Raw genomic sequence first — 55,745 nt, forward strand, 5'->3', positions numbered from 1 at the left:
CCGAGAACAGCTGATCGAGGATCGCCTGAAGGAAGGCGCCGCCGACAGCTTCGACATCAAGGCCTCTCCGGCCGATGTCGATGCCGGCATGAGCGACTTTGCCTCCCGCGCGAACCTCGACAAGGACACCTTCGTTCAGCAGCTGGCCGGTGCGGGCGTCGCCGAACAGACCTTCCGCGATTTCGTCGCCGCCAACGTGATCTGGCGCCAGGTCGTGCGCGGCCTCTTCGCAGGCAAGGTCAACATCACCGAAGAAGAGGTTGATCGCGCCATTGCCAGCCAGGGCCAGCAGGGCGCGCTGCAGGTGCTGATTTCCGAAATCTTCATTCCGACGGCGGGCGATCCGCAGGCGGCCCTGAACCTGGCCAGCCAGCTGGCGCAGCTGACCTCCATCGACGCCTTCGCCTCTGCCGCGCGGGACTACTCCGCCGCGCCCAGCCGCGATGCCGGGGGCCGCGTGAACTGGATGAACGTCTCCAACCTGCCGCCCGCGCTGCAATCCACCATCCTCGGCCTTCAGCCCGGCCAGGTGACCCAGCCGATCGAAGTGAACGGCGCCTACGCCATCTTCCAGCTGCGCGCGGTGCGTGAAACCGGCGGCGCCCGTCAGGGCTACTCCGCCATCGACTACGCCCAGTACTTCATTCCCGGCGGCCGCTCCGCCGACGCTCTGGCAACCGCCGCCAAGATCGAAGCGGGCCTTGACCGTTGCGACGATCTTTACGCCGTGGCCAAGGGTCAGCCCGAAGAGGTTCTGCAACGCCAGTCGCAAGCGCCCTCCGAAATCCCGCAGGACATCGCCATCGAGCTGGCCAAGCTCGACGACAACGAGGTTTCGACCGCACTCACCCGCAACGATGGCCAGACGCTGATGCTGCTGATGCTCTGCGGTCGCACGCCCGCCGGTGCCCCGGACGCGGCAGAGGTGGATCGCGCCGCCGTTCTGCAGCAGCTGCAGAACCGTCGCCTCGCCTCCTACTCCGATGGCTACCTGGCCCAGCTGCGCTCCGAAGCGCGCATCGTCGAGTAAGATGGCGGCCATCGACGGGCTCCCGCCGCTTCGGGATGTCATCACGACCCATGGTCTCGCGGCCAAGAAGTCGCTGGGCCAGAACTTCCTGCTGGACCTGAACCTGACCGCCAAGATCGCCCGCCAGGCGGGCGACATGACCGGCTGCGACGTGCTGGAGGTCGGCCCCGGCCCCGGCGGCCTGACCCGTGGCCTGCTGGCCGAAGGCGCCCGCAAGGTCCTGGCGATCGAGAAGGACAGCCGCTGCCTGCCTGCCCTGGCAGAGATCGCGGCCCATTACCCCGGCCGCCTGCAGGTGATCGAGGGCGACGCGCTGGAAGTCGATCCCCTGGCGCATCTGACGCCCCCGATCCGCGTGGCGGCCAACCTGCCCTACAACGTCGGCACCGAACTCCTGGTGCGCTGGCTGACGCCGCCCGAATGGCCGCCCTTCTGGGAAAGCCTGACCCTGATGTTCCAGCGCGAGGTCGCCGAACGCATCGTGGCGCAGCCCGGGTCCAAGGCCTATGGCCGCCTGGCCCTGCTGGCCTCCTGGCGGGCAGAGGCGCGCATCGCCATCTCCCTGCCGCCCGAAGCCTTCACGCCCCCGCCCAAGGTCTCCTCGGCGGTGGTGCACCTGACGGCCCTGCCCGAACCACGCTACCCGGCCGATCCCAAGGTCCTGGAACGTGTCGTCGCCCGCGCCTTCAACCAGCGCCGCAAGATGCTGCGCGCCGCGCTGAAGGGCCTGGCGCCCGACCTCGAAGACCGGCTGCTCGCCTCCGGCATCCAGCCGACCGACCGCGCAGAGACCGTGGGCCTCGAACAGTTCTGCGCCCTGGCCCGCAACATCGTGGCCGGCTGAAGACAGCCGATCACCGAAACGACAAAGGGCGGCCCCGCGGGACCGCCCTTTTCAATTTCCAGACTGCAGCGGGATCACTCCACCGCTTCTGCCGGCCCGTCGCCCGCAGGCGCTTCGCTTGCCGCGGCCGCCTTGCTGCGGCTGGCCCGCTTGCGCGGCGCCGGCTTGTCGGCGGAATTCTCCGGCGTTTCGACCAGCATGGAGCTGTCATCGTCCGACGACATGTCGATCACATCGTCCGCATCGCTCTTGGCGGCACGCGACCTGCTGGCCTTCGGCGCCACCGTGTCATCGCCCGACGCTGCCTTCTTGGACCGCGTGCGCGTGGACTTCGGCTTCTCCGCAGGGGCGCTGCTGGCCTCTTCCGCGGCTTTCGCGGCCTTCTCGGCGGCGGCACCGGACCGGGACGACCGCGCGCGTGCGCCGGATTTGCCCTCCGATTTGCCCTCCGATTTGCCTTCGGACTTCTCGCCCTTGGCCTCCTCGGGGGCGGCCTTGGCCTCCACCTCGGTCACGGCCTCGGCAGGCTTGTCGCTCCGCGCGTTGCGGTGATCCTGCTTCGCCTCGTTGCGATCGCCGCGGTTGTCGTCACCGTTGCTCTCGCGCTCCTGGCGCTGCGCCCGCTCCCGGTCCCGTTCGGACTGGCGCTGGCGGTTTTCCTGTTCCTGCTGCTCGCGGCGCTGATCCTGCTCCTTCTGGGCTTCGCCCAGCATGCGCAGGTAATGTTCGGCGTGCTGCTGGAAGTTTTCCGTGGCCACCCGATCACCGGCCAGCTGCGCATCGCGTGCAAGCTGATTGTACTTGTCGATGATCTGCTGCGGCGTGCCCCGCACCTTTCCCTCGGGACCCGAGGAATCGAAAACGCGGTTGACGATATTGCCGACGGAACGGTTACGCGACTTGTTGCGCGAACGGGATTTCGAAGATCTCATAAGGTCAGCTGTCCAGCCTTGTTCTTTCTAAGGGACCGCTCATCTCTCGCGGCGCGTCTTGCGTCGGATCCATGCGAGCGGCTTATCTCTGGCTTGGCACCCGGGGGACGCTGTCAAACGGCGCGTCCGCAACCCGGATAGATCCGACTAACCATGTCGGACTGATTAAGACAAGGGAGAAGTGATAGTTTTACGCAGATTCTGCGATTTTACCGGGCGTAAGTGGCGCCCGGGCCTTCACGACCCTGTCCCTGCCATCAAGATCGGTCCGAATGCCGACATCTTCAAGACCCGCCTCGCGGAAAAGTGCCGCAACGGCAGATCCCTGCCGCCAGCCGATCTCCACCGCGATGCGACCGCCGGGGGTCAGATGCGCCAGCGCCCCGGCCGCGATCACCCTGTAGGCATCCAGCCCGTCGCCCCCGGGGCTCAACGCCATGCCCGGCTCCCGCAGGACCTCGGGCGAAAGCTCCGCCATCTCCGCCTCGGTGATATAGGGCGGGTTCGACACGATCAGGTCGAACCGCCCCTCGACCGCGCCGAACCAGTCGGATCGAAGCAGCCGCGCCCGGGTGGTCAGGCCCAGGGTCTCCCGGTTGGCCTCCGCCACGGCCAGGGCGGCGGCCGACAGGTCACAGCCCACGCCGGTCGCATCTGGACGCTCGGTCAGCAGGCTCAGCAGGATGCAGCCGGACCCGGTGCCAAGGTCCAGAACCCGCTCGAAAGGCACTGAGAGCCCCTCCGCCACCAGTTCCTCCGTCTCTGGCCGGGGATCCAGCACATCGGCGGTAACATGGAAATCCTGGCCCCAGAACATCCGTGTGCCGGTGATATGGCTGACAGGTTCGCGCGCGGCGCGGCGGGCGATCACCGCGGCATAGGCCCCGGCCTGGGGGCCGAGGTCCGCCGGCATGTCGATGGACAGCCGCTCCGGCGCCAGGCCCAGCACATGGGCCAGAAGGCGGCGCGCATCCCGTGCAGGGTCATCCACCCCCGCCTCCGCCAGGCGGCCCACGGCCGCGGCAAGCGCCTGGCGCGTATCGGTCAGGGTCTCATTCGGGGTCCCATTCTGGCCGCTCATGCGCCCTCCTCCGCCAGCAGCTTCGCCTGGTGATCGGCGATCAGCGCGTCGATCACCTCGTCCAGGTCGCCCTGCATCACCTGGTCCAGCTTGTAGAGCGTCAGGTTGATCCGGTGATCCGTCATGCGCCCCTGCGGAAAGTTGTAGGTCCGGATCCGCTCGCTGCGGTCGCCGCTGCCGACCTGCGCCTTGCGGTCGGCGGCGCGTTCGTCGGAGGCCCGCTGGCGTTCCAGGTCAAACAGCCGGTTGCGCAGCACCTGCATCGCGATGGCGCGGTTCTGGTGCTGCGATTTCTCGGAAGAGGTCACCACGATCCCGGTGGGCAGGTGGGTGATCCGCACCGCGCTGTCGGTGGTGTTCACGTGCTGGCCACCCGCACCGCTGGCGCGCATGGTGTCGATCCGCAGGTCGTTGGCGGAAATTTCCACGTCGACCTCCTCCGCCTCGGGCAGCACGGCCACCGTCGCGGCAGAGGTATGGATCCGCCCGCCGCTTTCCGTCGCCGGCACCCGCTGCACCCGGTGCACGCCGCTTTCGAACTTCAGCCGGGCAAAGACGCCCTCGCCCTTCACCGCGGCGGTCACTTCCTTGATCCCGCCCAGCTCGGTCTCGGCCATCTCGACCACCTCGAACTTCCAGCCGCGCGCCTCGGCATAGCGCTGGTACATCCGCAGCAGGTCGCCCGCGAAAAGCGCCGCCTCGTCGCCGCCGGTGCCCGGACGGATCTCGATCATCGCGGGGCGGGCGTCGGCGGCGTCCTTGGGCAGCAGCGCCAGCTGCAGCTCATGTTCCAGCTCCGGCAGGCGGGCTTTCAGTGCAGGCAGCTCTTCTTCGGCAAGGGCGCGCATCTCGGGATCGGCCAGCATCGCCTCGGCCTCCTCCATGTCGCGGCGCAGCGCCTCGTAGGCGCGCACCGCTTCAACCACCGGCTTCAGCTCGGCGTATTCGCGCGCCAGCGCGGCGAAGTCACCGCCGCCCTCGGCCATCCGGGCCTCGATGAATTCAAATCGCCCTGTGATGCGGGCCAGCCTGTCTTCTGAAATCATGGGGCGAAGCTGTTGCCGATCCCCGTCATCGGGTCAAGAGGCCAGAGCTTTCGCGCCCCCGAACACCGCCCCCTCAAAGCCCCACCCGGGGCCCTGATCCGGCGCCGTCCGGGGCGCTTGCGCTTGCCGCCCACAGCCCGCCCAAGCGTCGCCCGGGCCCCTTTATTTTCTGTTTCAAGTATCCGGAACGGCGTTTTCCCGGCCCACCGTACGGCGGGTTAATCCCGGCCCCTCCGGCGGTCCTGCACCGTCGCGATACCGACGTAATACCGACGTGATACCGACGTTGCATTTCGGGCCCCAAACCCTTGTTAACCCGTCAGAACCGCCCCGATTCGCCTCCGTTTCGCCGCAGTGCAGTACCGACGTTCGACACGATGCCGTAGGGCGGGGTTAACCCCGCCCTCCCGGCGCCGCTCAGCGCCGCGTCCAGCACCAGAGCGCAATGATCTCCATCGCCACATGGGCGCCGGCAATCGCCGTGGCGCCAGTGGTGTCGAAGGGCGGAGAGACCTCCACGATATCGCCACCCTGCAGGTTGACCCCGGCGATATTTCTAAGGATCGCAGCGGCTTGGCCCGAAGACAGCCCGCCCCAGACCGGCGTGCCCGTGCCCGGTGCAAAGGCCGGGTCAAGGCAGTCGATATCGAAACTCAGGTAGGCCGGGAAGTCACCCACGATCTCCTTCACCCGGGCGGCAACGGCCTTCGGCCCGATCTCATGCACCTCCGGCGCGTCGATGATGTTCATGCCGAAATCGCCATCCTCGTTGACGGTCCGGATGCCGATCTGCACCGACCGTGCCGGGTCGATCAGCCCCAACTTGATCGCCTTGTAGAACATCGTCCCATGGTCGATCCGCCCCATGTCGTCATCACGCCAGGTGTCGCTGTGCGCATCGAAATGGATCAGCGACATCGGCCCGAACTTCTCGACGTAAGCCTTTAGAATGGGGAAGGAAATGTAGTGATCCCCGCCCAGGGTCACCGACCCCGCGCCCTGGTTCAGGATGCCCCGGATATGGTTGGTCAGCGTCTCGGGAAACTCCGCCACCTTGGCATAATCGAAGGCCAGATCGCCGTAATCGGCCACGGCAAATTCGCCCAGCGGATCAAAGCCCCAGCCATAGGGCGGATCATAGGGCTGCAGGGTGGAGGCCTCCCGTATCGCCCGTGGTCCCAGCCGCGTGCCGGTCCGGTTCGTCACCGCCTGGTCAAACGGCACCCCCGTCACCGCCAGGTCGAACCCCGCCAGGTCCTTGGTATAGCGCCGCCGCAGGAAGCTGGTGGCACCGCCAAAGGCGTTCTCATAGCTCAGCCCCCGGTCGGCGGCCCGGGTAAAGGCCTGATCGACCTGCGTTTTCGCATCTTCCAGCGCCATGTCACGCCTCCTTCAGCGGCAATGCGGTTTCCGCCACCCGGGCAAAGAAGCTTGCACCGATGGGGGAAATCTCGTCGTTGAAATCAAACTTCGGATGGTGAACCGGCGCGGTGTTGCCCTGCCCCAGGAACAGGTAGGCGCCGGGCCGCTCGTTCAGCATGAAGGAGAAATCCTCGGCCCCCATCTCCTTCTGGTCATTGAAGAAAACCTTGGCCTCCCCGGCCACCTCCTTCGCCACGTCAACGGCAAAGGCGGCCTTCCCGGCATCGTTGATGGTCGCCGGATACCAGCGCTCATAAACCAGCTCCGCCTCGACCCCATAGGCCGCGGCCTGGCCTGCCACGATCTCCCTCAGGCGCTTTTCGACCATGTCCTGCACCAGGGGGTCATAGGTCCGCACCGTGCCGTTGATATAGGCCTTCTCGGGCACCACGTTCTCGGCGCTGCCGGTGTGGATCTGCGTGATCGAGACCACCAGATCGGCCAGCGGATCATGGTTGCGCGACAGGATCGTCTGGATCGCGGCATAGATTCCCACGGCGCAGGGGATCGGATCGCGGGTCATATGCGGGTTCGCGGCATGGCCGCCCACCCCGGTGATATGGATGTGGATCGTGTCCACCGCCGCCATCATGGCGCCCGGCGTGGTCTGGAAGGATCCCAGCGGCTGCCCCGGCGCATTGTGCAGGGCATAGACCTCCGAAATGTCGAAACGGTCCATGATGCCCGCTTCCACCATGCGGCCGCCGCCGCCGCCGTCCTCTTCGGCCGGCTGGAAGATCAGCGCGACGCGACCGGCGAAATTCCGTGTCTCCGCAAGGTACTTGGCCGCACCCAGCAGCATGGTCGTATGGCCGTCATGGCCGCAGGCATGCATCGCGCCGGCGCTCTTCGACGCATAGTCGAGGCCCGTCTCCTCCTGCATCGGCAGCGCATCCATGTCGGCGCGCAACCCGATCGTGGGGCCCTCTCCGCGGCCCTCGATGATGGCGACGATCCCGGTCTTGGCGATGCCCTCATGCACCGCCGTGATCCCGAATTCGCGCAGTTTTTCGGCCACGAAGGCCGCGGTTTCGAAACAGTCGAAGCCGATCTCGGGGATCTGGTGCAGGTGCTTTCGCCAGCCTTCCATTTCCTCGGCAAGGCCGGCGATGCGATTGACCACGGGCATGGTCTGGACTCCTTGGATCGCTAGGTTCAGTTTTGCAGAAAATCCCAAACGACGAGGCGCTGCAATGGCCGAAGAGAGCCGTGATCCGATCCATGACGTCGAAGCAGGCCTTCCGCGCCTGCGCCAGATCATGCGCCGCCTGCGCGATCCGCAATCCGGCTGCCCCTGGGATATCGAACAGGACTTCGGCTCAATCGCGCCTTACACGATCGAAGAGGCCTATGAAGTCTCCGACGCGATCGAGCGCGAGGCCTGGGACGAGCTGGAAGGAGAGCTGGGCGACCTGCTGCTTCAGGTGGTCTTCCACGGCCAGATGGCCGAGGAACGCGCGCTTTTCGACTTCGACAGTGTCGCCGAAACGGTGGCGCAGAAAATGATTAACCGTCATCCGCATATCTTCGGGGACGAAAGCCGCGACAAGTCCGCCGCGCAACAGACCGTCGACTGGGAAAAAATCAAGGCCGCCGAACGTGCAGCGAAATCCGAAGTCCGCGTACTGGATGGTGTCGCGCTTGGCCTTCCGGCGCTGATGCGGGCGGTGAAACTGCAAAAACGCGCGGCGCGGGTCGGCTTTGACTGGCCGGAAATCGGTCAGGTCGTCGACAAGATCGCCGAAGAGGCCGCCGAACTGGCAGAGGCGCGCGACACGCTGTCCCAGTCCGAAGTGGTCGAGGAATATGGTGATCTGCTTTTCGTCGTGGCCAATCTTGGCCGACACCTGGGCGTGGATCCCGAAGAGGCATTGCGCGGCGCGAATTCTAAATTCACACGCCGTTTCAATCACGTAGAGGACGAACTTAAGGCAAAAGGCAAGGCGCCGACCGACAGCGACCTGGCAGAGATGGACGCCCTTTGGGACGCGGCCAAGGCCATCGAGAAAGCGGCAAAGTCTTCCGCCAGTTGATCCGCCGCCCGGCCGGCATGAAAGCCCTAGCCTTTTCATCGGACATTGACCCGCAGGTCTCTTCGCCCTCATAACCTCTTCAGAGTTCTTCAGAACGTCCCGGAGGTTCCATGTACGCCCGTTCCCTGACCAGCCTTGCCGCCCTCACCGCCTTCGCGCTGCCCGCCACGGCGGAAGAGGTGAACCTCTACTCCTACCGCCAGCCGGAGCTGATCGCCCCGCTGGTGGAGGCCTTCACCGCTGAAACCGGGATCGAGGTCAACGTGGCCTACCTGGAACAGGGCATGGTCGAACGTCTGAAGGCAGAAGGCATGCGGTCGCCCGCCGATTTGGTCCTGACCGTTGATATCGCGCGTCTTTCCGCCATCGTGGACGCGGGCGTGACCCAACCGGTCAGCGATCCGGTGCTGGAGCAGGCCATCCCCGAAGGCTTCCGGGCCGCTGACGGCAGCTGGTTTGCCCTGACCACCCGCGCCCGGGTGATCTATGCCTCGAAAGAGCGTGTCGCGGATGGCGAAGTCACCACTTACGAGGACCTGGCAAATCCCAAGTGGGAAGGCCGCCTTTGCACCCGTTCCGGCCTGCATGCCTACAACGTCGCCCTGGCCTCCGCCTACCTCTACCACCACGGTGAGGAAGCGACGAAGGAATGGCTCACCGCGCTCAAGGCCAACCTTGCCCGCAAGCCCCAGGGCAACGATACCTCCCAGGTCCGGGCGATCTGGGCCGGGGAATGCGATATCGCGCTCGGCAACACCTACTACATGGGCAAGATGCTCAGCGATCCGGAACAGCGCGACTGGGCCGAAAGCGCCCGCATCGTCTTCCCCCATTTCGAAGATGGCGGGGCGCATGTGAACATCTCCGGCATCGCCATGACGAAGGCCGCGCCCAACAAGGAAAACGCGTTGAAATTCATGGAGTTCCTCGTCTCTCATGAAGCGCAGGAAATCTATGCGGAGAAGAACTTCGAATACCCGATCGTGCCCGGAACCGAACCCTCGGAACTGGTGGCGAGCTGGGGCAGCTTCACTCCGGATGACGTGTCGCTGATCGACCTGGCGCACCTGCGGCCCGAGGCGCTGAAGCTGCTGGAAGAAGTCGACTTCGACGGCTGACCCTTGGTCGGCGGTCGCGCCTCCCGCCGCCCTCCGCCGGCGTCGCAAGTGCATCTTTTCAGCCAGAAAATGGTGCAAGGCGCGCACCGCCCCGGGCAGGCGCGTGCCGAGCATGGACAATTCCCGACCATCCGGTCAGGGTCCGGCGAAAAGTTACCGGAAGGACCCCTCCATGGCGCGCAAGATCATCATCGACACAGACCCCGGGCAGGACGACGCCGTCGCCATCCTGCTGGCCCTGGCCAGCCCGGAAGAGATCGAGGTGCTGGGCATCACCGCCGTTGCCGGAAACGTGCCGCTGCCGCTCACCCAGAAAAACGCCCGCATCGTCTGCGAACTGGCCGACCGGCCGGATGTGAAGGTCTTCGCCGGTTGCGACGCACCGATGCAGCGCAAGCTGCACACGGCCGAACATGTCCACGGCCAGACCGGCCTGAACGGCCCCGTCCTGCCCGACCCCACGATGGCGCTGCAAGAACAGCACGGCGTCGACTTCATCATCGACACCCTGCGCGCCGAACCCGCCGGCAGCGTCACCCTCTGCCCCCTGGGGCCCCTGACCAATATCGCCACGGCTTTCGAAAAGGCCCCCGACATTGTCGAAAAGGTGCAGGAAATCGTCCTCATGGGTGGTGCCTACTTCGAGGTGGGCAATATCACTCCGGCGGCGGAATTCAACATCTGGGTCGATCCGGAAGCCGCTGATATCGTGTTCAAATCTGGTGTTCCCATCGTGGTCATGCCGCTGGATGTCACGCACAAGGTCCTGTGCACCCGGCCGCGGATCGAAGCTTTCCGCGCGCTCGACACCAAGGTCGGCCATGCCGTGGCCGAGATGTGCGATTTCTTCGAACGTTTCGACGTGGAGAAATACGGCTCCGATGGCGGTCCGCTGCACGATCCCTGCGTTACCGCCTACCTGATCAAGCCGGAGCTCTTCTCCGGCCGCCACATTAACGTGGAGATCGAAACGGGGTCCGAACTTACCCTGGGCATGACCGTCGCGGACTGGTGGCGGGTGACAGACCGGCCCGCCAATGCGCTCTTCATCGGGGATGCGGACGCCCAGGGCTTCTTCGACCTGTTGACGGAACGCCTGGCCCGGCTCTGACCGTCCCAGACCGAAGGCCCACCTGCCGGGGCTCTGGCAAAGCGCCCCGGCAGGCCTTACCTTTGGCCCATGACACTGCGCTTCTCCTTCGACAACAGCTTCGCCGCCCTGCCAGAGGGCTTCTTTGTCCGCCAGCAACCGCGGCCGGCCTCCGCCCCCGAATTGCTGGCCTTCAACGCCCCCCTCGCGGCAGAGCTGGGAATGCAGGGCGATCCCTCGCCCCAGGAGCTGGCGCAGGCCTTTTCCGGCAATGATCTGCCCGAAGGCGCAGCGCCACTGGCCCAGGCCTATGCAGGGCACCAGTTCGGCGGCTTCTCTCCTCAGCTGGGCGACGGTCGTGCCCTTCTGCTGGGGGAGGTGATCGACGTCCACGGGCGCCGGCGCGACATCCAGCTGAAAGGGTCCGGGCGCACGCCCTTCTCCCGTGGCGGGGACGGGCTGGCGGCAATCGGCCCCGTCCTGCGCGAATACATCCTGTCGGAGGCGATGGCCGCCCTGGGCGTCCCCACCACGCGCGCGCTGGCAGCGGTGACGACCGGGGACACGGTGATGCGCAACGCCCCCCTTCCGGGCGCGGTCCTGACGCGCGTCGCCAGCTCTCACCTGCGTGTCGGTCATTTCGAATTCTTCGCCGGACGGCGCGATGCGGCCCGAATGAAAACCCTTCTGGATCATGCCATTGCCCGGCACGATCCCCAGGCCGAAAGCCCGCTTGCCTTCCTGCGCGGCGTCATCGCGCGACAGGCGGACCTGGTCGCCCACTGGCTGTCCATCGGTTTCATCCACGGCGTGATGAACACCGACAATACCTCGATTTCCGGCGAGACGATCGACTATGGCCCCTGCGCCTTCATGGATGCCTACCATCCGCAAACCGTCTTCTCCTCCATCGACCGCCAGGGCCGTTACGCCTATGACAACCAACGGCATATCCTGCCCTGGAACATGGCGCAGCTTGCCTCGGCTCTCCTGCTGCTGGAAGAGGACGCCGAAGCAATGGTCGCCCCCTATACCGAAGCGGTTCACGCCATGCCCGGTCTGATCGACAGGGCCACGCTGCAACGCTTCGGCGCCAAGATCGGACTGGCACGCGCGACAGAGGCGGATCGTCCGCTGATCGACGGCCTGCTGACGCTGATGCAGAACGAAGGTTCCGATTTCACCAATAGCTTCAGGGCCCTGTCCGATGATCCTTCCAGAGCGGAGGCGTTCTTTACCGATCGCACAGCCTTTACCGCCTGGCGCCGGGACTGGGAAACGCGGCTGACGGGAGAAGAGGCGCCCCAGGCGCTGATGCAGGCGACAAATCCCGCCGTCATCCCCCGCAATCACCGTGTCGACCAGGCGCTGACGGCGGCGGAGGCGGGCGATCCGGGCCCCTTCCGCAAGCTGACGGAGGTTCTCGCATCTCCCTTCACCCTGGCGGAGGAGGACGCAGCCTTCGCCCGTCCCCCGGCCCCCGGCGAAGAGATCGAAACGACCTTCTGCGGCACCTGATCAGCGGTCGCTGTCGCTACCGGTCTTTTCCTGCCAGTCCTTCAGGCGCTTGAAGAACCGCGGATTGCGGCTGACGAAATCGTGGATGATCCCCGGCAGGCCGCCCTTTTCCTGCCCCTTCAGGTAGAAGAACCCGGCGGAGGCCCCAAGGATCGCCCCCAGGTGGTCAACGATGATATCCCCCATCGTGTCCATCAGGCCCGACTTCTGCATGTTGGTGCCAAAGAGCTGGTCCATGCTGAATTCGAACACCTCCCAGGTGGCGCCGATGGACACGGCAAAGCAGTAGGCGAAGAAGGCGATCGCAATCGGCGGAGCGGCGTAGCGATCCCCCTGGAACATGATGAAGACCAGGATGAAACCGATGATGCCGAAACCTACGGCGGAACCGCCGTGCATCACGACATCCCACCACCAGTACCGGTAATAAAAATCAAAGACTTCTCCCAGAAAGATCGTGCCCCAGACAAAAAGCACAACCGCCGCCATGAAGCTGGGCGGCACACGGATATGGATCCACCTGGCCACGTAGAGGGGGACGACCGACAGCCCCAGCGTGGCAAGGGAAACGAACGCCAGCGACCACCGTCCGGTCACCAGCGCCCCCGCTGCGGAAATCAGCAGGGACAGCCAGATCAGCCGCGTCACGAGTGTCTGTTCTGAAAACATGCTGGAACCCTTGCCACTGCAATGCCATTTGAACTCTATGAAGGCTTCTCCACTCCGGATCGCAACCTACAACCTCCAGAAATGTGTCGGACTGGATCTTCGACGCAACCCCCGGCGGGTCCTGGAGGTGCTGGAAGACACCGGCGCACAGGTTGCGGTGCTGCAGGAGGCAGACAAGCGGCTGCCGCCCCGCCCCGCGGCCCTGCCCCCCGACATGATCCGAGCCGAAGGCTGGGAGGTCGTGCCCTTCGGTCGCGGCGGCTCCCTTGGCTGGCACGGCAATGCGATGCTCCTCCGGCCGGGGATCGGCGTTACCCTGACGGAACGCCTGGACCTGCCGGGGATAGAGCCGCGCGGCGCCATCCTGGCAGAGCTTTCGACCCCGCTCGGCCCCCTGCGCCTGGTGGGGGCGCACCTCGGGCTCGTCGCGCGGTCCCGCCGGCAGCAATGCGCGGCCCTGCGACATGCGCTTGAAGGGCGCGCGCCCATGCCGGTTCTCCTGGCCGGGGACTTCAACGCCTGGGGGACCGGGGCCGACCTGGATGCCGAACTGGGCCCGCTGGACCTCCTGCCCTCGCCGCCCAGCTATCCTGCGCCGCGCCCCATCGGCCCGCTTGATCGCTTTGCCCTTGCCGGGGACCTGCGGGCGGGGCCCGTTCGCGTCCATCTTGATCAACCCGCGCGCATCGCCTCGGACCATTTGCCGCTGCTGGTGGATTTATGCCCCGCGGGGTAATAGCCCTTCCGGACGGGCCATGGTAACGCTGGGGAAACCTCTGATCCTCCCGGACTTTTCCAATGAACATCCTGCAAGTCGCCTCGCTGCTGATCGTCCTGGCCGCGGCCTTTGGCTCGATCAATTATTTCTTCCTCCGACTGCCGTCCTCCATCGGCATACTGCTGGTGGCATTGGTGACCTCCCTCGTGATGCTGCTGATTGACAGCCTGGTGCCTGCCTTCGCCCTGGCCGATCAGCTGAAGTCACTGGTCCTGGGCATCGATTTCTCCGACGCGTTGCTGGAAGGCATGCTGGGGCTGCTGCTCTTCGCCGGCGCCCTGCACGTGAAGGTGTCGGACCTGCGCGCGCAGTGGCCCGTGGTCCTGCTGATGGCAACTCTCGGCGTTGCGATTTCCACCGCCATCGTGGGCTTGGGCTTTTCCTGGCTGACAGGCATGCCGCTTCTGGTGGCGCTGGTCTTCGGGGCGTTGATCTCCCCCACCGATCCGGTGGCGGTGCTGGGCGTGTTGCGTGCGGCCAACCTGCGCAAGAGCCTCGAAACGGTGATCGCCGGCGAAAGCCTGTTCAATGACGGCGTGGGCTACGTCGTCTACCTGATCCTCGTGGGGCTGGCCTTCGGCGTGACGGGCGAACACGCCGCCGCGGGTGACAGCTCCGAAGCGGCCGCCGCCCTGCAGCTTTTCCTGCGCGAAGCGGTCGGTGGGGGCCTGCTCGGCCTCGTGCTGGGCTACCTGACCTTCCGCCTGATGCGCCGGATCGACGACGCCTCCCTCGAAGTCATGATCACCCTGGCCCTGGCATTCGGCGGCTACGAACTTGCCGTGATCCTCGGCGTTTCGGCACCGATCATGGCCGTCTGCGCGGGCCTGCTGATCGGCGACATCGGCGCGCGCCACGGCATGTCGGAAAAGACCCGCGAATATGTCGACACCTTCTGGCATCTCATCGACGAGATCCTGAATGCCGTGCTTTTCCTTCTCATCGGGCTGGAAGTCTTCGCCGTGACCATGGACACCAGCTTCTTCACTGCCGCGGCCCTTGCCATCGTCCTTTCGCTGCTGGCCCGTTTCGGCGCCGTGGCCATCCCGATCCTCATCCTCAAGGTCTTCCGCGACTTCGGTCCGGGGACCGTGCCGATCATGACCTGGGGTGGGCTGAAGGGAGGAATCTCGGTCGCCCTGGCACTGTCGCTGCCCGACAGCGAGTGGAAAAACATGATCCTGATGGCGACCTATTGCGTCGTGATCTTCTCGATCCTCATCCAGGGCCTGACCGTGGGCAAGCTCGCCGCCAAGGTGGGACGAGCGCCCGGCCTGATGTGATGCGCTGGCTGGTCTTCCTCCGTGCCGTGAATGTCGGCGGAACGGGCAAGCTGCCCATGGCTCCGCTGCGACAGGCGCTGGAAGATGCCGGGGCCCGGGATGTCGCCACCTATATCCAAAGCGGCAACATCGCCCTGACCATTGAACGGGAAGACCCTTTGGCGGTTGCCGCCTGGACCTCCGAAAGGATCGAAACAGCCTTCGGCTTCCGCCCGCCTGCCATTGCCCGAACTGCTGCGGACCTGCAGCAGGTGCTGCGCGAACTGCCCTACCCCGAGGCGGACCCGAAACACCTTCACGTTGCCCTCTACCATGGCACAGCGCCCGGCAACCTTCAGGCGCTGGCGCCGGTCTGCACTCAGGGGGAGGAACTGATCCAGGGCAACTCCTGTGTGTACCTGCACGCGCCCAAGGGCCTTGGCCGGTCCAGGGTGCCATCACGGCTCGAAAAGGACCTGGGCCTGCCTGTCACCCTGCGCAATCTGACCAGCCTGCGCCGCACGCTGGCACTCGCCTGAACGCCTGACGCTTCAGGCGGGCTTGCACCAGGCCCGGATCCCGGCGAAAAGGCCCCCGATCAGTCAGGCTGATCAGTGAAGGAGCCCCGGTGACCACCAGACGAGATATCCTGCGCGCCGTGATCTGGATGAGCGGCGCGGTAACGAGCTTTCTCATCATGGCTTTCGCGGGCAAGGCACTCAGCAGCAGCCTGGATACCTTCGAGATCATGACATGGCGATCCCTTACCGGCGTCGCCATCATGCTGGTCGTGATCACCGCGCGACGCAGCTGGGACCAGATCGGCACGCAACGGATGGGCCTGCACATCCTGCGCAACATCGCCCATTTCACCGGCCAGAACCTGTGGTTCTACGCCGTGGCCCTGATCCCGGTCGCCCAGGTCTTCGCACTGGAGTTCACATCGCCTCTCTGGGTCCTGGTCCTCTCCCCGCTGGTCCTGGGAGAACGGCTGACACGGATGCGCGTCCTGGCGGCCCTGCTCGGCTTCGTCGGCATCCTGCTCGTCACCCGCCCCGGAACCCAGAGCCTGAGCCCCGGCGTGATCGCTGCCGCAATCGCCGCCATCGCCTTTGCCATCACCCTCGTCAGCACCAAGCGGCTGACCCGCGACGTGCCCACGCTGTCCATCATCTTCTGGATGACGGTGACGCAGTCGATCTTCGGATTGATCTGCGCCGGCTACGACCTCGACTTCGCCCTGCCCACCTGGCAGACACTGCCGCTTCTGGTCCTGGTCGGCTGCTGTGGGCTTCTGGCACATTTCTGCGTCACCACCGCGCTCAGCTTCGCACCGGCGACCGTGGTGGTCCCGATCGACTTCACCCGCCTTCCCCTCGCGGTCCTCATCGGAACGCTCTTCGCAGGCGAAGCTTTCGACCCCTGGGTTCTCGCGGGCGCCGTCGTGATCTTCGCAGGCAATTTCCTCAACATCAGGGGCGAAACCCGCCCCGCCGTTGCCAGGACACCCGCGGCGCACTGAACGGACGCTCCCCTGCGGGGTTGTTAATCATTGCGGGCCAAATTTGCATTGTCCGAAGCGCGGCGCGGATGTCCCGAATTGTGAAAGCAATCGCAAAATGCGCTGCCGTTGCAATTCACGCGCGTGTCAGGTTTCGCAACCGTTCCCATACGAATGCACATTTCTTTGCGTTCAAATGATCCCGGGTTGGAAGCGAGAACGCTCTCCTACCCACGACGCAACGTCACGAAGCGCTCTTTCAGGCCGGAATGACGCAACCCCGCGTTGCACAGATATTCTGCAATGCAGCAATATTTACAGTGCAAATGCAGTATATTCGCGGATCTTCGCGGCACTGCAGCGAAGGCTATTGCATGCTGGCCACAACCCCTCCCCAAAAGCCTGCCTTTACGCAGGCTTCCCCCAACGTCAACTTGCCAGACACGTTGATCGACGTTGGAATTGGCTGGTAGATTTGCGTTTGTCAGGCCCCGCGCCTGCATTCGGGAGGAGTTAAAATGAAATTACAGGCAGGCGCCATTCTGGCGCTTCTCGGTGCGTCGGCGGCTCATGCCGGCGGGATCGAACGTACGACCCAATCCGCGATGATCCTCTATGCCGAGGGCAACCGGGTGGAGCTGAGCTATGGCTCCGTCTCCCCGTCCCTGTCCGGCACGGATGTCGCGACCTATGATATCGATGACGTCGGCAACGACTTTGCCCTGCCCAGCTTCGCGGTGAAGGCAGACGTGAACGACAAGGTCGCGATCGCGCTGATCTACGACAAGCCCTTCGGAGCGGACATCGAATACGGGCCGGAAAGCCCGGTGCTCGGCGGGACGAAGGCGCAGGCGGACGTGACCGCGCTGACCCTGCTGGCAAAGTACCAGTTCACCGAACGCTTCAGCGCCTTCGGCGGGGTCCGCTTCCAGCAGGCAGACGGCGAAATCACCCTTTCGGGCGCCGCCTATTCCACGCTGAGCGGCTACAACGTGGAGCTCAACGACGGGTCCGGCACCGGCTATGTCCTCGGGGCTGCCTATGAAATCCCCGACATCGCCCTGCGGGTCGCCCTGACCTACAACTCCGCCATCTCGCATGAATTCGACACGGTGGAAGACAACCCGATGATCGCCTCCGGGCTTACAAGCACGCTGACCTCGAAGACCCCCGAAAGCTGGAACCTCGAATTCCAGACCGGGGTCGCTGCGGACACGCTGCTCTTCGGGTCGGTGCGCTACGCACGCCACTCCCAGTTCAAGGTGGACCCGACCTATGGGCCGGACCTGGTGGATCTCGATGACACCACCACCTACCGCCTGGGCATCGGGCGCCGCTTCAATGACAAGCTCTCCGGCTCCATCTCCGTCGCCTACGAGGCCTCCGGCGACAAGCTCGTGTCGCCTCTTGCCCCCTCGACCGGCTCCACCGCACTCGCGCTCGGCCTGGCCTACAAGGTGACCGAACAGCTCGAAATTTCCGGCGGGGTCAGCAAGATCTGGGTCGGCGATGCCGATCCGGAAACCGGCACCCCGGATACGGCGCGGGCCTATTTCACCGACAACGACGCTGTCGCGTTCGGCCTGAAGATCGCCTACACCTTCTGATCCGACAGCGACAAGACACCCCCCGGCCCGAAAGGACCGGGGGTTTCTCATTTAGGTCACACCCTGCGCGATCGCGACGCGCCCGGGCCCAGGGGGCCACGACAGGGCCATTCCGGTTTGACCCGCGCCCCGCTCTCGCCTAACCGTCAGGCAACCGCCCGGCAGACAGGGCAGCGGCAGACAGCAAGGGGTCACAATGCTTTACGGATCGGCGCAGGACTGGCGCGAGGCGGCGCAGAAGCGCGTTCTTCTCTTCGGCATGTCGGGGCTGGGCAAGACCCATGTCTCCAACCTGCTCCGCGACGCCGGGACCTGGTTCCACTACTCGATCGACTACCGCATCGGCACCGGCTACATGGGCGAACACATCGCCGACAATGCCAAGCGGCACGCGATGCAGGTGCCCTTCCTGCGGGACCTGCTGATGACGGATTCGATCTACATCGGCTCCAACATCACCTTCAACAACCTCGCCCCCCTGTCCACCTACCTGGGCAAGCCGGGTGATCCCGCCCGCGGCGGCCTCGCCTTCGAGGAATACATGGTCCGCCAGGATCAGCACCGCGTGGCAGAGATCGCGGCATTGTCGGACACCCCGCGGTTCGCGCGCCGCGCGGTCGATCTTTATGGTTATCCGCATTTCGTCTGCGACAGCGGCGGCTCCATCTGTGAAGTGGTCGATCCCTGGGACCCCGAGGATCCGCTTCTCACTCTGCTGGAAGACACCGCGCTGCTGGTCTGGATCAAGGGCGACGATGCCCATACCGAAGAACTGGTGCGCCGCTTTGACCGGGCCCCCAAGCCCATGTATTACGAACCCGCGTTTCTGCGTGCCGCCTGGGAGAGTTACCAGATGGAGACCGGTCAGGCACCGGAGGAAGTCGACCCCGACGCCTTCGTGCGCTGGACCTACGCCAGGGCGCTCGCCCATCGGCAGCCGCGCTACGCGGCCATGGCGAAACGTGGCGTCACCGTTCTCGCAGATGAGGTGGCTGCCGTGAAATCCGCTGCTGATTTTGAAAAACTGATCGAAAAGGCGCTTGCGCGCCGCGAAGAAGAGACTAGCTAAGCGATCCCTAGCCATCGGACCTGACACATGCCCATCAAGATTCCTTCCGACCTGCCTGCCTATGATGTCCTCACCCACGAAGGCGTCATGGTCATGTCGGAGGATCAGGCGGCGCGTCAGGACATCCGTCCCCTGCGCATCGGGCTGCTGAACCTGATGCCGAAGAAGATCCAGACCGAGAATCAATTCGCCCGGCTGATCGGTGCCACGCCCCTGCAGATCGAGCTTTCGCTGATCCGCATGACCGAGCACCAGACCCGCAACACGGCAGCCGAGCACATGGAGAGCTTCTACCGTCCCTTCGCCGAAGTGGCCGAGAGCGGAGAGAAGTTCGACGGGCTGATCATCACCGGCGCGCCCATCGAACACCTCCCCTTCGAAGAGGTGACCTACTGGGACGAGCTGACCCGCGTCTTCGACTGGACCCAGAGCAACGTTCATTCCACCTTCGGCGTCTGCTGGGGTGGAATGGCGATGATCAACTATTTCCACGGCGTGCCCAAGCACATGCTGCCCGCCAAGAGCTTCGGCCTCTACCCTCAGGAAAACCTTGATCCCGCCTCGCCCTTCCTGCGCGGGTTCTCCGACATCTGCACCGTGCCCGTCAGCCGCTGGACCGAGATGCGCCAGAACGACATCGACGCGGCGGGCGACGGGCTGCGCACGCTTCTGGGCAATGCCGACACCGGCCCCTGCCTGGTCGAGGATCCGACGCATAGCGCGCTCTACGTCTTCAACCATTTCGAATACGACAGTGACACGCTGAAGCAGGAATATGACCGCGACGTCGAATCCGGGTCCGATATCACCTTGCCGGTCAACTACTTCCCCGGCGATGATCCCGCAGGGCGCCCGCTGAACCGCTGGCGCAGCCATGCCCACCTGCTTTACGGCAACTGGATCAATCACATCTACCAGACCACGCCCTACGACCTGGCAAAGATCGGCAGCCAGTCGCGCCTGCCCTGACGGGCAGCTCCCACGGCCTTTCCGGCGCGTCGCCGAACCGCTCCGCCGCAACGGACGCATTGCGCCAGGGCGGAGCGGTCGCCATATAGGTCAAAAAGGAAATCGCCGATGAACCTTCCCTTCAACGGGGCCATCAGTGCCTATTACAAGCACGACGCCCCCAATGCCCTGCGCAATGCCATTCGCCGCGCCGATGGCAATGACATCATCGACGGCTCCTACCCCTACAGCGAACGCAAGCCCCGCAAGGCCTACGAGAAGGAGCTGGAGGCACTGCAGGTCGAACTGGTGAAGATGCAGGTCTGGGCGAAGGAAAGCGGCGCGCGGATCCTGTGCATCTTCGAAGGTCGGGATGCGGCGGGAAAAGGCGGCACGATCAAGCGCTTCCGCGAATACCTGAATCCGCGCGGCGCACGTGTCGTGGCGCTGCCCAAACCCTCTGACGCCGAACGCGGCCAGTGGTACTTCCAGCGCTACATCTCCCACCTGCCCGGTGCCGGTGAAATCGCCTTCTTCGACAGGTCCTGGTACAACCGCGCCGTGGTCGAACATGTCTTCGGATTCTGCACGCCCGCGCAGCGGGATCACTTCTTCGCCCAGGTGCCCCAGTTCGAGGCGATGCTGGTCGAAGAGGGCATCTACGTCTTTAAGTTCTGGCTCAACGTCGGACGCGCGGAACAGCTGCGCCGCTTCCTGGATCGGGAGAAGGATCCGCTGAAACAGTGGAAGCTCAGCTCGATCGACGTTGACGGGCTGGCCCGCTGGGATGCCTACACGGCCGCTATCGCCGAAACGCTCAGCCGCACCCACACGCCGACGGCCCCTTGGACTGTCGTGCGGTCCGACGACAAGCGGCGTGCAAGGCTGGAAGCGATCCGTCAGGTCCTCCATGCGCTGCCCTATGACCGCAAGGACCAGAAGGCCCTTGGCGCGCTCGACCCCAAGATCGGAGGCGGACCGGAGATCTGGGATGTCTAAGAAACGCGGCTATCACCACGGCAACCTCCGCCAGGCGCTTGTCGAGGCCGCGCTGTCGCTGATCGAGGCAAAGGGTCCGACCGGTTTCACCCTCTCCGAGGCGGCCAAGACGGCCGGCGTCACCCCCGCCGCCGTCTACCGCCACTTTGAAGGGCGCGAGGATCTGATCGCCGAAGCGGCCCGCCAAGGTTACGAGATCTTCGCCGACGTCATCGCCTTCGCCTACGAAAAGGGCCAGCCTTCGGCCCTTGCCGCCTTCGAGGCGACGGGCCGCGCCTACCTGGCCTTTGCCCGCAAGTACCCGGGCCACTACATCGCAATGTTCGAAAGCGGCATCTCGGTCAATCGCACGCCGGAGCTGGCCGCAGTGGCCCGCCGGGCCTGGGACGTGATGGAGAAGGCCGCCGACGACCTGTCACGCCACATCCCCCCGGAAAAGCGGCCGCCGGCGTCGATGTTCACCGCCCATATCTGGGCGATGAGCCACGGCGTGGTGGAGCTTTTCGCGCGGAATTCCCCTGGTCGCCAAAGCCCCTTCCCACCCGAGGACCTGCTGGAAAGCGGCATCGGTGTCTACCTGCGCGGGCTGGGGCTGATCGACGCCGACAAATGACCCGTTAAGTCCCGGGAAAGACGAATCTGTCACCTCTGCCCCGATGTTGTTCGGGCTCCGGCCCGAGGTCTATCGGGGTTTGTTTCGTGACGCTCAGCTCCCTTTTCCGGGATACCCCGGCCATCAATCCCGCGGCGCTCGGCGCCAGGTTCGAGAAATACCGCGCCTTTGCGCAGTGGCTCATCGCCTGGGTCTGCCTCGTCTCCGTCCTGGCGATTGGCGGTGCGGCCCTCCTGGCTGCCAATGGCACGTTCTGGATTGTCACCCCGGCCTCCGCCCTGCTGGCAGGTCTCGCCTTCCTGACCCTGCGCAACCCCGGCAAGGAAGGCCGGATCCTGATCTCGCTGCTGCTCGTCGGGCAATGTATCCTCTTCAACGCCGCGATCGCGCGGCATGTGATGCAGCCCGACAGCCACATGCTCTACTTCACCGCGCTCACGGCGATTGCCACGCTCAGCTCCCGCCCCGCGCTGATCTACGCCACCCTGCTGATCGTCCTGCACCACCTTCTGGCGGTCCTGTTGATGCCCTCGGTTTCCTTCCTCACCGACAGCCTTGGCTTCAACCTGATGCGCATCGCCTTTCATGCCACCGCCGTGCTGCTGGCCGTCGCCAACCTGATGCTGATCGTCCACTTCCGGCTTGTGCAGACCGTGTATTCCGAGCGCCGCGCGGCCAAGCTTGAAGAGACGATGGCGGAGGTGCAGCAAGCATTGGAAGAGGCCGAACGACGCAAGGCCGACGCGGAGGAGGCAACCCGACTGGCACGGGAAGCCACGGCCGATGCGACCGCGGCCCGCACCCGCGCCGAAGAGGCGCTGCGCGACGCCCATGACAACGCCGAAGCCGCCCGACATGCCGAGGCGGAGACACTGGCAACCCAGGACCGCCATGCCCGAGAGATCGAGGAAGTCATTGCCCACCTTCAGGAAAAGCTGGCCTGTCTTGCGCGCGGCGACCTGACGACGCGCATCGACCGCCCGCTGCCTCCCGCCTTTGCCGACCTGTCCCAGAGCTTCAACGTCGGGGTCGCCCGCCTGGAAGAAGCGATGGCCGGCGTGACAAAGGAAGTGGATTCGATCCGGATCCAGTCACGGGAAATCAACGACGCCGCCGAGGATCTGGGCCGTCGCACCGAAAAGCAGGTCACAACCCTGTCCGAAGCGGCCGGAACGCTGCAGCAGCTCACGTCGCTGATCCGGGACATCGCAACCGACACCGGGGCCGCCCGCACGGCAACTGAGGAAACGAAGGGGGAGGCCACGTCGGGGACTGCCGTGATGGAACGCACCGTCACGGCCATGGATCAGATCGAAGGTTCCTCCGCCGAGATCCGGAAGATCATCACCGTCATCGATGACATAGCGTTTCAGACCAATCTCCTCGCCCTCAATGCCGGGGTGGAAGCGGCTCGGGCCGGAGAGGCGGGGCGCGGTTTCGCCGTCGTTGCAAACGAAGTTCGCGCCCTGGCGCAGCGCAGTTCCGAAGCGGCAAAGGAAATCGACACGCTGATCAACAGTTCTGCCAGTCATGTCGGGCGGGGCGTGGACCTGGTCAAGAACACAGGGGCCGCGCTCGGCTCGATCCGCAACGCGGTGGAACGTACGGCAGAGCGCATGCAGGCCGTCGCCGACGCCACGGCGGACCAGTCCCGCGGCCTGACCGAAGTCAACGCGGCGATCACCGAACTCGAAGCCTTCACCCAGAGAAACGCGACGATCTTTCAGGAAACCATCACCGCCAATGCCGTTCTCTCGGAAACGGCAGAGGCATTGGCAAACCGGGTCGGGCAGTTCTCCATCGGCGCAGCAGCGAACCAGATTGGCGACAGCAGCTGGCAGATCCGCCCCAGTGGTGATCGTCGACGGGCCTGAGGTCCATTCGTTCCGCCCTTGTCTCGGAGGCTCTTGCGCCGTTTGGCGCAGGCTCTACCCTGCCCTCGTTGATGATGGGGGCTTTCATGCTTACGATTTGGGGGCGCAGGACCTCTTCCAACGTGCAGGCGGTCATGTGGTGTGTGGGTGAGTTGGGCCTGCCCTATCACCGCCATGACGTCGGCCATCGCCATGGCGGCACGGACACGCCTGGCTTCATCGCGATGAACCCGAACCGGACCGTTCCAGTGCTGCAGGATGCCGACAATCCGCCCCTGTGGGAGAGCGGGTGCATTCTGCGTTATCTCGCCGGCCGATACGGTCGTGGGCCCTTCTGGCCGGATGATATCGTCGCCTGTGCAGAGATCGACCGTTGGGCGGAATGGGCCAAGATCAACATTGCGATGGCATTCACCGGCCCGGTGTTCTGGCGTGTCGTCCGAACCCAAGCGGAAGAGCGTGATCCGCAAGCGATCGCGGGGGCCGTCAGCGCGCTGGAGCAGAAACTCCAGATCGCCGAGGCCCAGCTGGCCCGACATGACTGGATTGCCGGGCCGGAGTTTTCCCTTGCCGACATCCAGTTCGGCCATGTTCTTTATCGCTATTTCGATATCGAGATCGAGCGCGCCGCGCTTCCACGGCTGGCAGCCTATTACGAACGCCTTGCAGCCCGTCCAAGCTACCGGGACCATGTGATGGTCCCCTATGACGAGCTTCGCCCCTGATCCGCGATGCCTTTTCCGGACAAAAGAAAAGGCCGCCCAAAGGCGGCCTTTCCCAAAACAGTGCCTGCAAGCGGATCAACGCTTGGAGAACTGGAAGCTCCGGCGCGCCTTGCGCTTACCGTATTTCTTCCGTTCGACGACGCGGCTGTCGCGGGTCAGGAAGCCAGCGGCCTTCAGGGCGCCACGCAGGGACGGATCGTACAGCTGCAGGGCCTTGGAGATACCGTGCTTCACGGCACCGGCCTGACCGGTCAGACCACCGCCCTTGACGGTTGCCATGACGTCGAACTCGCCTTCCACACCAGCAACCTGGAAGGGCTGGTTGAGGATCAGCTGCAGAACGGGACGAGCGAAGTAGACCTTCATCTCCTTGCCGTTCACGACGACCTTGCCGGAACCGGGCTTGATCCAGACGCGTGCGACGGCGTCCTTCCGCTTGCCGGTGGCGTAGGAGCGGCCCAGTTCGTCACGAACGGGCTCACGGGGAGCGTCGACCTCGATGGACACGGCCTCGGCGGAGACGGCGTCTTTCAGGTCTTCCAGGGAATTCACTTGATCAGCCATCTATCAGCTCCGGGTGTTCTTGGAGTTCATGGACTTGACGTCCAGCACTTCCGGCGCCTGCGCTTCGTGCGGGTGCTCGGAGCCGGCATAGACGCGGAGGTTGGTCATCTGCTGGCGGGACAGGCGGTTACCCGGCAGCATGCGCTTGACCGCCAAGGTCACGACGCGCTCGGGGTACTTGCCCTCGAGGATCTGGCCATAGGTACGGTCCTTGATGCCGCCCGGGAAGCCGGTGTGCCAGTAGTAGCGCTTGTCGGCGCGCTTCTTACCGGTCAGCTGGACCTTGTCAGCGTTGATCACGATGACATTGTCGCCCATGTCCATGTGGGGGGTGAAGGACGGCTTGTGCTTGCCACGCAGGCGCATGGCGACGATCGAGGCGAGACGGCCCAGCACGACGCCTTCCGCGTCGATGATGATCCACTTCTTCTCGATGTCTGCGGGAGTCGCAGAGAAGGTTTTCATGTCGGGTGCCCTTTGGAAATTGGCAGCCCGCAAGGTCGGAAGACCCGCGGGCGAAGTGATGGGCGGGTTATACAGCCGCCCGCGTGCCAGTCAAGCGACACATATTCGATTTTCTCCTTTAAAAACAAAACGGTAAAATTTAGGTATCAAAATACCCCACAAATTTCAGCGTTCAGGCGGGATCGAGTAGGTCAGGGTGGCCCGGGCGACGGGTTTTTCGTTCCCCTCCGAGTGAATCAACACGTCACCAACCGCAAGCCCCCGTCCGAGCTTGAGCAGACGGGTCTCTGCGATCAGATCGCGGCCTGCCGCAGGCTTGCGCATGAAGTCGATGGAACAGTTGGTCGTGACGGCCAGTGCCTTTGGGCCGATGCGCGACAGCACAGCGAGATAGACGGCAACATCGGCCAAGGCGAACATCGCCGGGCCGGACACGGTCCCCCCCGGACGCAAATGCCGATCCTCGACCACAAGTCGCATCCGGATCCCCTCCTCCGTCAGCTGCTCTACCCTGTAGTCCGCAGAAACCTGCGGAAATGCAGCCTCCAGAAATCCTTCCAGTGCCGCGACATCCATCACCTGGACCATGCTTTCCTCCCTCTCCAATCCCTCCTAGAGTTCCCTCAGGAGAGGGAGGAAACAAGATGGCAATTCTTGAAAGAGAGGATCGCGACGGGATCGTTCAACTCACCATGAATGCACCCGAGCGGCTGAATGCCCTGAGTGACGCAATGCTGGCAGCCCTGACCACCGAGATTGCAACCCTCGCGCAGGACCGCAGTGCAAGGGTTGTTCTTCTGTCCGGTGCTGGTCGCGCATTCTGTGCCGGGCATGACCTGAAGGAGATGCAGGCGGGAAGACAGGCGGAGGACGGGGGCGCCGCCTATTTCGCCGATCTGTTTGCCCGTTGCGCCGCCGTCATGACGGGCCTTCGCGACCTGCCGCAGCCGGTGATCGCCCTGCCCCACGGCATTGCCACCGCCGCGGGCTGCCAGCTCGTCGCCTCCTGCGATCTGGCCATCGCGGCCGAGGGTACGAGGTTTGGCGTCAACGGGGTGAACATCGGATTGTTCTGCTCCACGCCCATGGTTGCTCTCAGCCGCAACATCCCGCGGAAAATGGCCTTCGAAATGCTGACCACCGGCGACATGATCGGAACTGAACGTGCAGCGCAGCTGGGACTGATCAATCGCGCGGTGCCGGCGGAGGCGCTTGAGGCCGAGGGAATGGCCCTGGCGCGCAAGCTTTCGACAAAGCTCAACACCGCACTTCGGATCGGCAAGCCGGCCTTCTACAATCAGATCGAGATGGATCTGGACAGCGCCTATGCCTTTACCGCCGCAGCCATGGTTGAGAACATGCTGGACGGAGACACCGACGAAGGCATTCAGGCCTTTCTGGAAAAGCGCTCCCCGACCTGGCATCGCGACTGAAGGGAGCCCCCGCGCGTGTCAAAATTGCGGCCCAGGCCGCGCCATCCGCACTGGTTCCCACTCGGAGACAACCAAGTTTCGGCGAAAACGTCTCGAAGTCTGCAATACAAACTTCGTTGGGAATGAATTGTTTCCCGATCAGATCCAGTGTGGTTCGGAACTCGCCACTTTTCCGCCCCATTTCTTTCAGCTACCTAGGGGAAGCTCGAGGCGCATGGGGATGCGCCTTTCTCAGCGAAGTTCGGGTCACCGGCGGCACCCCCTCCTAGCCAAGCTCTCTCTGGCGCCGCAGCAAGCAACGGTGACCCACTCCGCACCTCCTGACATACGCAACCATAGTACGTCGATCACGACCGGTTCCGATGCATGGTTGCTGCTTCAGAAGAGCGAAGGGGCTAGCAAAGCCAGCCTCTTTCCCCTAGATCGCGCGCATGACAGAGACACTCCATATCATCGGAGGCGGCATGGCCGGCTCCGAAGCTGCCTGGCAGGCGGCGCAGGCGGGCATTCCCGTGGTCATCCACGAAATGCGTCCCCAGGTCGAAACCTTCGCGCATCGCACCGGCAACCTGGCGGAGATGGTCTGTTCCAACTCCTTCCGTTCCGACGATGACGAGCAGAATGCCGTGGGTCTGCTGCATTGGGAAATGCGACAGGCCGGCGGGCTGATCATGGAGATGGCCGACCGTCACCGGCTGCCGGCAGGCGGCGCCCTGGCCGTTGACCGGGATCCCTTCTCCGAGGCGGTGACAGCCGCACTTCAGGCCCACCCCTTGATTACCATCGAGGCGGGTGAGATCTCCGAACTTCCTAGCGAGGGGCGCTGGATCATCGCCACCGGGCCGCTGACCTCGGGCAAGCTGGCGGAGGCCATCCGGGCCGAAACCGGCGCCGAGAGCCTCGCCTTCTTCGACGCCATCGCCCCCATCGTCTACGCCGAGAGCATCGACATGGACGTGGCCTGGATGCAGTCGCGTTATGACAAGGGCGAAACCGAGGAGGAGCAGAAGGCCTACCTCAACTGCCCGATGACGAAGGAGCAGTACGAGGCTTTCATCGACGCCCTGCTGGCCGCCGACAAGACCGAGTTCCACGAGGGCGAGACGGCGGGCTACTTCGACGGCTGCCTGCCGATCGAGGTCATGGCCGAACGCGGTCGCGAGACCCTGCGCCACGGGCCGATGAAGCCCGTCGGCCTGACCAATGCCCACAAGCCCGATGAAAAGGCCTGGGCCGTTGTGCAGCTGCGGCGGGACAACAAGCTGGGCACGCTCTACAACATCGTCGGTTTCCAGACGAAGATGAAATACGGCGCGCAGACCGAGGTCTTCAAGATGATCCCGGGACTGGAGAACGCCAGCTTCGCGCGGCTTGGCGGGATCCACCGCAATACCTTCATCAACTCGCCCCTTCTGCTGGATGAGCAGATGCGCCTGAGAAGCCGACCGAACATCCGTTTCGCGGGCCAGATCAGCGGCGTTGAAGGCTACGTCGAAAGTGCCGCCATGGGCCTGCTGGCCGGGCGTCTGGCCGTCGCGGAAATCCTGGGAGCCGAGCTGCCGCCGGTTCCGTCGGAAACCGCCATGGGCGCGCTGGTGACCCACATCACCGGCGGTGCCGAGGCGAAGACCTTCCAGCCGATGAACGTGAATTTCGGGCTCTTCCCGCCCGTCACCGGCCTGAAGGGCGGACGGCGTGGCAGAAAAGATCGCTACAAGGCCTACACGGACCGAGCGAAGGCCCTATGGTCTGACTGGCTGGCCGCATCGCCCGCCCCGGCGGAGTAAGCGGCACAACCCGATCCGAGGTTATGCCCATGAACTACGTCCTGGCCCTGTTCCTGCCGCCCCTGTCGATCCTCTTCGCGGGGCGGCCGATCCTTTCCATCGTGGTCTTCCTGATCTGGGTGCCCGCGATCATCTTCTCCGGCGGGCTGACACACCCGATGTTCATCATCCTGGCATGGATCCTGATCTACCAGGGCCACGCGGACCGCCGCTTTCGGACCGGCCCCGGCAGGGACTGACCGGCAAAGCGCTGTGCGCCTCCGCACCCAAGCCCCATACCATTGGGCTCGCCTGCGCTTTTATCTTGGGTGTGAGGGGTATATATGGGCCCCATGTCTGAAAATTATCTGGAAAAAATCTACGGCGTCTCCGACGCCGAAGCGCAACGTGACGTATACGATCAGTGGGCCACAAGCTACGACAAGGAGCTTGAGAAGGCCGAATACCAGACCCCCGGTCGTGTCGCCGCAGCCCTGAAATCCTGCATCAAGGACGCCGAGCTGGGACAGCCCGTGCTCGACTTCGGATGCGGCACCGGACTATCCGGCGAAGCCCTGGCAGATGCGGGCTTCACCCGCCTGCATGGCGCGGATGTCTCCGAAGGCATGCTGCGGGAAGCAGAGTCCAAGAACCTCTACGAGAAATTGGTGCCCCTGCCGACCGGTCACAACCCTGATCCCGGGCTGCTGTCGCGGTATCGCCTTGTGGCCGCAAGCGGTTCGATTTCGCCGGGTGCCGCACCCGCGTCCTGCGTGCCCGCGATCTTCATGGCGCTGCCCTCCGGCGGGCGCCTGGCTCTCAGCTACAATTCCCGTGCCCTCGAGGACGAAGAATACATGCGCATGCTGGACCGGACGATCAACAGCGCGGAAGCCGTGCTGGACTTCTCCGAAGTCGGGCCGCATATCCGCAGTGACGGCAGCACCTCCCGCGTGATGGTGATCCGCCGCCGCTGAACCGGAGACCCGACGCGAGAGCCCATGAGCTACGTAACCCGTTTCGCCCCCTCACCCACCGGGCCGCTGCACCTTGGCCATGCCTTTTCGGCGCTGACTGCAGCACGGCGGGCCGAGGCGGCGGGCGGGACGTTTCTGCTCCGCATCGAGGATATCGACCAGAGCCGCAGCCGCCCCGAATGGGAAGCGCTGCTGATAGAAGACCTTCACTGGCTCGGGCTGTCATGGCCCGAGCCTGTTCTGCGTCAAAGCGAACGCTTGCCGGCCTATCGCGCCGCGCTGGAAACGCTGTGGCAAGGTGGCCTGCTCTATCCCTGCACCTGCACCCGACGTGACATTGCTGCGGCCGCCTCCGCCCCGCAGGAGGGCGCGGAACCTGCAATCGGCCCCGACGGGATCGTCTATCCCGGGACCTGCCGTCCGTCCGTGCCCCCCAAGGGCCCCCTCCCCGATGCCGTTCTGAGGCTGGACATGGCCCGCGCTCTGGAGCGGGTCAGTCGCCATGCCCCCCTGAGCTTCACCGAGACCGGCAAGGGGCCGAACGGCGAAACCGGCGAAAGGCCGATTGCCTGGCGCCGGATGCTGGACCGGGTAGGCGATGTCGTGCTGGCCCGGCAGGGCATGGGCACCTCCTACCACCTTTCCGTTGTCGTGGATGACGCGGCGCAGGGAGTGACGGAGGTTGTCCGGGGACAGGACCTCTTCGAGGCGACCCCGATCCACGTTGTCCTGCAAAGGCTGCTTGGCCTGCCCACGCCAAGCTACCATCACCACCGGCTCATACGGGATGGCGCGGGCAAGCGTCTCGCGAAGCGAGACGACGCCCGGGCACTGCGCCTTTATCGCGAAGAAGGCAAGAGCGCCCGAGAAGTCATGAAGATGGTCGGGCTGACGCCCTGATCATTCCATCGGATCGAGGAAGACCACCTCTTCACCGTCGCGCACGGCGGTGTAGAAGCAGTTGCGCCGGTTGGTGTGACAGGCAGGCCCTTTCTGATCGACCATGATCAGAAGGCAATCCCGATCGCAGTCGATGCGAAGCTCGATCAGCTTCTGCATGTGGCCGGAGCTCTCCCCCTTGGCCCAGAACGCCTGACGCGAACGGGACCAATAGGTGACATGACCGGTTTCCAGCGTCTTCTCGATCGAGGCGGCATTCATCCAGGCCATCATCAGGACTTCGCCTGTGTCATGCTGCTGGGCGATTGCCGGGATCAGGCCATTTGCATCGAATTTCAAATTGCTCGGGTCGAAACGCATCGGTACTCCTTCGGCCCCTTTCCTGCGGGACCATTGCGGCCTATCTAGGGGAGAAGCGCCGAAAGGACCAGCCATGAGCGAGACCGACCTGATCAAACTCTACTCCGCGCGTATCCTCGCCCTGGCGGCAGAGATCCCGCAGCAGGATCGCCTGGAGGCCCCGGATGCGACTGTCCGAAAGCGTGCGCCCCTCTGTGGTTCGACCATAACCGTGGATGTGCGCGTTGAAGACGGGAAAATCGTTGAATACGGGCAGGATGTGCGCGCCTGCGCCCTGGGTCAGGCGGCGGCAAGCGTCGTCGGCGGTGCCGTTCTGGGGCGGAGCAAGACAGAAGTCCTGAAGGCTCGGGATCAGCTGCGCTCCATGTTGAAGGAAAATGGCCCGGTTCCGGATGCGCCCTTCGATGGGCTTGCCGTGCTTGAACCCGCCCGGGACTACAAGAACCGCCACGCCTCCATTCTCCTGTCTCTGGAAGCCCTCTCCGAGGCGCTTGAACAGGCCGCGCAGACCGACTGCGCTTAACCCCTTCGCAGGGTTTCCTGCCTATGGCTGGGACGGCGCAACAGGACCGGCCCGCCATGCAACAGGATCATGATTTTCAGGACGCAGAACCGGCGGGCGTATCGCTCGATCGGCTGGCCCGGAACGCTTCGGCCCTCGGGCAGGAAATCGTCGATGTGGACGGCTTTCTCGAAGACCTCACCTCACGCACCGAAAATCTATTGGCTCAGCTGAAGTCGGTCCGCCGCGGAACCGGTGCCGTTCTGCAGATGAACGCCAGCGTCATGACCACGATCCAGGATGCCTATGCGCAGCTGGAAGACACTCAGACCAGCTTCGAAGATGCCATTAGAACGGCGGAAATCGCCGGCAGGCACGCGCGCAGCGTCCTGACCTGGGTGCTGACCCTGAACACCAGGACGCAGGACGTCGAAACCGTGCTGGAAGACGTCCAGAGCAGCAACGACCAGATCGCGGCCATTGCGGCCCAGGTCAACATGCTGGCCATCAACGCCAAGATCGAAGCGGCACGTGCCGGCGAGTCCGGCAGGGGGTTCTCGGTCGTGGCCGATGCGATCAACACCCTCTCCCAGCAGACCGGCACCGCAGCCGAAACGATAGGAGACAACATCCAGCGCCTGGTTGACTGGATCACCCAATTGCAAACGGAAACCTCGACCGTATCCGAAACGTCCCGGGACCTCGCGCGCGCGGGGGATGAGGTTACGACCAAGAACGGTGAGGTGAAGGATGCGATGGATCGCTCCGTCGCCCGAATGAAGCTGGTCCGGGATGACGCGGTGGAGGCAGACCGCGCCCTGCGCGATTACACGCCGCAGATCGAAAGCACTTTCATGATCATCCGCGAAAGTGTGGGCGCGGTGGACGATGTGCACGAACGCTTGCAGACCCTGCGGGACCTGTCGGAGGCGATGGTACAGGATTCTGTCATCGCTGGCGGTGATTCCGACGATGGCGCCTTCATTCGTGATGTGCAGGAACGGGCCAAGCTGATCTCTCAGAGGTTCGAAGAAGCCGTCGGCGACGGCCGGATCTCCTTCGAAGATCTGTTCGACACCAACTATCGCCCTGTCCCGCGCAGCGACCCCGAACAGGTGACAACCCGCTTTGCCGGCCTGACCGACAAGATCCTCCCCGATCTTCTCGAAGAAGCGCTTGCGCTCGATCCACGCGTGACCTTCTGCGCCGCAGTAGATCGCAATGGCTACCTTCCGACGCACAACGAAAAATTCTCTCACCCGCAAAGCGACGATCCGGTCTGGAACATGGCCCACTGCCGTAACCGGCGCATCTTCGACGACCGTGTTGGGCTGAAAGCCGGGCGAAGCACCGATCCCTTCCTGCTGCAGGTCTATAGACGAGACATGGGCGGCGGCGAATTCAGGCTGATGAAGGATCTTTCCGCCCCCATCTTCGTCAAGAACCGGCATTGGGGCGGGCTGCGCCTGGCCTACGCGTTCTGACACCGCCTACGATTTTTGGCTGTTCGCGCGCCGTCGGCTCGACAAGAAAAAACCGCCGCGCTCCTGGCAGGGAGGCGGCGGCAAAGTATGCAGTGTCGCTTGGGACAGAGGGCGCGTTCCGGGCGATGAGGCGATCCCGGCTGGCTGGACAGGCTATCCAACCGACATCTCGGGGGAAATGACGCGCCCTGCTACGACATGCAGGCAGAAACGAGGGTCAACCAAGGGCCGGCAGGTAAAGAGAACCGAGCAGAAGCACGCCAAGGGCAACAGCCCCGCAAATGTCCTGCAGCAAAGCCGAGGGAGAAGTGCGGGCAACGCGGAGCAGTTCGTTCAGCATGTGTCGGATCCTTACCTGTTGGTGTTGATTTTACTTCGTTGCCCTTTTGTTCTCACATCCATCGCCGTCCGTAAAGAACTTTTTAAGAACTTTTGCGAACAAAATGGGATACCCACAGGATTCCAGCGACTTAGCCGACGTTGATCAGACGGATCGCCTCATCCTGTCCCATCAGCCAGAGCAGAACGCGCGCTGCGCGGCCGCGCTCCGACTCCAGGCTCGGGTCCTGGGCCAGAAGTGTGCGAGCATCGCTTTGCGCGATAGCCATCAGCGCCGTCTGTCGTTCCAGATCAGCGATCCGGAACCGGGGCACCCCGCTCTGGGCTGTCCCGATCAGATCACCTGCCCCCCGCATTTCCAGATCCGCCTCTGCAATGCGGAACCCATCCTCGGTTTCCCGCAACAGGGTCAGGCGTCGCATTCCCGCCTCTGACAGCGGCGCCTGGTAGAGCAGCAGGCAGGTCGAGTCCTGATCACCTCGTCCCACGCGTCCACGCAGCTGGTGCAGCTGAGCGAGGCCGAAGATTTCGGCGCGTTCGATCACCATGATGGTCGCATTGGGCACGTTGACGCCAACCTCGATCACGGTTGTGGCCACAAGGACGTCTGTCTCACCACGTTGAAACGCGGCCATCGCCGCATCCTTCTGTTCCGGCGGCATCTGACCATGCACCAGTCCGACGCGCCCCTCTCCCAGCTGGGCACGAAGCAGACGAAACCGTTCCTCCGCTGCAGTGAGGTCGCTCTTCTCGCTTTCCTCGACCAGGGGACAGACCCAGTAGGCCTGTCGCCCCTGCCCCGTGGCACGATCCAGGTGGTTCACGATTTCCTGCAGTCGCTCGGTGGAACTGAGCGTGGTGCGGATCGGCTTCCGGCCTGGCGGTTTCTCGTCCAGGATGGAAACATCCATGTCGCCGTATTGCGCGAGGCTCAGCGACCGCGGAATGGGCGTGGCCGTCATCACGAGGATATCAGCCCGCTTCCCCTTTCGGCCCAGTTCCAACCGCTGGCGCACGCCAAACCTGTGCTGTTCGTCGACGATGGCGAGTCGCAGATCCGCGAAATTCACGTCAGCCTGAAACACCGCGTGGGTGCCCACAAGGATGTCGATCCGCCCCTGAGCGAGGTCTTCCAGCTTCGCCGCGCGGTCCGCACCCTTGTCTCGACCGGTAAGGATCTCCAGCCGGACCCCTGCAGCCGCGGCGAGCGAGCCCAACCCCTCCATGTGCTGACGCGCCAATATCTCGGTCGGGGCCATCATGACGCCCTGCCCGCCGGCCTCCACCGCGATCAACAGCGCAAGGAATGCGACGAGCGTCTTGCCTGCCCCCACGTCCCCCTGCAGCAGACGGGACATGCGATCCTCCCGGCCCATGTCCGCCGCGATCTCTTCCACCGCACGACGTTGCGCGCTAGTGGGGTCATAGGGCAAGGACTTCAGAACCTTCGCCCGAAGATGGCCATCCCCCTGCGTGGAACGCCCCGCGCGCTTGCGTTCGACCATGCGCGCCAATGCAAGGGTCAGCTGATGCGCAAGAAGCTCATCGTAGGCCAGGCGTTCTCTTGCTGGCGCCTCCGGGCTGGTCGCATCCACCCCGTCCGGCCGATGCGCCTGCTCCAGCGCCGCGCGCCAATCCGGCCAGAGCTTTGATGCGCGCTGCCCCGGATCGATCCACTCCGGAAGCAGCGGGGCACGCGACAGCGCCGATTGCACGGCCCGCGCCATCAATCGCTGCGTGACCCCTGCGGTCAGAGGATAGACCGGCTCGAACTCAGGGATCTCGTCAGCATCGTCCAGCGGCAGGACGTGATCGGGATGCGGCATGTTCGCGAAGCCATCGTAAAGCTCCAGCTTGCCAGAAACGACCCGCCTCGCCCCCTCCGGAAGGATCTGCTGCAGGTAGGTGCCACGCGCGTGAAAGAAGACCAGGTCGAATTCCGTCTCTGCATCTTCCACCCGAATGCGATAGGCGCCTCCACGGCTGCGGGAGGGATGGTGCCGCAGGACGGTGACCTCCACCGTTGCCATCGCGGGAAGCTGAAGACCCAGGATCGTCGCGCGACGACGCCTGTCCACCACACCATGGGGAAGCATGAAGAGCATGTCGCGCGGCACTTCGACAGCAAGCTGACCAAGGTGCTTTGCCGTTTTCGGCCCCACCCCTTCCAGGGATTCCAGTGCCGCGAATAGCGGAAAAAGGACCTCCGGCCGGCCGCTCATGCGTCGCCGATCATCTGTAGCCAGTCGTCTTCATCTATGATCCGCACGCCCAGGCCCTCTGCCTTCGTTGCCTTCGATCCGGCACCCGGCCCGGCGATCAGGATGTCCGTCTTGGCAGAGACCGAGCCGGAAACCTTGGCCCCTAGCGCCTCTGCCCGCGCCTTGGCTTCGCTGCGCGTCATTTTTACAAGCGTCCCGGTGAAGACCAGGGTCATCCCGGCAACCGGGCTATCGCTCGCCTGAGGGGCTTCGACTTCCTGGATATCCAGCTCCGCCACGAGCCTGTCGATCGAGGCGCGCTCTGCGCCCTGGGCGAAACTTGCAACAAGGGCAGCGGCAACCTTCGTCCCGATCCCATCGATACCCGTGATTTCATCCCAGGCCGCGCGCTCTTCTGGTGCAATGGCAGGATCCTGGGCCCAAACCGCTTCGCGGGCGGCCTTGAGGTTCGCGCGACGCCCCTCATCACTGGCCCGGGCACGCTCTTCCGCCTCGGCCGCCTCTGCCAGCAGGTGACGTTCCTGTGCCGGGCGCGAAAGGTCGATGACCTCTGCAAGGCGTTCCCAGGATCCGAAATGCCGCGCAAGATCCTGGGCGACCACTTCCCCCACATGCCGAATTCCAAGCGCAAAGAGCGCTCGGTTGAGCTCGATCTTTCTCCGCGTTTCGATTGCGGCGAACAGGTTTTCGGCAGACTTCTCCCCCCAACCCTTGATCTGCGCCAAAGGCTTATCCGCCAGGTGACGGATCGCGCTGGACACATGGCCCGCGTCCGCTTCATCTGCCGGAACACCCGCGGTCCGCAACATCTCTGCAAGCTCGGACAGCAATTCCAGCCGCCGATCCGGATCGTGGTCGCTGCGTGCGACAACATCCGCCGGATCCCGGACCAGTCGTTCGCCCGCAAGGTCACGCCGCTGGAGGGTGAAGATATCCGCCGGTTCTGCGATCCAGCACATCGCGTAAAGGAATTCGACCTGCTTGGCTCCGAGCCCTTCGATATCGAAGGCAGATCGGGACACGAAATGCCGCAATTTTTCAACAGCCTGTGCCGGGCAGATCAGTCCGCCAGTACAACGCCGGACGCTATCACCCTCCTCGCGGATCGCCTGGGAGCCGCATTCCGGACAAAGCTCGGGGAAATGAAAGGGTTCGGTGCCCTCGGGGCGCTTGGACAGATCGACATCGGCGATCTTCGGGATCACGTCTCCGGCACGGTAGACCTGCACCCAATCGCCAACGCGGATATCCTTGCCCTCGCGGATCTCCTCCCCCCGGTTGTCCCGACCGGCAATGTAATCCTCATTGTGCAGCGTCGCATTCGACACGACCACGCCGCCAACGGTGACCGGATGCAGACGGGCAACCGGGCTCAGGGCGCCTGTTCGGCCAACCTGAATGTCGATTGCCTCCAACCGGGTCCAGGCCAGCTCTGCCGGGAACTTGTGCGCGATGGCCCACCTGGGCGTGGTGGAACGGAATCCGAGGCGCGCCTGGAGATCAAGATCGTTAACCTTGTAGACCACCCCGTCGATATCGTACCCGAGTGTCGCCCGCTGTTCCTCGATCCTGCGGTAGTGCGAGAGCATCTCTTCGGGACCGTTGCACAGCTGCGTGAGGGGATTGGTCTGGAACCCGAGGGCATCGAGGCGCTCGATGGAGCCCATCTGCGTGTCCGCGAGGGGGGCGGACAACACGCCCCAGGCATAGGCGAAGAACTTCAACGGACGGCTGCGAGTGATTTCCGCGTCCAGCTGGCGCAGTGAACCCGCAGCGGCATTTCGGGGGTTGGCGAAAGTCTTCGCCCCCTGTTCTTCCTGTCGCTGGTTCAAAGCCTGGAAGTCCTCATGGGACATGTAGACTTCTCCGCGAACCTCCAGCCTTTCGGGGGCGCCGTTCAACCGGGTCGGGATATCTGAGATCGTACGTGCGTTGGCGGTTACGTTCTCTCCGACCTCCCCGTCGCCCCGGGTCGCGGCGCGCACCAACTCTCCATTTTCATAGAGCAGCGAAAGGCTGAGCCCGTCGATCTTCGGCTCCGCCGTATAGGGCAGTGCAGCTTCGGCTGACAGCCCCAGGTAGCGCCGGATACGGGCATCGAACTCCTGCACATCTTCATCGGCGAAGGCATTGCCGAGCGAAAGCATCCGAACGTCGTGACGGACCTTTCCGAACCCTTCCGCCGGCGCAGCACCGACCTGTTCGGACGGGCTGTCTTCGCGCTTGAGCTCTGGGAACCGTGCTTCGATCGCTGCGTTCCGTTGCTTCAGCGCATCATATTCCGCGTCGGAAATGTCCGGAGTGTCTTCCTGATGGTAGGCGAGATTCGCAGAAGACAGAAGGTCCGCGAGCCGGGCAAGCTCCCTTCTGGCTTCGGATTTCGTCAATACTTCAACGGAGATTTCCTGAAGTTCACCCGACATTCACGGCGCCCCTTATCACTGTTCCATACCGGGTGAACCGGTGGGGAAAGAGATAGGGGGCGCGCGGGACAAGGTCCAGTCGGTCTTCGCCGTGAGTGGTGGCCGCCCGGAATTCGGCTGATCGGCGCTGTCAGCCCGCGCCGAGGGCCATCTTCTTTTCGTCCATGTGCTCCGGCTCGGGGTCACGCAGGACATAGCCACGCCCCCAGACCGTTTCGATGTAGTTGTTGCCTTCCGTCGCCGTCGAGAGCTTCTTGCGGAGCTTGCAGATGAAGACATCGATAATCTTCAGTTCCGGCTCGTCCATGCCGCCGTAGAGATGGTTGAGGAACATTTCCTTCGTGAGGGTCGTGCCCTTGCGCAGCGAAAGCAGCTCCAGCATCTGGTATTCCTTGCCGGTCAGGTGAACCGGCTTGCTGTCGACCTCCACCGTCTTAGCATCGAGATTGACCTCGATACGGCCAGTGCGAATGACGGACTGGGAGTGGCCCTTGGAACGCCGGATGATGGCATGGATCCGCGCAACCAGTTCTTCGCGGTGGAAAGGCTTCGTCAGGTAATCGTCCGCCCCGAAACCGAACCCTTTCAGCTTGCTTTCGGTATCATCCGCGCCAGAGAGGATCAGGATCGGCGTTTCGATCCGTGCCAGACGCAATTGCCGCAGCACCTCATGCCCGTTCATGTCCGGCAGCCCCAGATCCAGCAGGATCAGGTCGTAGTCGTACAGCTTGGCAAGATCGATCCCTTCCTCGCCCAGATCCGTCGTGTAGACGTTCAGATTGGCATGAGTCAGCATCAATTCGATGCTTTTCGAAGTCGTCGGGTCATCTTCTACCAAAAGCACGCGCATGCCGAGTTCTCTCCGTTAATCCCCTGGATGTGATTAATCGTGACGCCAATTGGTTAACCTAAAGTTATCGGCTAACAACAACCGCACCAACAACTTAAGGTTGTCGATATTTCTGCAACGCGGTCGCCTTCAGGGCCTCTTCGCCATGGTTCGCAACCGCGCTCACCCACTCCAGGAACTCCTCACTCGACAACGAGTATCGCTCCAAAGCCTCATCCTGGGAAATGAGACCATGGACTACCCCCCGCACGACCGCAGCCTTGCGCGATGCCACCCACCTGCGGGTCTCCGCAGGCGGCAAATCTGCCCTCGTCATCACGCTTCCATCCGGAAGCGTAACGGCCCTTGGGCCCTGGACCTTCTTCAAGTACATCGCTCCGACCCTCGATAGATCGAAACCATCCTTGACGCAGGGGTTTAACGCCGGATGAAACGGCGGGTTGAGAGTGTCTCGCATTTTCCTATATTCTCTTGGTCTTATTCACGCCGGGCCGACGAGTCGTCCCAGTCCCGGCAGATCAGGAGCACCCATGGCACTCGACAAGGCACCAGAGCTGAACTCTCTCGGCTTCGCGAAGCCGCCGTCGGAAACCCGCGTGGTCGTTGCAATGTCCGGCGGGGTCGACAGCTCCGTCGTGGCCGCCAAACTGGCCGAGGAAGGCTACGACGTCGTGGGCGTGACCCTGCAGCTTTACGACCATGGCGCCGCCCTGGCCAAGAAGGGTGCCTGCTGCGCCGGGATCGATATCCACGACGCCCGTCGCGTGGCCGAGGAAATGGGGTTCCCCCACTATGTTCTTGATTATGAGAACATCTTCCAGGACGCGGTGATCGACGAATTCGCCGACAGCTACCTGGCTGGCGCCACCCCTGTGCCCTGCATCCGCTGCAACGAGCGGGTGAAGTTCAAGGACCTGCTGGAAACGGCAAAGGACCTCGACGCGGATTGCATGGCCACCGGCCACTACATCCAGCGCATGGTCGGAGACAACGGGCCGGAGCTGCACTGCGCCGCAGACGCCAACCGCGATCAGAGCTATTTCCTGTTCTCTACCACGCCCGAACAGCTGTCATTCCTGCGCTTCCCGCTGGGCCATCTGCCCTCCAAGGAAGCCACAAGGGAGCTGGCCGCCCAATACGGTCTGGCAGTGGCTGACAAGCCGGACAGCCAGGATATCTGCTTCGTGCCGAACGGCAATTATGCCTCGGTCATCGAAAAGCTGCGCCCGGGTGCCGCCGAGCCGGGTGAGATCGTTCACGCCGACGGCCGCGTCCTGGGCTCCCACGAAGGGGTGATTCACTACACCATCGGTCAACGTCGCGGCCTCGGGATCGGCGGGCTGAGCGAACCCCTTTACGTGGTGAAGTTGGACGTCGACAAGAAGCAGGTCATCGTTGGCCCCAAGGAGTTGCTGGCAACGCGGACGGTCCCGGTGCGGGAAATCAACTGGATCGGCGAAGGCAAGATGACCGACAAGGCGGAGCACCATATCTCCGTCAAGGTCCGGTCGACCCGTCCGCCGCGCGAAGCGATCCTGCGACCGATTTCGGAGACGGAGGCAGAGGTTGAACTTCTGACGGCGGAGGAAGGGATCTCCCCCGGGCAGGCCTGCGTCTTCTATGAAACCGGTGGCAGCCGGATCCTAGGTGGTGGCTGGATCTGGCGCGGCTACTGACGCCCGCGCCTGCCCGAAACGATTGACGCGCACCCCAAGGCGCGCGTTTGCGTTTCAGGGCAGCCGCTCCAGAATTGCCCGGGCGGCGCGAAGGCCAGGGTCTTCGCCACCCTGCCCCAACCTGGCCATCGTCGCTTCAAGCGCATCGAACTGGTCGGAAGGATCTTCCAACACCTGGGCGAGGGCCGGGGCAATCTTGTCAGGATGGCAATCCGCGCCGATGAACTCCGGAATGACACGACTGTCAGAGACAAGGTTCACCAGGGTCACGGTATCGGTGATCAGCATCCGGCTCATGATGAACTGTGTCAAAGGGGACATGCGATACGCAATCACCATCGGTGTATCTGCTGCGGCCAGTTCAAGCGACACCGTGCCGGACGCAGCCAATGCCACGTCCGCGGCATGAAAGGCAGCACGTTTCGCCCTGGCGAAGGCCTCTCCGTCCGTGTCCCGCGGGTCAAGCACGACCACGCCGGACGGCCAGTCGCGTACCATCGCTTCGACTTCGTTTGCCACGTTTGCCGCGGCCGGCAGGACAAAGCGCAGTTCGGGATGCCGGTTCCGCATCTGCTCGACGACCTGCCCGAAGATCGGCCCAAGACGCGCCACCTCTCCCTTGCGGGAGCCCGGTAGGACCAGCATCAAAGGGTCATCGCCAATTTCCGTCTCGTCGCGGAAGGCGCGCACTTCCTCCGGGCTGGCTTGCGGTGACGTCGCGATCGGGTGACCGACGAAATCGCAATCCATGCCAGCGGCTTGCATGAAGGGCGGTTCGAACGGAAACAGCGCGAGCACCTGGTCGATCACCTTCGCCATCTTGTCCGCGCGCTTGGGGCGCCAGGCCCAGACGGTGGGCGCCACATAGTGCACGGTCCGAATGTCGGAGCTTTCCTTGACCAGGGCCGCAACCCGCAGGCAGAAATCCGGGCTGTCGATGGTCAGAAGAAGATCCGGCGGATCTGCAAGGACCGCATCCGCGCATTCCCTGATCCGACGCTTCAGATGAAAATACTTCGGCAGGATCTCCGCCAGCCCCATGACCGACAGCTCTTCCATCGGAAAGCGGGAACGCAGGCCCTGCGCCTCCATCCCGGGGCCGCCGACGCCGTCGAAGGTCACAGCGCCACCCGTCAGGTCCTTCAGGCCCGCCATCACTGCCGCCCCAAGGTTGTCCCCCGAAGGTTCGCCCGCAATCACGAAGACACGCATCAGATTTCCTCCGCGAGGATTGAAACGCCCAGTTCCCGGGCGAGGTCCGGCAGGGTCTCTGCCTCGACCAGTAGTACCTTGCCTGCAGCGATGACGATCGCACCGATACCCGCTGCGGCGGCCCCTCTCACGGTGTCGGGGCCGATGGTCGGCATGTCGACCCTCAGATCCTGCCCCGCCTTGGGCAGCTTGCAAAAGACACCCGGCGCCTTGCGCAGCCGCTCGGGCGTCTCGGCCACGAAGCGCAGAAGGGCATCTGTCCCCTGTACCGTTTCGATGCCCAGGCAAAGGCCGCCCGCCACCACGCAGCCCTGACCGATATCGAGCGGGGCAAGACCGCCAAGGATGTCCTTCGCCCGCGCCTTGTCCGCCAGGGCCTGCCCTCTCAGAGGCTCCCCCGCGAGCAGCCCTGGCCGGGCCGTGATCTCCGGCAGCACCTCGTGCGCGCCGATGACCCTGAACCCCTGCTCCTCGACGATGGAGATCACCAGACGCAGCAGGCCATCGTCACCGGCCCCGGTCAGGGCCTTCATGATGCGGGGCGCCAGACGAAGCATCGTCAGGTCCAGCTGCTTGGGGTCGATCTGTGGGCGTGACAGGGCACCGGCCATGACGACCCGGGTGACCCCCTCAGCCTTCATCGCGGCAAACAGGCTTCCGAGCTTTTCATAGCGGAACCGGGTCAGCCGCTCTTCCGGCAACAAGCAGTCAACACCTTCGAAGGAGGCAACGTAGCAGTCTGGTTCAGCCGCCACGAGCTTCAGCGGCAAGCCGCCGTTTCCGGCAATCACGCCCAGACGGCCGCCACCACCAGCCCCGTTCGAGGCCGGATCAGCGTCCTTGCGACGCCCGCTCCACCAGCCCATCGGTCAGGCTCCCGGGGTCAGGAAGGATCGATCGGTCTGTCCGGTGATGAAATCGACGATCTCGCGCACGTAGTCGCTTTCGGTCTCTTCCCCAAGGCGTCGCGCACGGTCCTGGAAGGCCCCTTCGCCCTGCGCAAGCATCTGGAAGGCGGCCCTCAGCGCGGTGATGTCGGCACGTGCCACGCCACGCCGCTTAAGACCGACCAGGTTCAGCCCCTCCAGGCGGCCACGATCCGCATGGACCAGGCCGTGCGGGATCACGTCGGCGGTTACCATGGTCACCGCGCCGATGATTGCCCCGCGGCCGATCCGGACCCACTGGTGCACCCCGGACAGGCCACCGATGATCACCTCATCCTCGATGACGCAATGCCCGGCAAGAGCCGCGTTGTTCACCACGATGACATTGCTGCCAACCTGGCAGTCGTGCGCGACATGGCAGCCCGCCATGAACAAGCCGTCGTCCCCCACCCGGGTGACGCCACCGCCGCCCGCGGTACCGGCGTTCATCGTCACGGTTTCCCGGATCCGATTCCGCTTGCCGATGATGAGACGGGTTTCCTCGCCCTTGAACTTCAGATCCTGCGGGATCCCGCCAAGCACGGTGAAGGGATGGACCAGGGTATCGTCCCCGATCTCGGTCATGCCCTGAACGACCACGTGGCTCATCAGTTCCACGCCCGCGCCCAGCACGGCCTTGGGGCCGACGTGACAGAAGGGGCCGACCTTGGCACCGGGGCCGATCTCGGCTCCGTCCTCGATCAGGGCCGACGGATGGATGATGGCTTCGTGGCTGATCGCCATGGGTCAGGCCTCCGTGGCAGGCAGGTCGAGCATGGCCATGAACTCGGCCTCGCAGGCCAGTTCGCCATCGACGGTTGCGGCACCGGCAAATTTCCACATTTTGCCGCCGGGCTTGCCACGCAGGGTTTCGACCTTCATTTCAAGGACGTCGCCAGGCACGACCATGCGCCGGAACTTGGCCTTTTCGATCGACATGAAGTAGATCAGGGCGTTCTTGTCTTCCAGACCCAGAGCAGCCCCCACGATCACGCCAGCGGTCTGCGCCATCGCCTCGATGATGGTCACACCAGGCATGATCGGCTTGCCGGGAAAATGCCCCTGAAAGTGGGGTTCGTTCATCGTGACATTCTTGATGCCCTTGCCCGAGGTATAGCCATCGATCTCCACCACCTTGTCGACCAGAAGGAAGGGGTAGCGGTGGGGAATGATGCGCTGAATACGTGCAATATCCGCGCTCTGAAGCGTCTCGGTCATGGGTTCTTTCCTCGTGGAGCCATGAGCGCTAGGCGCCCCCGGCAAGGCTCTTGTCATGCTTGTCCCTAGCAAGTCGCCTGCGTGGCGGCAAGCAGGCGAAAGGTCGTTCGGATAGCGGAATGGCCCCGCCCCGGTCAGTCCCCGTCGGCGGCGCCTTCCACGCTGCCACCGGAAGAAGGAACATCCGCGCCGGCATTGTCCTGCACCGGGCTTTCATCCGTGTCGCCTGTTTCCGTCGAGGGATCCAGCTGTTCCGCGTCCCCCTCCTTCGGCATCAGCGTCTGGTCGATCCTCTGTACCGCCTCATCGGTAATGTCAATCACCCCGCGCGTCACGAAGACCGTCCTGCGTTCAAGGATCACGGCGCTGCCCGCCTCCTGCATGATCTGGTTTAGAACAGGCTCCACCGCCTTGAGGAATTCCCGGCGGATCTGGTCGTTGTCCTCCCCCAGACCCGCGGCTTCCTGCTCCCGCTCGCGACGGATGCGGGTCACCTTTTCGTCGAAGGCATCAGCCAGAACGCGGAAGTCTTCGGGCGACATGCTCGCCCGCTTCTCGGTCAGATCCTGTTCCTCCTGGCCCAGGTCGGCTTCCAGCTTCCGGTTCTCGGCCGCGATTTCCGCCGCCTTCGCCTCCAGCTCCTCGCTCAGCTTGGCACCATAGCGACTGTCGGAAAACAACCTTTCGCTGTCGACCACCAGAACGGGAGAGCGCGGGACGATAAGCTCCGGCGCGGCGGACTGATCAGGCGCGTCAGGCGTCACCTGCTGTGCCCCGACGGGACCAGCAATCCAGAACGCGGAAATCCCGGCCAGCAAAAGCCGGACCGGGATTGCACAAAGGGGTCTCAGATGCGCCAAGGTGGCCTCAGAAGTCGGTCCGGATCGACAGATCGAAGGTTTGTTCCTTGTCGTACTCTTCCTTCTGAAGCGCCTTGGACCAGTTGAACCGAAGGGGCCCGATCGGCGTATTCCAGAAGAGCGACACACCAATGACCTGACGCAGGGAGAAGTCTTCGTAGATCACATCCGACGCGGACTCATCCAGCCCCCAGGTGGAGCCGATATCGTAGAAGACACCACCGGTGATCCCCAGTTCCTCGGGCAGGCCAAGGGGGAATTCCGCGTCGAACTGTGCGACCGCGTAGTTCACGCCACCCAAGGCATCATCATAATTGCCGTCGCTGTACTGCCGCGGGCCGATACCATCCGGCGTGAAGCCCCGCATGATGGACGACCCAATCCGATAACGATCGGTCGCCAGCGACGTGTTGTCGCCCAGCATGGCAATGGAGCCCGCCTTGAAGGTCGCCCGCAGGGTCACTTCCTCGTTCAGCACCTTGGTCTGCGCGATGGCGCGGGCGGTCGAGCGGACAAACTCCACATCGCCACCGACCCCGCCGAAGTCCTGAGCGAATTCCAGCAGGTAACCCGCATTGGGGTTCAGACCGGTCAGGCGGCTGTCGAAGGTGTACTTGTAGCCAAGCGACGAGGAATACCGCAGATCCTCATCCGCTTCCGCCTCCAGCAGCGAACCGACCTCGGCATCGTCGGACAGATTGATGTCCGCGCCGTTGAGCTTGTAGTTCACATTCAGCGTCGACTTTTCGCTGACCGGGAAGGTCAGGCCGGTCACGAAGGTCCCGGACAGGGTATCGTAGTCGGAGTAGTCGGATTCCGTCTCGGCGTAGTTCAGCCCGAAGTTCAGCGCCACATCACGCCCCAGCAGATGGGGTTCAACGAAGTTCAGGCCATACTCGGTGTCGGAGCTCGCGCCGGAAACAGTCACACCAAGGGTCTGACCGCGACCGAGGAAGTTGTTCTCGCGGAACGAGATCGCAAGGCCGAAACCATCGGTCGTCGAATAAGTGCCCCCGAAGGACAGCGACCCGGTGGGCGCCTCTTCGACCTGGACGTCGACGATCACCTGGTCCGGACGGGTCCCTTCCCGCGCATTCACGTCCGCGTTCGAGAAGTAGCCGAGCGCACGGATGCGTTCCGCGCTCTCGCGGATCTCGCGCGGATTGAAGGGATCGCCCTCGGCAACCTTGAACTGCTGGCGGATCACCCGGTCCAGCGTGGTCGTGTTGCCTTCGATCTCGATCCGTTCCACGAAGACGCGCGGCCCCCGGGACAGGACGAAATCCACATCCAGCGACAGGTCACGATCATTGCGGGTGATGCGCGGTTCGATCCGCAGGAAGTCCCGACCCTGCTTGTTGGCCAGGCGTTCCATGCGCGCGATGGAATTCTCGACCTGGGTGGGCGAATAGACCATGCCCGGCTTCACCTTCAGCGCCGCCTGGAACTCGGCCGCATCCGCGCCCTCATATTCGCTCGTCGTCGTGATGTTGCCGAATTTGAACTGCTGACCCTCTTCGATATTGAAGGTCACGGTGTAACCGTTTCGTTCCGGCGAAAGCTCCGCGTTCACGCCGGTGATACGGAAATCGACGTAGCCACGAGACTGGTAGAAGTCCTTCAACACCTGCTTGTCGAACTCGATCCGGTCCGCGACGAAGGTGTCGGAGCGGAAGAAGGCCCGCAGCAGGCCCGCCTGCTTGGACTCCAGCACCTGACGAAGGCGACGATCGGAGAATTCGGTATTGCCGACAAAGGAGATCCGCTCGACCTCGGTGTTCTTGCCCTCGAAGATCTCGAAGACAAGGTCGACGCGGTTGTCAGACCGACGGATGATCCGCGGGGTCACCTTTGCCGCCAACCGGCCCTGCTGAGTGTAAGCCTCTGAAATCAGGGCTGCATCTGCTTCGGCCTGTGTCGGCGAGAAGACCTGCCGGGAAGTGGATTTGACGATCTCGGACAGCGCATCGTCCTTGATGCGGCGGTTCCCCTCAAAGGAAATGCGGTTGATTGTCGGATACTCCGACACGTTGATCACCAGCGTTCCGCCCTGCGGGGTCAGCTCGACCGTTTCGAACAGGCCGGAGTTCACGATATTCTGGTAGGCTTCGTTCAGATCGGCGGCAGAGACGCTCTGACCGCGGGCGATTCCCGCGTAGGACAGGATCGTGCCGGTCGGGATACGTTCGTTCCCCTCGATGCTGACAGTGTTGAAAACGTAGCTCTGAGCGAGCAGCACCTGCGGTGCAGTGACAGAAACACCTGTCACAACGGCGAAAATGGCGGCCGCCAGCGGCATGGACATTTTGGTACGGCGCAGCGAGGTGGCAGCCCCGGCCAGTTCGGCGTTCGTCATCGTTAAGACCCACTCAGACATCCCAGTTGAGATGTGAGTATCGGAGTAATAACCACTTGTCAAAACTGCAAAACGCGCGGCCGGATCAGACACGCGCGTTCAGGAAAAAATCGGCCAGTCTGCGTTCACGCCATCCAGGGGAAGCCCTGGAAAGGGCGATCAGAGCAGCGCATCACCCAGGTAGGCAGCGCTGGCGAGGGCAAGCATGATCGCCCCGACGTAAAGCAGCAGGTCGGCGTTCAGATCGAACAGCACGGCAAGCCCGCGATAGCCTTTTCGAAGAAGAGACATCTCTCCACCCTTTCGTCTTTTGGCGAAGTTACCGGCTTCGCACTTGCGCGCACATTCGCGTCAGAATGAGGCGCAAATCGGGCAGCGATTGCGGCAACATCTGGGCAGCAAACCAGCCCCGAAAACCATCCTCATGTCGGGTGATCAGGGGCAGAATACATCGTTGGTCAGGGCAAAGACCATGACCGACAGCACGATTGTCAGCCCCGCTGCCATCAGGACCCGCAACGCCCGATCCGAGGGCGGACGCCCACGCACGGCCTCGTAGGCATGGAAGACAAGATGGCCGCCGTCAAGCACCGGCACCGGGAAGAGGTTCAGCAGGCCCACGCCGGTCGAAAGCGCGGCAACGAACCACACGAAGCTTGTCACGCCCTGGCTTGCCATCGCCCCCGATGTCTTGGCGATACCGATGGGTCCCGTCATGTTGCACGAAGAAATCGCACCGGTGATCATGTGGTAAAGACCAGAGAGCGAGCTGACGATGACACCCCAGGTCTGCTGGATTCCGCCAAGGAAGGATGCGACGATGCCTGCCCTTTGCGTGGCAAGATCGAAAGCCATCCCGCCCGCGATCCCGATCCGCCATTCGGTCCGGAACCCACCTTCGGGATCCGGCTCGTCAACGCGCCGGGGGGTCAGGGCAAATTCGAGCGTATCGTTCAGCGAAGGGCGCCAGACCGTCAGCAACAGAGCGGCGCCGTCAGATCCCTCGACCCGTTCCTTCAGCTGATCGAAGGCAAAGATGGGGGTTCCATCGACCGAAGTGATGACGTCCCCGTTCTTCAGGCCGATATCATAGGCCGCCGAATTGGGGGCAAGCTGCAGGATGATCGGGGGATAGGGATAGGGGCCGGTCACCGTCATCTCCTGACCATCCCGACGCACGCCGTAGTCCAGCTCCGGCGCCAGGGGCAGCTTCTCGGTGAAACCTTCCATGCCTTCCGCATCGTCGAGCGCCGGCAAGGTCACGCCACCGATGGAGACGATCTCATCCCCCTCTTCCAGGGTCTCCCCCTCTGCAAGCATCGCCGGCAGCGGGCGCAGCTGGCCAACGGCAAGCGGCTCCGCCACATCGCCGCGCGCGAAAAGCAGGATCGCGAAAAGGAGGATCGACAGGATGAAGTTGAAGACAGGGCCTGCGGCAACGGTCGCCGCACGCGCCCAGAGAGGCGCGCCAAGCATCGTGTGACGGCGTTCCTCCTCGCTGAGGCGCATCACCACCTCTTCGTCCGCTCCGGCAGATGCGGCGTCGCCATCCCCGAGGAATTTCACGTAGCCGCCGAAGGGCAGCGCCGCCAGTTGCCAGCGGGTGCCGTGCTTGTCGACGCGGCTCAACAGGACCGGCCCGAACCCCAGAGAGAAAACCTCGGCCTTGATGCCGGACAGGCGGCCGATGATGTAGTGCCCGTATTCATGGATCGCGACGATGATGGAAAGCGCAACGATGAATGCGATGACGACGTAAAGCAGGTTCCCGAACTCGGGCAGAAAACTCATCATGGGGCTCTAAAAACTTCCTGTCTTTGTCATCCGCACGCGCATTCTTGCGCATAGCTACGGGCGATCTGGTCCATGGCAAGGATGTTATCAAGATCGAAGGCGGCATCAATGAGACCGGAATCGGACTCTATCCGGTCAAGAACGCGTGTAACGACGTCCGCCATCTGCATGAAACCGATCTTGCGGGCCAGGAAGGCGTCCAGCGCCACTTCCTTTGCCGCGTTCATCGCGGCCCCCGACAGTCCCCCACGCTGCATCACCCGCCGGGCGATGGCGAGCGCCGGGAAGCGGGCCGGATCCGGGGCCTCGAAGCTCAGCCGGCCGATCTTCGCAAGATCGAGCCTGTCGACCGGCAGCGGTGCGCGGGCAGGCCAGTTGAGCGCATAGCCGATCGCGTGGCGCATGTCGGCCGGCCCCAGGTGCGCCATGATCCCACCGTCCACATGCCCGATCAGCGCGTGGACAAGGCTTTCACGATGAATCAGCACTTCCAGTTGTTCGGGCGCGAAGCCGAAGAATTCCTTCGCCTCGATCAGTTCCAGCGCCTTGTTGAACATCGACGCGGAATCCACCGTGATCCGCAGCCCCATGTCCCAGTTGGGATGCGTTGCCGCCTGCTCCGGCGTCGCCTTCGCCATATCCTCGAGCGTCCAGTCGCGGAACGCCCCGCCGGATGCGGTGATGATGACCCGCTCGACCGAAGCCGGATCATCCCCCAGAAGCGCCTGGTAGATCGCGGAATGCTCGCTGTCGACGGGCAAGAGATCCGCGCCGGAACGCTGCGCAGTTTCAAGTACCAACGGCCCTGCGCAGACCAGTGTTTCCTTGTTGGCCAGGGCCAGGGCCGCGCCGCGCTTCAGCGCGGCCAGACCCGGCGCCAGACCGGCGGCGCCCACGATTGCCGACATGACCCAGTCGGCAGGGCGATCGGCCGCGTCCATCAGCGCTCCCTGCCCTGCAGCGACCTCCACCCCCGACCCGGCCAGAGCCGCCTTCAGATCACCGTAGCGCTCTTCATGTGCGGTCACCGCCAGCTTGGCCCCCAGACGTCGGGCATCCGCGGCAAGCTGGTCGATATTATGGCCCCCGGTCAGGGCCTCTACCGCAAAGTCGTCCGGCCGCCGGGCGATCAGGTCAACGGTACTCTGACCGATGGAGCCGGTGGCCCCGAAAATCGTGATCCGGCGCATATTACCCCGCGATGAAGAACAGGCCCGTCCAGGGCCCTGTCAGAAGCAGCATGAGAGAGGCGCCCAGCATGCCGTCGAAACGGTCCATCAGGCCGCCGTGGCCCGGGATCAGGTTCGAGCTGTCCTTGATCCCGACTCGCCGCTTCCCTGCGCTCTCGGCCATATCGCCCATCTGCGAAGCCATGGACAATGCGACCGATACGCCCGCCAGGTGCACGCCTTCCCCGGTCCAGAGCCCGAAGGCCAGCCCGAGGACCCCCCCCGCGATCCACCCGGCAACCGTACCGGACCAGGTCTTCTTCGGGCTGACCCGGGGCCAGAACTTCGGCCCCCCGATGATCCGCCCGGCAAAGTAGCCCGCAATGTCCGTAACGACGACGACACCAACCAGCCAGCCAAGCCAAAGCGCGCCCTGGTCGTCACGCAGACGGACCATGCCGTATCCCGCGATCAGGATCATGGCGCAGAAGGTCAGGAACATGACACGCCGCTGCGGCAGCAGCGACAGCCCCACCATTGACGGCGCCAGCAGGAAGGGAAGCGCATAGCCCCCCGGCAGGTACACCGCCAGTGCAGCGCAGAGCGCCGCGATGCCGCCCATCTGGATGGCGACCGTGGGCTTCAACGGCGCGCACATACGCCCCAGTTCCCAGATCATGCCCCCGCAAACCAGGGCGATGAACACCCGGAACCAATGCCCGCCGGCCCATATGACCAGCAGTGCAACGAAAACCATGACAACGCCCGAAACCACCCGGGGTGCCAGGTCGGACCATTTCCGATCAGCCATGAGCCTAGCCTTTCGCCCCGCCGAAACGTCGGTCGCGGCTGCCGAAATTCTCCAGCACGCCGGCGAAGACATCCTTGGTGAAGTCCGGCCAGAGCGTGTCGATGAACTCGTATTCCGCATAGGCCGACTGCCAGAGCAGGAAGTTGGAAATCCGCGCCTCGCCGCTGGTCCGGATCACCAGATCCGGATCGGGCAGAACGCAGGTATCGAGGTATTTCGGCAGGGTTTCCTCGTCGATCGCCTCGGGCAGCAGACGCCCTGCAGCGACATCTTCGGCAAGGCGCTTGGTTGCGCGAGCCACTTCGTCCCGGCCGCCATAGTTCAGCGCGATGGTCAGGTTGGTCCCCGTGCAGCCGGAAGTCATCTCCTCCAGCTCGTCCATCAGGGCCTGAAGCTTCTCATCCAGCCCGGGACGGTCACCGATAAAGCGAACGCGCACGTTCTTGTCGCGCAGCGCACGCGCTTCCTTGCGGATGTAGGACCGGAACAGGGACATGAGCCCAGCAACCTCGATCTGCGTCCGCTTCCAGTTCTCGGTCGAGAACCCGAAGATCGTCAGGTACTTCACCCCCAGATCGGGACAGGCCTCCACGATCTCGCGCACCCGCCGCGCGCCGGCGTGGTGGCCGAACAGGCGCGGGCGTCCGCGCATTGTCGCCCACCGGCCATTCCCGTCCATGATGATCGCAACGTGGCACGGACGAGCCTCCGCCGCCGCGATGTCGCCCGTTCCGAGAGCTTCCACCTCTTCCGACATGTACCCCTCCCGTCACCGGCAGCGGGTCTGTACGCAGCCGGGCGGCACACGCCCGGCAGTGCGCTCAGACCTGCATGATTTCCTGCTGTTTCGTCTCCAGCGCCTGGTCGACCTTCTTGATGTAGGTGTCGGTCAGATCCTGCACCTCGGCTTCCCAGAACTTCTGGTCGTCCTCTGCCATGCCATCCTTGGCCTTCTTGATCTGGTCCATGCCGTCGCGACGCAGGTTGCGGATGGCAACGCGGGCGTGTTCGGCATATTGGCCCGCGACCTTGGTCAGCTCGCGGCGACGTTCCTCGTTCAGCTCGGGAATCGGCAGCATGATGATCGTGCCGTTCATCTGGGGGTTGATGCCCAGGCCGGATTCACGGATCGCCTTTTCCACCTTGTTGACCATCGACTTGTCCCAGACGTTGATCGTCACCATCCGGGGCTCGGGCACGTTCACGGTGCCTACCTGGTTGATCGGGGTCGGCTGCCCATAAGCGTCGACCATCACGGGTTCCAGCATGGAACCAGAGGCACGGCCAGTCCGCAGAGAGGCGAATTCCGTCTTCAGGTTCGACATCGCGCCATCCATGCGGCGCTTGAGGTCGTCGGTATCGAGTTCGAAATCTTCAGACATGATGTTCTGGCCCGCTTAAGTGTCATACTTTCCGAGGCCTTCTAAGTCTTCGGCTCGGGGATGTATAGTAATTTGCAGTAGGATCTGCCTGCGCCATGGGGGCCAGCCCCTGGGGCGAACGGACGAGACCCCGGGCGCCGCAATCGCGGGCAGCTGCCGCACCGCACCGGCTTGACACTCCTCCCGCGACAGGCCAACGCTGCCCCGCACGAGGAACGGTCCGAAGGAGACCTTCGTGCGAGAGAACCAGAATTTCGCTGTCATCGGCCTGGGCGCCTTCGGCTCCACCATCGCGTTGGAACTGGCCCGTTTCGGCAACCAGGTCATCGGCATCGACCGCAACGAGCAGTCGGTTTCGCGCATGGCCGAACAGCTGCCCGCCACCGCCATCCTGGACACCACGGACGAAGTCGCGCTACGCGAAGCGGGGCTCGACCGCTATCAATGTGCCGTGGTGGCGATCGGTGACGATCTCCAGTCCAGCATCCTGACCACCATGAACCTGAAGCTCTTGGGGATCGGCAAGATCTGGGTCAAGGCGTCCAACAAGACCCACCACCGGATCCTGTCGAAGCTCGGCGCTGACAGGGTGATCCTGCCGGAACAGGAAATGGGCCGTCACATCGCCCAGATGCTGAACACGCCGATGGTGCAGAACTACATGAGTCTCGGCAACGGTCACTCGGTCGTTCACATGGCGGTCTCCGACAGCCTCGAAGGCAGCCAGATCGCCGATCTGAACCTCGGCAACTGGCCCAGCCTGCGGCTTCTGGGCCTGATGCGCGGGACCGAGTTCCGGGAGTGCACCCCCGGCACCGTCCTGACGCTCCAGAAAGACGACCGCCTGATCATGCTGGGCAAACGGGCGGATCTGCGCGCCTTTGGCGATGCGGTCTGACAAGGTCGGCCCCGTCCTGCTGCGCGGACGCCTGCGGGCCTTCATGCGACGTTTGCGCAAGGCCCCGCCGCCCCTCATGCTGGCGCTGCTCTACGCGGTCCTGATCTGCCTTGGCGCGCTCGCGTTCAAGCTGCCCTGGTCCGTCCGCGCCCCGCTGAGCTGGTCCGAATCCTTCTTCACCGCCGCCTCGTCCGTCACCGTGACCGGGCTGGCGGTGGTGGATACAGGAACGGAATTCACGGTCTTCGGACAGGCCGTGATGATGGTGCTGATCCAGATGGGGGGACTTGGCCTGATGACCTTTGCGGTCATGGTGCTGGCCCTTCTGCGGATGCCGCTGGGGCTGACCGGTCACCTCTGGCTGAGGGATGACCTCAACCAGGATTCCCTTCACCGTATCACCCGGCTGGTGAAACAGATCTTTCGCGTGACCCTGATCTGCGAAGCGATAGGGGCACTTGTCCTGTCGGTCAGCTTCGTGCCTGTCCTGGGGTTTCCCCGGGGCCTCTGGGCGGCGGCGTTCCACTCCGTCTCCGCCTTCAATAACGCGGGCTTCTCGACCTTTCCGGACGGGCTGGTCGGATTCGCGACCGACCCCCTCGTCAATCTCGCGATTCCCGCACTCTTCATGATCGGCGGCATCGGCTATGTCGTGCTCGATGATGTCGCGCGCAAGAAAAGCTGGGCCACCTACTCCCTTCACAGCAAGATCATGTTGCTGGGTACGCTCGGCCTGACCATCTGGGGCATGGGCGTCTTCGCGATCCTCGAATGGCACAACCCAAGAACCCTAGGACAATACGACAGCGTCGCGGCGCGGTTGCTGATCAGCTGGTTCCAGGGCGTCACTCCCCGTACCGCAGGCTTCAACACCACCGACATCGCGGGCATGCACGACAGCACCTCGCTGATGATGATCGCGCTCATGCTGATCGGGGGCGGGCCGACCTCCACCGCGGGTGGGATCAAGGTGACGACCTTCGTGGTCATGTGCCTTGCGACCGTGGCGTTTTTCCGCAGGCGGACGCAGCTCAACGCCTTCGGCAGGTCCATTTCCCTCGAAGAGGTCCTGAAGGTGATGGCCCTCACCGCGATCAGCACGGTGCTCGTCTTCCTCGGCGTATTCCTTCTGGCGTCTACCCATGACGGGCATTTCCTGGATGTCAGCTTCGAGGTGGTCTCGGCCTTCGGCACCGTCGGCCTTTCGCGTGGCTTCACCGGGGAACTCTCGGGCTTCGGACGCACCGTGATCATCGCGATCATGTTCCTTGGCCGCGTCGGCCCGCTCACACTGGGCTATTTCCTAGCGACCCGGACGGTACCGCGCGTGAAATACCCCGAGGGCCGGATCCACCTGGGCTGAAGACCAGCAGATCAGGCCCGGATCACGCGGACGTCCTGCGTGAGCAAAGTCGCGGGCACCTGGGATTCCATGAAGGCGATGTCGTAGGCATCCCGCCCGACGGCGATCACCGCAAGCTCATCAGGCGCGCACATGCCCGTCGGATCGACGGGATGCCATGCGCCGTCCAGCCAGACCTCGGCGATCGCGTGAAAGTCCTGCGGGGTCACATCCGGGCCGTAGGCCGCCGCGGCGCGCGCGGGAATCTGCGCGGCGCGGACCATGGTGCAGAACAGGTGGGCGTAGTCCCGGCAGACGCCCTGCCGACTCGCGAAAGTCTCCAGCACATTGGTATCCGCGTCGGAACTGCCCGGAACGTAGGAGAGTTCCGCCGTGATCCAGTCGCGGATCGCGGCAACCTTCGCCCCACCGGACAGGTGCCCGAAATGCTTGCCGACATAGGCGACGAACTTGTCCGACTGGCAATAGCGTGACGGACGGATGTAGGGCGCCGCTTCCGTCGGCAGGCCGTGCAACGGCGCCGCCCCCATGGTCTCCAGCGGCGGGGTCTGCCGCGTGATCTCGACCTCGGCCGTATAGTGCAACTGCATCTCCGGCTGGGTCAGCACCGCCCAGATGCGTTCACCGATCCCGCAGTCCCCCTGGATCCGGTAGACCTGTGCACTGCCAAGGTCCATCCAGGCGTTGTGCAGAATCTGCCCCGGCAATGGCGCCGCTTCCAGAACCAGGTTCACCGTGTTTGCCTGCGGGAAACTGTAGTGCATCCGGACGTCGATCGACATGCGCATGGAGGCCTCCTCGGGAGAGCTAAATGACCTTCCCCGGATCCTAGACCGATGGCCCGCGCGGGCAAGCCCGGCTTCGGGAAAAGCAAAGGGCCGCCCTTTCGGACGGCCCCCGCAAAAGCAGACGTCGCAAAACCGGACATCTCAAAACCACACGTCGCCAGGTATCAGTCGCGCACGATGGTATAGGTCCCCTTGCCTTCCAGAATGCCCTTGAAGCCATTGGGCTCATCCAGCGGGAAGACGATGATGGGCTTGTGGTTGTCCCGCGCCAGGGCAATGGCGGAGGCGTCCATGACCTTCAGGTTCTTCTGAAGCACTTCGTCATAGGTCACCTTGTCGTAGCGCTTGGCATCCGGGTTGGTCTTCGGATCCTTGTCATAGATCCCGTCGACGCCGTTCTTGCCCATGAAGATCGCTTCGCAGGCCATTTCGTTCGCGCGCAGGGTCGCTGCGGTGTCTGTGGTGAAATACGGGTTCCCCGTGCCGGCGGCAAAGATGCAGACCCGCCCCTTTTCAAGGTGTCGCACGGCGCGGCGACGGATGTAGGGCTCCGCCACCTCGTTCATGGTGATCGCGGAAATCACCCGGGTGTAGACACCCAGCCCTTCCAGGGCGGACTGCATCGCCAGTGCATTCATGACGGTCGCCAGCATACCCATGTAGTCGGCCGTGGTCCGCTCCATCCCCTGTGCCGAGCCGGCGAGCCCGCGGAAGATGTTGCCGCCGCCGATGACCATGCAGATTTCGACACCCAGGTCATGGACGGATTTGATCTCCTGTGCGATCCGCTCCACGGTGGGCGGATGCAACCCGAAGCCCTGGTTGCCCATCAGGGCCTCTCCGGAAAT

56 protein-coding genes (2 of these 56 running past the window's edge) are annotated in these 55,745 nt (G+C 63.8%); 27 read left to right on the top strand and 29 right to left on the bottom strand.

Annotated elements, in window-relative coordinates:
• Both AC2IR1_RS13575 and rsmA read left to right on the top strand, forming a co-directional pair.
• A protein-coding gene (locus tag AC2IR1_RS13575) for a peptidylprolyl isomerase (RefSeq protein ID WP_486472501.1) crosses the window boundary here: on the top strand, positions 1 to 1,030 show its 3' portion. It extends 239 nt beyond the left edge of the window; 1,030 of the gene's 1,269 nt are visible here — the last part of the coding sequence; its start codon lies off the left edge, out of view; the stop codon is at positions 1,028 to 1,030.
• 1 nt (position 1,031) lies between these two features.
• Entirely contained in the window at positions 1,032 to 1,874 is an 843-nt protein-coding gene (gene rsmA / locus AC2IR1_RS13580; RefSeq protein ID WP_486472502.1) for a 16S rRNA (adenine(1518)-N(6)/adenine(1519)-N(6))-dimethyltransferase RsmA, read from the top strand.
• Positions 1,875 to 1,948: 74 nt separating this feature from the next.
• Here the strand turns inward: rsmA and AC2IR1_RS13585 are convergent, their stop codons facing one another.
• The 5 genes from AC2IR1_RS13585 to AC2IR1_RS13605 all read right to left on the bottom strand — a co-directional run bounded on the left by AC2IR1_RS13585 (position 1,949) and on the right by AC2IR1_RS13605 (position 7,484).
• On the bottom strand, positions 1,949 to 2,806 hold the full coding sequence (locus tag AC2IR1_RS13585; protein WP_486472503.1) for a DUF4167 domain-containing protein: 858 nt from the start codon (positions 2,804 to 2,806) through the stop codon (positions 1,949 to 1,951).
• Between the two features lie 190 nt (positions 2,807 to 2,996).
• The gene (gene prmC / locus AC2IR1_RS13590) at positions 2,997 to 3,887 is read right to left on the bottom strand and encodes a peptide chain release factor N(5)-glutamine methyltransferase (RefSeq protein WP_486472504.1); all 891 of its coding nucleotides are present in this window, start codon (positions 3,885 to 3,887) and stop codon (positions 2,997 to 2,999) included.
• Positions 3,884 to 4,933, bottom strand: a complete 1,050-nt coding sequence (gene prfA / locus AC2IR1_RS13595; protein ID WP_486472505.1) for a peptide chain release factor 1 — start codon at positions 4,931 to 4,933, stop codon at positions 3,884 to 3,886. The genes prmC and prfA overlap by 4 nt, the downstream gene beginning before the upstream one ends.
• A gap of 417 nt (positions 4,934 to 5,350) precedes the next feature.
• On the bottom strand, positions 5,351 to 6,313 hold the full coding sequence (gene speB / locus AC2IR1_RS13600) for an agmatinase (RefSeq protein WP_486472506.1): 963 nt from the start codon (positions 6,311 to 6,313) through the stop codon (positions 5,351 to 5,353).
• 1 nt (position 6,314) lies between these two features.
• Positions 6,315 to 7,484 (bottom strand): M20 aminoacylase family protein, encoded by a 1,170-nt coding sequence (locus tag AC2IR1_RS13605; protein WP_486472507.1) that lies wholly within the window; start codon positions 7,482 to 7,484, stop codon positions 6,315 to 6,317.
• A gap of 64 nt (positions 7,485 to 7,548) precedes the next feature.
• Here AC2IR1_RS13605 and mazG point away from each other — a divergent pair, with 64 nt between their 5' ends.
• From mazG to AC2IR1_RS13625, 4 genes are all read left to right on the top strand, one after another.
• Positions 7,549 to 8,388, top strand: coding sequence for a nucleoside triphosphate pyrophosphohydrolase (gene mazG, locus AC2IR1_RS13610; RefSeq protein ID WP_486472508.1), 840 nt, complete (start codon positions 7,549 to 7,551; stop codon positions 8,386 to 8,388).
• Between the two features lie 110 nt (positions 8,389 to 8,498).
• A complete protein-coding gene (locus AC2IR1_RS13615; RefSeq protein ID WP_486472509.1) occupies positions 8,499 to 9,506 on the top strand; it encodes a Fe(3+) ABC transporter substrate-binding protein in 1,008 nt (335 codons plus the stop codon).
• A gap of 172 nt (positions 9,507 to 9,678) precedes the next feature.
• The gene (locus AC2IR1_RS13620) at positions 9,679 to 10,617 is read left to right on the top strand and encodes a nucleoside hydrolase (RefSeq protein WP_486472510.1); all 939 of its coding nucleotides are present in this window, start codon (positions 9,679 to 9,681) and stop codon (positions 10,615 to 10,617) included.
• A 69-nt stretch (positions 10,618 to 10,686) separates the two neighbouring features.
• The gene (locus AC2IR1_RS13625) at positions 10,687 to 12,114 is read left to right on the top strand and encodes a protein adenylyltransferase SelO (RefSeq protein WP_486472511.1); all 1,428 of its coding nucleotides are present in this window, start codon (positions 10,687 to 10,689) and stop codon (positions 12,112 to 12,114) included.
• Here the strand turns inward: AC2IR1_RS13625 and AC2IR1_RS13630 are convergent, their stop codons facing one another.
• The gene (locus AC2IR1_RS13630) at positions 12,115 to 12,783 is read right to left on the bottom strand and encodes a DUF2238 domain-containing protein (protein WP_486472512.1); all 669 of its coding nucleotides are present in this window, start codon (positions 12,781 to 12,783) and stop codon (positions 12,115 to 12,117) included.
• Between the two features lie 37 nt (positions 12,784 to 12,820).
• Between AC2IR1_RS13630 and AC2IR1_RS13635 the strand changes: the two genes are divergently transcribed.
• The 11 genes from AC2IR1_RS13635 (at position 12,821) to AC2IR1_RS13685 (ending at position 24,159) form a co-directional block, all read left to right on the top strand.
• Entirely contained in the window at positions 12,821 to 13,519 is a 699-nt protein-coding gene (locus AC2IR1_RS13635) for an endonuclease/exonuclease/phosphatase family protein (RefSeq protein ID WP_486472513.1), read from the top strand.
• Positions 13,520 to 13,581: 62 nt separating this feature from the next.
• A complete protein-coding gene (locus AC2IR1_RS13640) occupies positions 13,582 to 14,844 on the top strand; it encodes a cation:proton antiporter (RefSeq protein ID WP_486472514.1) in 1,263 nt (420 codons plus the stop codon).
• On the top strand, positions 14,844 to 15,362 hold the full coding sequence (locus AC2IR1_RS13645; RefSeq protein WP_486472515.1) for a DUF1697 domain-containing protein: 519 nt from the start codon (positions 14,844 to 14,846) through the stop codon (positions 15,360 to 15,362). The genes AC2IR1_RS13640 and AC2IR1_RS13645 overlap by 1 nt, the downstream gene beginning before the upstream one ends.
• Positions 15,363 to 15,451: 89 nt before the next feature.
• Complete coding sequence (locus tag AC2IR1_RS13650; RefSeq protein WP_486472516.1) at positions 15,452 to 16,345, top strand: DMT family transporter; 894 nt, start codon at positions 15,452 to 15,454, stop codon at positions 16,343 to 16,345.
• 497 nt (positions 16,346 to 16,842) lie between these two features.
• Positions 16,843 to 17,931 carry an OmpP1/FadL family transporter gene (locus tag AC2IR1_RS13655; RefSeq protein ID WP_486472517.1) on the top strand — a complete coding sequence of 363 codons (1,089 nt, stop codon included), beginning with the start codon at positions 16,843 to 16,845 and terminating at the stop codon, positions 17,929 to 17,931.
• Between the two features lie 196 nt (positions 17,932 to 18,127).
• On the top strand, positions 18,128 to 19,000 hold the full coding sequence (locus AC2IR1_RS13660; RefSeq protein ID WP_486472518.1) for an ATPase: 873 nt from the start codon (positions 18,128 to 18,130) through the stop codon (positions 18,998 to 19,000).
• A 27-nt stretch (positions 19,001 to 19,027) separates the two neighbouring features.
• On the top strand, positions 19,028 to 19,969 hold the full coding sequence (locus AC2IR1_RS13665) for a homoserine O-succinyltransferase (RefSeq protein ID WP_486472519.1): 942 nt from the start codon (positions 19,028 to 19,030) through the stop codon (positions 19,967 to 19,969).
• Positions 19,970 to 20,077: 108 nt separating this feature from the next.
• Positions 20,078 to 20,947 (top strand): polyphosphate kinase 2, encoded by an 870-nt coding sequence (gene ppk2 / locus AC2IR1_RS13670; RefSeq protein ID WP_486472520.1) that lies wholly within the window; start codon positions 20,078 to 20,080, stop codon positions 20,945 to 20,947.
• The gene (locus tag AC2IR1_RS13675; RefSeq protein WP_486472521.1) at positions 20,940 to 21,560 is read left to right on the top strand and encodes a TetR/AcrR family transcriptional regulator; all 621 of its coding nucleotides are present in this window, start codon (positions 20,940 to 20,942) and stop codon (positions 21,558 to 21,560) included. Before ppk2 ends, AC2IR1_RS13675 begins: the two co-directional genes overlap by 8 nt.
• Positions 21,561 to 21,646: 86 nt before the next feature.
• The gene (locus tag AC2IR1_RS13680) at positions 21,647 to 23,434 is read left to right on the top strand and encodes a methyl-accepting chemotaxis protein (protein WP_486472522.1); all 1,788 of its coding nucleotides are present in this window, start codon (positions 21,647 to 21,649) and stop codon (positions 23,432 to 23,434) included.
• Between the two features lie 86 nt (positions 23,435 to 23,520).
• Complete coding sequence (locus AC2IR1_RS13685) at positions 23,521 to 24,159, top strand: glutathione S-transferase family protein (RefSeq protein WP_486472523.1); 639 nt, start codon at positions 23,521 to 23,523, stop codon at positions 24,157 to 24,159.
• A gap of 75 nt (positions 24,160 to 24,234) precedes the next feature.
• On the opposite strand, the gene rpsI is transcribed toward AC2IR1_RS13685, so the two are convergent.
• From rpsI to AC2IR1_RS13700, 3 genes are all read right to left on the bottom strand, one after another.
• On the bottom strand, positions 24,235 to 24,723 hold the full coding sequence (gene rpsI, locus AC2IR1_RS13690) for a 30S ribosomal protein S9 (RefSeq protein WP_486472524.1): 489 nt from the start codon (positions 24,721 to 24,723) through the stop codon (positions 24,235 to 24,237).
• 3 nt (positions 24,724 to 24,726) lie between these two features.
• Positions 24,727 to 25,188 (bottom strand): 50S ribosomal protein L13, encoded by a 462-nt coding sequence (rplM, locus tag AC2IR1_RS13695; protein ID WP_486472525.1) that lies wholly within the window; start codon positions 25,186 to 25,188, stop codon positions 24,727 to 24,729.
• 165 nt (positions 25,189 to 25,353) lie between these two features.
• Positions 25,354 to 25,776, bottom strand: coding sequence for a PaaI family thioesterase (locus tag AC2IR1_RS13700; RefSeq protein ID WP_486472526.1), 423 nt, complete (start codon positions 25,774 to 25,776; stop codon positions 25,354 to 25,356).
• Positions 25,777 to 25,832: 56 nt separating this feature from the next.
• Between AC2IR1_RS13700 and AC2IR1_RS13705 the strand changes: the two genes are divergently transcribed.
• The 5 genes from AC2IR1_RS13705 to gluQRS all read left to right on the top strand — a co-directional run bounded on the left by AC2IR1_RS13705 (position 25,833) and on the right by gluQRS (position 30,264).
• Positions 25,833 to 26,621 carry an enoyl-CoA hydratase gene (locus AC2IR1_RS13705; protein WP_486472527.1) on the top strand — a complete coding sequence of 263 codons (789 nt, stop codon included), beginning with the start codon at positions 25,833 to 25,835 and terminating at the stop codon, positions 26,619 to 26,621.
• 431 nt (positions 26,622 to 27,052) lie between these two features.
• Positions 27,053 to 28,408: a methylenetetrahydrofolate--tRNA-(uracil(54)-C(5))-methyltransferase (FADH(2)-oxidizing) TrmFO gene (gene trmFO / locus AC2IR1_RS13710; RefSeq protein ID WP_486472528.1), complete on the top strand. Its 1,356-nt coding sequence runs from the start codon at positions 27,053 to 27,055 to the stop codon at positions 28,406 to 28,408.
• Between the two features lie 29 nt (positions 28,409 to 28,437).
• Positions 28,438 to 28,647, top strand: a complete 210-nt coding sequence (locus tag AC2IR1_RS13715; protein WP_486472529.1) for a hypothetical protein — start codon at positions 28,438 to 28,440, stop codon at positions 28,645 to 28,647.
• Positions 28,648 to 28,740: 93 nt separating this feature from the next.
• Positions 28,741 to 29,364, top strand: coding sequence for a class I SAM-dependent DNA methyltransferase (locus AC2IR1_RS13720; protein ID WP_486472530.1), 624 nt, complete (start codon positions 28,741 to 28,743; stop codon positions 29,362 to 29,364).
• A 24-nt stretch (positions 29,365 to 29,388) separates the two neighbouring features.
• Positions 29,389 to 30,264 (top strand): tRNA glutamyl-Q(34) synthetase GluQRS, encoded by an 876-nt coding sequence (gene gluQRS / locus AC2IR1_RS13725; RefSeq protein WP_486472531.1) that lies wholly within the window; start codon positions 29,389 to 29,391, stop codon positions 30,262 to 30,264.
• Here gluQRS and hisI read toward each other — a convergent pair whose 3' ends face one another.
• Complete coding sequence (gene hisI / locus AC2IR1_RS13730) at positions 30,265 to 30,624, bottom strand: phosphoribosyl-AMP cyclohydrolase (RefSeq protein ID WP_486472532.1); 360 nt, start codon at positions 30,622 to 30,624, stop codon at positions 30,265 to 30,267. It abuts the gene before it with no gap.
• Positions 30,625 to 30,697: 73 nt separating this feature from the next.
• Between hisI and AC2IR1_RS13735 the strand changes: the two genes are divergently transcribed.
• Together AC2IR1_RS13735 and AC2IR1_RS13740 are read left to right on the top strand one after the other, a co-directional pair.
• The gene (locus AC2IR1_RS13735) at positions 30,698 to 31,147 is read left to right on the top strand and encodes an iron-sulfur cluster assembly scaffold protein (protein WP_486472533.1); all 450 of its coding nucleotides are present in this window, start codon (positions 30,698 to 30,700) and stop codon (positions 31,145 to 31,147) included.
• Between the two features lie 56 nt (positions 31,148 to 31,203).
• The gene (locus AC2IR1_RS13740; protein WP_486472534.1) at positions 31,204 to 32,610 is read left to right on the top strand and encodes a methyl-accepting chemotaxis protein; all 1,407 of its coding nucleotides are present in this window, start codon (positions 31,204 to 31,206) and stop codon (positions 32,608 to 32,610) included.
• A gap of 217 nt (positions 32,611 to 32,827) precedes the next feature.
• Here the strand turns inward: AC2IR1_RS13740 and AC2IR1_RS13745 are convergent, their stop codons facing one another.
• From AC2IR1_RS13745 to sciP, 5 genes are all read right to left on the bottom strand, one after another.
• Positions 32,828 to 32,950, bottom strand: a complete 123-nt coding sequence (locus tag AC2IR1_RS13745; protein ID WP_486472535.1) for a hypothetical protein — start codon at positions 32,948 to 32,950, stop codon at positions 32,828 to 32,830.
• A gap of 130 nt (positions 32,951 to 33,080) precedes the next feature.
• Complete coding sequence (gene recG, locus AC2IR1_RS13750; protein ID WP_486472536.1) at positions 33,081 to 35,171, bottom strand: ATP-dependent DNA helicase RecG; 2,091 nt, start codon at positions 35,169 to 35,171, stop codon at positions 33,081 to 33,083.
• Entirely contained in the window at positions 35,168 to 37,594 is a 2,427-nt protein-coding gene (gene ligA, locus AC2IR1_RS13755; RefSeq protein WP_486472537.1) for an NAD-dependent DNA ligase LigA, read from the bottom strand. Before ligA ends, recG begins: the two co-directional genes overlap by 4 nt.
• Positions 37,595 to 37,724: 130 nt before the next feature.
• Positions 37,725 to 38,444 (bottom strand): response regulator transcription factor CtrA, encoded by a 720-nt coding sequence (gene ctrA / locus AC2IR1_RS13760; protein WP_486472538.1) that lies wholly within the window; start codon positions 38,442 to 38,444, stop codon positions 37,725 to 37,727.
• A gap of 94 nt (positions 38,445 to 38,538) precedes the next feature.
• Complete coding sequence (gene sciP / locus AC2IR1_RS13765) at positions 38,539 to 38,817, bottom strand: CtrA inhibitor SciP (RefSeq protein ID WP_486476417.1); 279 nt, start codon at positions 38,815 to 38,817, stop codon at positions 38,539 to 38,541.
• A 157-nt stretch (positions 38,818 to 38,974) separates the two neighbouring features.
• On the opposite strand from sciP, the gene mnmA reads away from it, so the two are divergent.
• Positions 38,975 to 40,120: a tRNA 2-thiouridine(34) synthase MnmA gene (mnmA, locus tag AC2IR1_RS13770; RefSeq protein ID WP_486472539.1), complete on the top strand. Its 1,146-nt coding sequence runs from the start codon at positions 38,975 to 38,977 to the stop codon at positions 40,118 to 40,120.
• Between the two features lie 54 nt (positions 40,121 to 40,174).
• Here the strand turns inward: mnmA and lpxB are convergent, their stop codons facing one another.
• The 12 genes from lpxB to frr form a co-directional block, all read right to left on the bottom strand.
• On the bottom strand, positions 40,175 to 41,332 hold the full coding sequence (gene lpxB / locus AC2IR1_RS13775; protein ID WP_486472540.1) for a lipid-A-disaccharide synthase: 1,158 nt from the start codon (positions 41,330 to 41,332) through the stop codon (positions 40,175 to 40,177).
• The gene (locus AC2IR1_RS13780; RefSeq protein WP_486472541.1) at positions 41,332 to 42,198 is read right to left on the bottom strand and encodes an LpxI family protein; all 867 of its coding nucleotides are present in this window, start codon (positions 42,196 to 42,198) and stop codon (positions 41,332 to 41,334) included. The genes lpxB and AC2IR1_RS13780 overlap by 1 nt, the downstream gene beginning before the upstream one ends.
• 3 nt (positions 42,199 to 42,201) lie before the next feature.
• Entirely contained in the window at positions 42,202 to 43,002 is an 801-nt protein-coding gene (lpxA, locus tag AC2IR1_RS13785) for an acyl-ACP--UDP-N-acetylglucosamine O-acyltransferase (RefSeq protein WP_486472542.1), read from the bottom strand.
• Between the two features lie 3 nt (positions 43,003 to 43,005).
• Entirely contained in the window at positions 43,006 to 43,476 is a 471-nt protein-coding gene (fabZ, locus tag AC2IR1_RS13790) for a 3-hydroxyacyl-ACP dehydratase FabZ (protein ID WP_486472543.1), read from the bottom strand.
• A 134-nt stretch (positions 43,477 to 43,610) separates the two neighbouring features.
• Positions 43,611 to 44,240 carry an OmpH/Skp family outer membrane protein gene (locus AC2IR1_RS13795; protein ID WP_486472544.1) on the bottom strand — a complete coding sequence of 210 codons (630 nt, stop codon included), beginning with the start codon at positions 44,238 to 44,240 and terminating at the stop codon, positions 43,611 to 43,613.
• Positions 44,241 to 44,343: 103 nt separating this feature from the next.
• Positions 44,344 to 46,692, bottom strand: coding sequence for an outer membrane protein assembly factor BamA (gene bamA / locus AC2IR1_RS13800; protein ID WP_486472545.1), 2,349 nt, complete (start codon positions 46,690 to 46,692; stop codon positions 44,344 to 44,346).
• A 159-nt stretch (positions 46,693 to 46,851) separates the two neighbouring features.
• A complete protein-coding gene (locus AC2IR1_RS13805; RefSeq protein WP_486472546.1) occupies positions 46,852 to 46,983 on the bottom strand; it encodes a hypothetical protein in 132 nt (43 codons plus the stop codon).
• A gap of 144 nt (positions 46,984 to 47,127) precedes the next feature.
• A complete protein-coding gene (gene rseP, locus AC2IR1_RS13810; RefSeq protein WP_486472547.1) occupies positions 47,128 to 48,486 on the bottom strand; it encodes an RIP metalloprotease RseP in 1,359 nt (452 codons plus the stop codon).
• 26 nt (positions 48,487 to 48,512) lie between these two features.
• Positions 48,513 to 49,676, bottom strand: a complete 1,164-nt coding sequence (gene dxr / locus AC2IR1_RS13815) for a 1-deoxy-D-xylulose-5-phosphate reductoisomerase (RefSeq protein ID WP_486472548.1) — start codon at positions 49,674 to 49,676, stop codon at positions 48,513 to 48,515.
• A gap of 1 nt (position 49,677) precedes the next feature.
• The gene (locus AC2IR1_RS13820) at positions 49,678 to 50,466 is read right to left on the bottom strand and encodes a phosphatidate cytidylyltransferase (protein ID WP_486472549.1); all 789 of its coding nucleotides are present in this window, start codon (positions 50,464 to 50,466) and stop codon (positions 49,678 to 49,680) included.
• Between the two features lie 4 nt (positions 50,467 to 50,470).
• Positions 50,471 to 51,223 carry a polyprenyl diphosphate synthase gene (gene uppS, locus AC2IR1_RS13825; RefSeq protein WP_486472550.1) on the bottom strand — a complete coding sequence of 251 codons (753 nt, stop codon included), beginning with the start codon at positions 51,221 to 51,223 and terminating at the stop codon, positions 50,471 to 50,473.
• Between the two features lie 64 nt (positions 51,224 to 51,287).
• Entirely contained in the window at positions 51,288 to 51,848 is a 561-nt protein-coding gene (gene frr / locus AC2IR1_RS13830) for a ribosome recycling factor (protein WP_486472551.1), read from the bottom strand.
• A 235-nt stretch (positions 51,849 to 52,083) separates the two neighbouring features.
• On the opposite strand from frr, the gene AC2IR1_RS13835 reads away from it, so the two are divergent.
• Together AC2IR1_RS13835 and AC2IR1_RS13840 are read left to right on the top strand one after the other, a co-directional pair.
• Positions 52,084 to 52,746: a potassium channel family protein gene (locus AC2IR1_RS13835; RefSeq protein ID WP_486472552.1), complete on the top strand. Its 663-nt coding sequence runs from the start codon at positions 52,084 to 52,086 to the stop codon at positions 52,744 to 52,746.
• 43 nt (positions 52,747 to 52,789) lie between these two features.
• On the top strand, positions 52,790 to 54,109 hold the full coding sequence (locus AC2IR1_RS13840; RefSeq protein WP_486476418.1) for a TrkH family potassium uptake protein: 1,320 nt from the start codon (positions 52,790 to 52,792) through the stop codon (positions 54,107 to 54,109).
• Between the two features lie 11 nt (positions 54,110 to 54,120).
• Here AC2IR1_RS13840 and AC2IR1_RS13845 read toward each other — a convergent pair whose 3' ends face one another.
• Complete coding sequence (locus AC2IR1_RS13845; protein ID WP_486472553.1) at positions 54,121 to 54,897, bottom strand: transglutaminase-like domain-containing protein; 777 nt, start codon at positions 54,895 to 54,897, stop codon at positions 54,121 to 54,123.
• A gap of 164 nt (positions 54,898 to 55,061) precedes the next feature.
• Positions 55,062 to 55,745, bottom strand: partial view of a UMP kinase gene (gene pyrH / locus AC2IR1_RS13850; protein ID WP_486472554.1) — the 3' portion only. Its footprint extends 48 nt past the window's final position; the window shows 684 of its 732 coding nt (coding positions 49-732); the start codon falls outside the window, past its right edge; it ends in the stop codon at positions 55,062 to 55,064.

The organism is Pseudooceanicola sp. NS-SX8 (assembly GCF_057380755.1).

Bases quoted from the DNA above. Each gene is read 5' to 3' on its own strand.
- AC2IR1_RS13685 (WP_486472523.1), top strand. From the start codon at position 23,521: ATGCTTACGATTTGGGGGCGCAGGACCTCTTCCAACGTGCAGGCGGTC.
- AC2IR1_RS13620 (WP_486472510.1), top strand. From the start codon at position 9,679: ATGGCGCGCAAGATCATCATCGACACAGACCCCGGGCAGGACGACGCC.
- AC2IR1_RS13780 (WP_486472541.1), bottom strand. From the start codon at position 42,198: ATGGGCTGGTGGAGCGGGCGTCGCAAGGACGCTGATCCGGCCTCGAAC.
- ppk2 (WP_486472520.1), top strand. From the start codon at position 20,078: ATGAACCTTCCCTTCAACGGGGCCATCAGTGCCTATTACAAGCACGAC.
- AC2IR1_RS13630 (WP_486472512.1), bottom strand. From the start codon at position 12,783: ATGTTTTCAGAACAGACACTCGTGACGCGGCTGATCTGGCTGTCCCTG.
- AC2IR1_RS13615 (WP_486472509.1), top strand. From the start codon at position 8,499: ATGTACGCCCGTTCCCTGACCAGCCTTGCCGCCCTCACCGCCTTCGCG.
- AC2IR1_RS13665 (WP_486472519.1), top strand. From the start codon at position 19,028: ATGCCCATCAAGATTCCTTCCGACCTGCCTGCCTATGATGTCCTCACC.
- AC2IR1_RS13820 (WP_486472549.1), bottom strand. From the start codon at position 50,466: ATGGCTGATCGGAAATGGTCCGACCTGGCACCCCGGGTGGTTTCGGGC.
- rpsI (WP_486472524.1), bottom strand. From the start codon at position 24,723: ATGGCTGATCAAGTGAATTCCCTGGAAGACCTGAAAGACGCCGTCTCC.
- lpxB (WP_486472540.1), bottom strand. From the start codon at position 41,332: ATGCGTGTCTTCGTGATTGCGGGCGAACCTTCGGGGGACAACCTTGGG.
- speB (WP_486472506.1), bottom strand. From the start codon at position 6,313: ATGGCGCTGGAAGATGCGAAAACGCAGGTCGATCAGGCCTTTACCCGG.
- trmFO (WP_486472528.1), top strand. From the start codon at position 27,053: ATGACAGAGACACTCCATATCATCGGAGGCGGCATGGCCGGCTCCGAA.
- AC2IR1_RS13840 (WP_486476418.1), top strand. From the start codon at position 52,790: ATGCGACGTTTGCGCAAGGCCCCGCCGCCCCTCATGCTGGCGCTGCTC.
- prmC (WP_486472504.1), bottom strand. From the start codon at position 3,887: ATGAGCGGCCAGAATGGGACCCCGAATGAGACCCTGACCGATACGCGC.
- ligA (WP_486472537.1), bottom strand. From the start codon at position 37,594: ATGTCGGGTGAACTTCAGGAAATCTCCGTTGAAGTATTGACGAAATCC.
- ctrA (WP_486472538.1), bottom strand. From the start codon at position 38,444: ATGCGCGTGCTTTTGGTAGAAGATGACCCGACGACTTCGAAAAGCATC.
- AC2IR1_RS13720 (WP_486472530.1), top strand. From the start codon at position 28,741: ATGTCTGAAAATTATCTGGAAAAAATCTACGGCGTCTCCGACGCCGAA.
- gluQRS (WP_486472531.1), top strand. From the start codon at position 29,389: ATGAGCTACGTAACCCGTTTCGCCCCCTCACCCACCGGGCCGCTGCAC.
- AC2IR1_RS13740 (WP_486472534.1), top strand. From the start codon at position 31,204: ATGCAACAGGATCATGATTTTCAGGACGCAGAACCGGCGGGCGTATCG.
- AC2IR1_RS13715 (WP_486472529.1), top strand. From the start codon at position 28,438: ATGAACTACGTCCTGGCCCTGTTCCTGCCGCCCCTGTCGATCCTCTTC.
- frr (WP_486472551.1), bottom strand. From the start codon at position 51,848: ATGTCTGAAGATTTCGAACTCGATACCGACGACCTCAAGCGCCGCATG.
- AC2IR1_RS13805 (WP_486472546.1), bottom strand. From the start codon at position 46,983: ATGTCTCTTCTTCGAAAAGGCTATCGCGGGCTTGCCGTGCTGTTCGAT.
- rsmA (WP_486472502.1), top strand. From the start codon at position 1,032: ATGGCGGCCATCGACGGGCTCCCGCCGCTTCGGGATGTCATCACGACC.
- AC2IR1_RS13585 (WP_486472503.1), bottom strand. From the start codon at position 2,806: ATGAGATCTTCGAAATCCCGTTCGCGCAACAAGTCGCGTAACCGTTCC.
- bamA (WP_486472545.1), bottom strand. From the start codon at position 46,692: ATGACGAACGCCGAACTGGCCGGGGCTGCCACCTCGCTGCGCCGTACC.
- AC2IR1_RS13645 (WP_486472515.1), top strand. From the start codon at position 14,844: ATGCGCTGGCTGGTCTTCCTCCGTGCCGTGAATGTCGGCGGAACGGGC.
- recG (WP_486472536.1), bottom strand. From the start codon at position 35,171: ATGAGCGGCCGGCCGGAGGTCCTTTTTCCGCTATTCGCGGCACTGGAA.
- AC2IR1_RS13660 (WP_486472518.1), top strand. From the start codon at position 18,128: ATGCTTTACGGATCGGCGCAGGACTGGCGCGAGGCGGCGCAGAAGCGC.
- AC2IR1_RS13745 (WP_486472535.1), bottom strand. From the start codon at position 32,950: ATGCTGAACGAACTGCTCCGCGTTGCCCGCACTTCTCCCTCGGCTTTG.
- AC2IR1_RS13735 (WP_486472533.1), top strand. From the start codon at position 30,698: ATGAGCGAGACCGACCTGATCAAACTCTACTCCGCGCGTATCCTCGCC.
- AC2IR1_RS13625 (WP_486472511.1), top strand. From the start codon at position 10,687: ATGACACTGCGCTTCTCCTTCGACAACAGCTTCGCCGCCCTGCCAGAG.
- AC2IR1_RS13845 (WP_486472553.1), bottom strand. From the start codon at position 54,897: ATGCGCATGTCGATCGACGTCCGGATGCACTACAGTTTCCCGCAGGCA.
- AC2IR1_RS13675 (WP_486472521.1), top strand. From the start codon at position 20,940: ATGTCTAAGAAACGCGGCTATCACCACGGCAACCTCCGCCAGGCGCTT.
- fabZ (WP_486472543.1), bottom strand. From the start codon at position 43,476: ATGACCGAGACGCTTCAGAGCGCGGATATTGCACGTATTCAGCGCATC.
- hisI (WP_486472532.1), bottom strand. From the start codon at position 30,624: ATGCGTTTCGACCCGAGCAATTTGAAATTCGATGCAAATGGCCTGATC.
- AC2IR1_RS13705 (WP_486472527.1), top strand. From the start codon at position 25,833: ATGGCAATTCTTGAAAGAGAGGATCGCGACGGGATCGTTCAACTCACC.
- lpxA (WP_486472542.1), bottom strand. From the start codon at position 43,002: ATGGCGATCAGCCACGAAGCCATCATCCATCCGTCGGCCCTGATCGAG.
- rplM (WP_486472525.1), bottom strand. From the start codon at position 25,188: ATGAAAACCTTCTCTGCGACTCCCGCAGACATCGAGAAGAAGTGGATC.
- AC2IR1_RS13700 (WP_486472526.1), bottom strand. From the start codon at position 25,776: ATGGTCCAGGTGATGGATGTCGCGGCACTGGAAGGATTTCTGGAGGCT.
- mnmA (WP_486472539.1), top strand. From the start codon at position 38,975: ATGGCACTCGACAAGGCACCAGAGCTGAACTCTCTCGGCTTCGCGAAG.
- uppS (WP_486472550.1), bottom strand. From the start codon at position 51,223: ATGTCGGAAGAGGTGGAAGCTCTCGGAACGGGCGACATCGCGGCGGCG.
- dxr (WP_486472548.1), bottom strand. From the start codon at position 49,676: ATGCGCCGGATCACGATTTTCGGGGCCACCGGCTCCATCGGTCAGAGT.
- mazG (WP_486472508.1), top strand. From the start codon at position 7,549: ATGGCCGAAGAGAGCCGTGATCCGATCCATGACGTCGAAGCAGGCCTT.
- sciP (WP_486476417.1), bottom strand. From the start codon at position 38,817: ATGTACTTGAAGAAGGTCCAGGGCCCAAGGGCCGTTACGCTTCCGGAT.
- AC2IR1_RS13635 (WP_486472513.1), top strand. From the start codon at position 12,821: ATGAAGGCTTCTCCACTCCGGATCGCAACCTACAACCTCCAGAAATGT.
- rseP (WP_486472547.1), bottom strand. From the start codon at position 48,486: ATGATGAGTTTTCTGCCCGAGTTCGGGAACCTGCTTTACGTCGTCATC.
- prfA (WP_486472505.1), bottom strand. From the start codon at position 4,933: ATGATTTCAGAAGACAGGCTGGCCCGCATCACAGGGCGATTTGAATTC.
- AC2IR1_RS13605 (WP_486472507.1), bottom strand. From the start codon at position 7,484: ATGCCCGTGGTCAATCGCATCGCCGGCCTTGCCGAGGAAATGGAAGGC.
- AC2IR1_RS13655 (WP_486472517.1), top strand. From the start codon at position 16,843: ATGAAATTACAGGCAGGCGCCATTCTGGCGCTTCTCGGTGCGTCGGCG.
- AC2IR1_RS13640 (WP_486472514.1), top strand. From the start codon at position 13,582: ATGAACATCCTGCAAGTCGCCTCGCTGCTGATCGTCCTGGCCGCGGCC.